Source organism: Crenobacter oryzisoli, from assembly GCF_030385785.1.
Taxonomy (GTDB): domain Bacteria; phylum Pseudomonadota; class Gammaproteobacteria; order Burkholderiales; family Chromobacteriaceae; genus Crenobacter_A; species Crenobacter_A oryzisoli.
Genome location: NZ_JAUEDK010000002.1, coordinates 57,672 through 115,342, shown reverse-complemented (window position 1 = coordinate 115,342; position 57,671 = coordinate 57,672). Strand labels below are relative to the sequence as shown.

Below are 57,671 nucleotides of genomic sequence, written 5' to 3'. Positions count from 1 at the left end.
AGGCGCCCATGCCCCCAGGTCTTTCCTCTCACGAGCAGCTGATCCAGCTGCGCAAGCGCGCCCGGCGGCGTCTGGTCGGTGCGATCGCACTGGTCCTGGTTGCCACCACCGTGCTGTGGAACGTGGTGGGCCACGTTCCTGATCAGAAGCTCAAACCCCAGTCGATCAATATCGTCGAACTGAATTCATCGGCACCCGTCGCCGAACAGTCCGCCAAGGCGGCCTCTCAGGCTGCTGCCGCAGTCGGTGCCGTTGCTGCCGCGACCGGTGTAGCGCAGACCGACTTGCCTGCTGCGCTGCCGGAAGAGTCCAAGCAGGCCGCCGCACCGGCAGCCCCGGTCGTGTCGCCTGTTGCCACCAAGCCCGAGCCGGTGGCCCCTTCGGCTAAGCTGGAAGTGAAGCAGCCCGAATCGGTCAAGCAGGCTGAGACACCAAAGCCCAAGGCGCGGGCTGAAGACAAACCGAAAGCCAAGAAGGCCGATCCGGCCGCCATTCTGGAAGGCCGGATGGGCTCGGAAGAGGCGCCCAAGCCGAAGGCTGAAAAGAAAACCGACGAGTCGGTCAAGCCGAGCAATGGCAAGGTAATGATCCAGCTTGCCGCGCTGTCCGACCCGGATAAGGTCGAGGCGCTGCGCAGCAAACTTGACGGCATAGCCGGCATGTCGGCGCATTTTAGCAAGGTGCAGACCAGCAAGGGCGAGGTGACCCGCGTGCGGGTCGGACCGTTCTCCAATGCCAGCGAGGCGCAATCTGTCCTGTCGCGACTCGCCAAGGCTGGCATCACCGGCATCGTCGTGAGTCACTGATCGATGACAGTATTCGACTACATCGCCTTGGCCATCGTTGCCGGCTCTATCGTCGTGGCTTTGGTACGTGGCCTGTTGGCCGAAGTGCTGTCGCTCACCTCGTGGGTGATCGCGTTCTGGTGCGCGAAGGAATTCTCGCCGGCGATTTCGAGCTTCATGCCGGGGGAGCTGTCCGGGGAGGGCTTCCGGTTGGTGGCGTCGTTCGTGCTGCTGTTCTTCCTCACCTGGCTTGCGACCGCCTTGTTGCGGGTGGTGCTGACCGGCCTGATGGACACGGCGGGTCTGGGTGGGGTCAACCGCTTCTTTGGCGTGATCTTCGGTCTGGCGCGAGGCCTGGTGCTGGTGACGGCGCTGGTGCTGGTCGGCGGTTTCTCCGGGTTGCCGAAGCAGCCGATGTGGCAAAACGCGCTGCTGTCGCGGCCGTTCGAGCAGGTGGCGCTGTCGCTCAGGCCGTGGTTGCCGGCCATGCTCGCGAACAATTTGCACTATTCATGAAGAATCCATCAAGCGGTTCGCCCACAGGGTCACGGGCGGACCGCTTTGTTTTTTTGTAACCAGGTAATGGGGTAAATAGAGATGTGCGGTATTTTGGGTGTGGTCAGCAATTCGCCGGTCAACCAACTGCTCTATGATGGCTTGCAGCTCCTACAGCACCGGGGACAAGACGCCGCTGGCATTGTCACCGCCAACGGCGATAGCTTCCACATGCACAAGGGTAGTGGCATGGTGCGGGATGTGTTCCGCACCCGCAATATGCGTTCGCTGGTAGGGAACGCCGGTATTGCGCACGTGCGCTACCCGACCGCCGGTTCGGCCTCGAACCTGGCGGAGGCGCAACCGTTTTACGTTAACTCGCCGTTCGGCATTGTGCTGGCGCACAACGGTAACCTTACCAACGCCGACGAGTTGAAGGACGACATGTTCCGGCACGACCGCCGGCACATCAATACCAATTCCGACTCGGAAGTGCTGCTCAACGTGTTTGCGCACGAGCTGGCCAGTCGGGTGAAGGGCTACGAACTCAACGTCGACGCGGTGTTCGGCGCGGTCGAGGCTGTGCATCGCCGCGTGCGCGGCGCCTACGCAGTGGTCGCACTGATCGCCGGTTACGGCTTGGTGGCGTTCCGTGATCCGAACGGCATCCGCCCGCTGGTGGTCGGCACTGCCGATGTTGAAGGCAAGACCGAGTACATGTTCTCATCCGAGTCGGTCGCGCTCGACTGTTCCGGCTTCTCGCTGCTGCGCGATGTTGCGCCGGGTGAGTGCGTGTTCGTATCGATGAACGGCGACTTCGAATCGCGACAGTGCGCTGCGCAGCCGGTGCTGGCGCCGTGCCTGTTCGAATTCGTCTACTTCGCCCGTCCGGATTCGGTGATCGACGGTGCCTCGGTGTATCAGGCGCGTCTGAACATGGGGGTGACATTGGCCGAAAAGGTACGCCGTGCGCTGCCGCAGATCGATATCGACGTGGTGATGCCGATTCCGGATACCAGTCGCGCCAGCGCCTTGCAGCTGGCCAATCATCTGGGCCTGCCGTACCGCGAGGGCTTCATCAAGAATCGCTACATTGGCCGTACCTTCATCATGCCGGGCCAGGGGGTGCGCAAGAAGTCGGTGCGTCAGAAGCTCAACCCGGTTGCCTGCGAGTTCAAGGGCCGTAACGTGCTGCTGGTCGATGACTCGATCGTGCGCGGTACTACCTCGAAGGAAATCGTGCAGATGGCGCGCGACGCGGGCGCCAACAAGGTGTACTTCGCCTCGGCAGCCCCGGCGGTGCGCTTCCCGAACGTGTACGGCATCGACATGCCTACCCGTGCGGAACTGCTGGCTACGGGTCGTGACGAACAACAGATTGCGGCTGAGATCGGTGCCGATGCGGTGATCTATCAGGATCTGGACGCGCTGATCGAAGCGGTGCAGGGTGCCAATAGCGCGCTAGAGCGCTTCGATACCTCGTGCTTCAATGGCGAGTATCTGACCGGTGACATCGACGAAGCCTACTTGCAGGCGGTCGAGCAGCGCCGCGGCAAGCCGGGCGGCAAGGATGAGGGCGGCTCTTCGCAGATGATCGATCTCAATTTGAATGTTGCCGAACAGAATCTGATGTGAGCAAAATGAATGCGCCCCCTAGGGGCGCATTTTTTTGGGTCGTGGCCGGCCCGAACGGCCGCTGACAAACCGTCTGACCCCAGTAGTACGGATCGGATGCTTTTGTCAGCGCTCGTTCGCATGGTGGGCGGCGACCGGGACATTAGAGGCAGATGATGAGCAACGATAATCACGACGACAGCCTTGGGCTGCACCCTGAAACGCTGGCAATCCGTGCCGGTCGCGAAACCAGTCAGTACGGCGAGCACAGCCAGGGCCTGTTCCTGACTTCCAGCTTCACTTATCCGAGCGCCGAAGAGGCTGCGGCGCTCTTCCTCGGGCAGCAAGAAGGCTACACCTATTCGCGCTTCACCAACCCGACCGTCAACGCCTTCCAGCAGCGTCTTGCGGCGCTTGAAGGTGGCGAGCGCTGCATCGCCACCGCCAGTGGCATGGCAGCAATCCAGGCGACGATGCTGACGCTGCTGAAGGCCGGCGACCATATCGTCGCATCGCAGAGCCTGTTCGGCTCGACGATCAGTCTGTTCAACACCGTCCTGGCCAAGTTCGGTGTCGAAACCACCTATGTTGCACCGTCCGATCTGGATGCATGGCGCGCGGCGATCCGCCCGGAGACCCGACTGCTGTTCCTGGAGACGCCATCCAATCCTCTGACCGAGCTGGCCGACATCGCGGCACTTGCCGAGCTGGCTCATGCCCACGGCGCCTTGCTCGTGGTCGATAACTGCTTCTGCTCGCCAGTATTGCAGCAGCCGCTCAAGCTGGGGGCCGACTTGGTGGTGCACTCGGCGACCAAGTCGCTCGACGGCCATGGTCGGGTGCTCGGCGGGGCAGTGGTTGGATCTAACGAGCTGGTCGAGCAGGTCTACCTGCATGTGCGCACCGCCGGTCCGACGCTGTCGGCGTTCAACGCCTGGGTGCTGCTGTCGGGTCTGGAAACGCTGTTCATCCGCATGGAGAAACAGTGCCAGAATGCGCAGAAATTGGCCGAATGGCTGGAAAAGCACCCGAAGATTGAGCGGGTCTATTTCCCAGGGCTGGCGAGCCATCCGCAGTACGAATTGGCGAGCCGCCAGCAGAAGGCCGGCGGTGCCGTGCTGTCCTTCGTGGTGAAGGGGGGGCGCGAAGCTGCTTGGAAGGTGGTCGACGGCGTACAGATCATCTCGAAGACCGCTAACCTGGGGGATGTGAAGAGCACCATCACCCACCCGGCCTCAACTACCCATGCCCGAGTAACGGCCGAGGCGCGCGAGCGCGCCGGCATCGTCGAGGGGCTGCTGCGGGTGTCGGTGGGTCTCGAACATGTCGACGACCTGATGCGCGACCTGGAAAACGGCTTGTCTCACTAAATTTGAACGTGCGTTTCATTCGAACGGCAGTCTAGAATCAGGACTGCCGTTTTTGTTTATTCATTTTGTGTATACAACCCCGCTGCCGAAGTCTTGACATCAGTCAGGTTAAAACGTAAGTTTCAAACAATTGTTCGAATTTCTGTTCGACGGGTCAGAAACGCCGGCGGCAACATCAGAGGTACAGGAGAAATGGAAGCGAACCGCCCCGATACAGTCACTCGCATTTTGGATGTTTCAGAGCGACTCTTCGTCGAGCATGGCTTCGAGGCCACCTCGCTTCGCATGATCACCCAACAGGCTGAGGTGAACCTCGCCGCGGTCAACTATCACTTCGGTTCGAAGGATGCGTTGTTCGAGGCGGTGTTTACTCGCCGGCTGGGGCCGTTGATCGAGGCCTGCCTGGCCGAGCTGGATGCATTGGAAGGGGAAAAGGATGGGCCCACCGCTGAGGGGCTGGTGATGACCTTTATCCGACCCTGCCTTGCACTATCCAAGGACCCGGCCCGCGGCGGTGCACTGTTCGTGCGACTGCTGTCGCGCACACTAGTGGAAAATCACCGGCTGCTGCGTGAGTCGCTGTCGCAGCAGTACAGCGAGTTTGCACAGCGTTACGGCGTGGCTTTCCAGCAAGCGTTGCCGGAATTGTCGCTGGAAACCCTGTCTTGGCGCATGCATCTCGCTTTCAGCGTGATGTTCAATGCCTTTGCCGGCAACGATGTGCTGAAGATCTTTATGCGCAGCCAGATTGTCACCGCCCGCGATCCGGAAATGATCGTCAAGCACTTGGTGCCTTTCGTCATTGCCGGTCTGACCTCGCCCGTACAGGAGTAGCAACAAAGGGTCAACACGAGGAACTACAACAATGATATTCGCCATCCTTCTCATCGTCCTGATCGGCGCGCTCGCCTATTGGCGGGCGCCGATTCTGGCCTGGACCATCGGCTTCGCCGCTTGGCTCGCCGCGCTGCAGTTCGGCGTCAGCATCACTGTCTCGCCCATTGTCTGGGGCGTGTTCGTCGTGATCGCTGTTGTGCTGAACTTGCCGCCGTTGCGTCGCGCGGTGTTCACCGGTCCAGTATTCGGCGTGTTCAAGAAGATCACCCCGGCCATGTCGCAGACGGAGCAGGAGGCAATCAACGCCGGGACGGTGTGGTGGGATAGCGATCTGTTCTCCGGCAAGCCAGACTGGAACAAGCTTTTGTCCTTCCCGGATCCGAAGCTGACCCCGGAGGAGCAGGCTTTTCTCGACGGCCCGACCGAAGAGCTGTGCAAGTTGGTCGACGACTGGAAGATCACGCACGAACAGATGGACCTGCCTGAGGAAGTGTGGAGCTTCATCAAGTCCAACGGCTTCCTCGGCATGATCATCAAGAAGAAGTACGGCGGCGTGGAGTTTTCCAACTACGCGCACGCCAAGGTGGTGACCAAGATCGCGACCCGCGGCGGTTCGGCCGCGGTGACGGTGATGGTGCCGAACTCGCTCGGTCCGGGCGAGTTGCTGCAACACTACGGTACCGAAGCACAGAAGGACTACTACCTGCCGCGCTTGGCCAAGGGGCTGGAGATTCCGTGCTTTGCCCTGACCAGCCCGTATGCTGGCTCGGACGCAGGTGCCATCCCAGACTATGGCTATGTCTGCCGAGGCTCCTACACCGATCCGCGTAGCGGCGAACGCCATGAAAATGTCCTGGGCGTGCGCGTTAGCTGGGAGAAACGCTGGATAACGCTGGCGCCGGTGGCCACCATTCTCGGCCTCGCCTTCAAGATGTACGACCCGGATCACCTCTTGGGTAGCAAGGAAGACATCGGCATCACCTGCGCCTTGGTACCTACCGAGCACGAGGGTGTGCAGATTGGTCGTCGTCATTTCCCGGGCGGTGCAGCCTTCATGAACGGTCCGACCTGGGGCAAGGATGTGTTCATTCCGCTGGATTGGATCATCGGTGGCAAGGAATACGCCGGCCAAGGCTGGCGCATGCTGGTTGAGTGCTTGTCGGTCGGTCGCTGCATTTCGCTGCCGGCCATGTCGGTGGCCTCAGGCAAGGTGGCATCCTATACCACCGGTGCCTACGCACGTATCCGCGACCAGTTCGGCCTGCCAATCGGCAAGTTCGAAGGGGTCGACGAGGCGATGGCGCGTATCGGTGGCTACACCTACCAGATGGAAGCTGCGCAGGATCTGGCACTGACCGGCCTCGATATGGGAGAGAAACCGTCGGTGCTGTCGGCGGTGATCAAGTACCACAACACCGAGCGCATGCGTAAGACGCTGAACGACGCGATGGACGTACACGGCGGTCGCACCGTGGTGCTGGGGCCGCGCAATTACCTGGCTCGCGCCTACCAGGCGATCCCGATCGCGATCACCGTGGAGGGGGCCAACATCCTGACCCGTTCGATGATCATTTACGGTCAGGGCGCGATCCGCTGCCATCCATTTGTGCTGCGTGAAATGAAGGCGGCGATGGCCAGCGATGCGAAGGAATTCGACGATGCCATTACCGGGCACATCGGCTTCGTGGTCAGTAATGTGTTCCGATCGCTGTGGCTGGGCCTGACCGGCGCCAAGCTGGCGGGTGCGCCGCGCGGTGGCGAGACTGCCCGCTATTACAAGCAGGTCACCCGCTTCTCCAGCGCCTTCGCTCTGCTCTCCGATATGGCCATGTTCAGCTTGGGCGGTTCGCTGAAGTTCCGTGAGAAGCTGTCAGCACGCCTCGGTGACATGCTGTCGAACCTGTATATCGCCACCGCCTGCCTGAAGCGCTTCGAGCGTGACGGGGCGCCGAAGGAAGACCTGGCTGTACTCAAGTGGGCGGTCGAATCGAATCTGCACGACATCCAGACGGCGATGGACGGCTTTCTAGCCAACCTGCCGAACCGAGCGCTGGCCTTCATGCTGCGCAGGGTGATTTTCCCGTGGGGTTTGACGCTGAAGGCGCCAAGCGATCGCATCGGCACCCTGGTGGCGCGCTCGCTGATGCAGCCGGGGGGTACCCGTGACCGTCTGACCCGAGGCATGTTCGTGTCGAAAGACGAGCAGGACCCGGTCGGCGTGCTGGGACCGGCGCTGCATGCGGTGCTGGAGACCGAGCCGGTCGAGCAGAAGCTGCGCAAGCTCACCCGCGAGGGCAAGCTCTGTGCGCTGACCAATGCCGAAAGGTTGGCCGAAGCATTGGACGACGGGCAGATCAATCAGGTCGAGTTCGACGCGGTCACCAGAGCGCGCAAGCTCAAGCGAGACGTGATCATGGTCGACGACTTTGACAAGTCGCTCAGACACCACGACGAAACGCTGCTGGAACGCTACGTGTTCTAAGTCGGGGATGGCAGCTTTCCGTAGGGCGGGGAGGCTGCCTGAATAGAGCGCATGTTTGCTGCGTGTGCTCCATTCAGGCAGTGTGATGCGTCTCATTTCCTGTGTTGGCAAGGGATTGGATATTGCTGCGTTGCGGTAGTTGAGGTGTTTTTTCTGGGGTTGTAGTGGGCTGGCTAAGTCGCTGAAGTGCTTAATATTCTGCACAGAATTGCGCCTTAATAAACAACTAAACGCTCGTTTAGAACAAACGCTCTTAATCTGATGGACATGCTCAAATTCTTTGGTACTATCGTTTGCGAGTCGATCTATGCAGTTCGGCTTTTAAGCGAAGAGCAATGACACGGAGAGAGAGGGAATAACTATGAAAATGAAGCATCTCAGCTTGGCGGTTATGTTGATGGGGGGCGCGGTAGCTGTGTTGTCGAGCCAGGCGCTGGCTGCTGGCTATCAGTTCGGTTCGCAGAGTGTCTCAGGCCAGGGTAATGCCCATGCCAACGGCGCGGAAGCCAATGATCCGACCACGATCTTTAACAACCCGGCCGGCATGTCGCGGCTGGACGGCACCCAGATTTCCGGTGGTCTGTCCCTGGTTGTGCCGCACTCGAGCTATACCGACCATGGTTCGACCAACTTGGCGGGGCAGTCGACTGGGGGAGGTAATGGCGGAAACTATGCGCCGAGCGTGGTTGCGGCACCGTCGCTTTATATGACCACGAAGGTCAACGACAAGATCAATGTCGGCCTTGGCGTATTCGTGCCCTATGCTGCCAAGCTGGATTACGGCAATGAATGGGCCGGGCGTTACTCGCTCGAGAGCATCGATCTGAAGACCATCAACTTCAACCCGTCGATCTCGTTCAAGTTTGACGAGCACAACTCGGTTGGCTTCGGCGTTTCGGCCCAATACATGGACGCCGAATTGCAGATGGCTGCTGACTCAACGACCGGTCTGGCGCAAGCCTATGCGGCAAAGACGGGCGCTTCTCTGACCCAGGGCAAGGCTGCCGTTGCGGGGCTCGGCATTACCGGCGATGGCGTCGGCAAGATTTCCGGTAACGACTGGGGCTTTGGCTGGAACGTCGGCTATATGTTCCAGCTTGACGACAACACCCGGTTTGGTCTGGCATATCGCTCCACCGTGAAGCAGACGTTGACCGGCTCGACAACCTGGACCTTCGACGGTGTCCACGGCACCATCCCTGCCGCTGTCGCTGGTGCCCTTGGCTTGCCGGCACAGAATACGCCGGCGGGAGTGATTGCGAAGCTCAAGCACCCCAACGCCTCGGGCTCGGTGGACGTCACGACGCCGGCGTCGGCATCGGTCAACTTCTTCCATCAACTTGACCCGCGTTGGGCCGTGATGGGGGATGTGACCTGGAATGAGACTTCCAAGCTGCAGGAGATTCGGATCAAGCAGGACACCGTTGGCGGTGTTGCCCAAGGCGACTTGGTAATCAACCAGAACTGGAAGGACACCTATCGTGTGTCGTTGGGTGCCAACTACCGCTACAGCGACAGCTGGCTGTTCCGCACTGGCGTGGCCTGGGAGCAGTCGCCGGTGCGTTCGGACGATCTGCGCCACCCGGCAATCCCGGATAGCGACCGTATCTGGCTGTCGCTGGGTGCGAACTACGCGATCAACAAAAACAGTTCTATCGATTTGGCGTACAGTTTCATTGACTTCAAGGACGCCAATACCAACTATCACGATACTTGCTCTCCAATCGGTGTTTCACCGTCGACCGGCCAGGCTTGCACCGGCAACGGCGAAACGACGCGAGGCACTTACAAGACCTACCTGCATCTGGTGGGTGTGCAGTACAACTACCGCTTCTAATCCCGGTAACGGATAGAGGCGTGGTGAAGGGGCGGGGCGCAGGCGCCGCCCGCATTACGGAAAGACGGCTTAGAGGGGGCTGTCTTAATACAAGTGTTCATTCGATAACACGAGGAAACCATGTCTCATACCAAGTTCATCGTGCGTAAGGTCGCCGTACTCGGCGCCGGTGTGATGGGTGCGCAGATCGCCGCTCATCTCGTCAACGCCAAAGTCCCGACCATTTTGTTCGATCTGCCGGCCAAAGAGGGCGACAAGAACGGCATCGCCCTGAAGGCCATCGACGGCCTGAAGAAGCTGAAGCCGTCGCCGCTGGCCAGCAAGGACGTGGTGAAGTACATCACGCCCGCCAACTACGAAGACCACCTGCATCTGCTCAAGGAGTGTGATCTGGTAATCGAGGCGATTGCCGAGCGGACGGACTGGAAAACCGACCTGTACGCCAAGGTTGCCCCGTTTATCGGCGAATACTCGATCTTCGCTACCAATACCTCGGGCCTGTCGATCAACGGTCTGGCCGACAGCCTGCCCGACGCACTGAAGCCGCGCTTCTGCGGCGTGCACTTCTTCAACCCGCCGCGCTACATGCACCTGGTCGAGATCATCCCGTGCAAGGGCTCCGAGGCGGGCATGCTCGACAATCTCGAGCGCTTCCTGGTGACCACCCTGGGCAAGGGGGTGGTGCGAGCCAAGGACACCCCGAACTTCGTCGCCAACCGCATCGGCGTGTTCTCGATGCTGGCGGCGATCTCCAACGCCGAGAAGTTCGGCATCCGTTTCGACGTGGTCGACGACCTGACCGGCCCGCGTCTGGGGCGTCCGAAGTCGGCGACCTTCCGTACCGCCGACGTGGTGGGCCTCGACACCTTCGCCCACGTGGTGAAGACCATGCAGGACACCCTGCCGAACGACCCATGGCACTCGCTGTTCAAGTCGCCGGAATGGCTGCAGAAGCTGATCGCCGCCGGTGCGCTGGGTGCCAAGACCCGCGTCGGCATCTACAAGAAAGACGGCAAGCAGATGTTCGTGCTCGATCCGAAGACCGGCGACTACGTCGGCTCGGGCGAGAAAGGTGACGATGCGATCAAGGAAATCCTGAAAATCGCCGATCCGGCGCAAAAATTCAAGAAACTGCGTGAAAGCAGCCACCCGCAGGCGCAATTCCTGTGGGCATGCTTCCGCGACGTATTCCACTACATCGGCTTCCATCTGGCCGACATCGCCAATTCGGCACGTGACGTCGACTTCGCGATCCGCTGGGGCTTCGGTTGGAGCGTCGGTCCATTCGAGACCTGGCAAAGTGCCGGTTGGCAGCAAGTGGCCAAGTGGGTCGAGGAAGATGTGAAGGCCGGTAAGGCCCTGACGTCGGCCGAACTGCCGGCCTGGGTGCTGGAAGCGGACCGCACCGGCGTGCATTTCGCCGACGGTTCCTTCGACGCCGCCACAGGCAAGCGCATCGGTCGCTCGACGCTAGACGTGTACACCCGCCAACTGGCCCCGGCCAAGGTGCTGGGCGAAGCCACCGCGTCGCTGGGCGAAACCGTGTTCGAGAACGACGGCGTGCGCGTCTTCACCACCGGTGACGAGGTGCTGGTGGTGTCGTTCAAGTCCAAGGCCCATGCAATCGGCCCGGATGTGCTTGAAGGCCTGAACAAGGCGATCGACATCGCTGAAGAACGCTTCAAGGGCCTGGTGATCTGGCAGACCGAGGAACCGTTCTCAGTGGGGGCCGACCTGTCCTCGATGATGCCGGCGTTCATGATGGGCGACTGGGACTCGATCGAGAACATGATCCGTCGCTTCCAGGCCACCTCGATGCGCCTGCGCTACAGCCAGATCCCGACCGTGGCCGCAACACAGGGCTATGTGTTCGGTGGCGGCTGCGAGTTCGCGATGCACGTGGACCGCGTGGTCGGCGCGCTGGAGTCGTATGTCGGTCTGGTGGAAGTGGGCGTCGGCCTGCTGCCGGGCGGCGGCGGCTGCAAGGAGTTCGCGCTGCGTGCCTCGCAGGAACAGAAGGGAGACCTGTTGGCCGCGCTGAAGGACTACTTCATGGCCATCGCCACCGCCAAGGTCGCCACCAGTGCGGTCGAGGCGCAGGAGATCGGCTACTTCCGCAAGACCGACGTGGTGGTGTTCAACGCCTACGAGCTGCTGTACGTCGCCAAGCAGCAGGCACTGGCGATGGCCGAATCCGGCTACCGTCCGCCGCTGAAGGTGAAGAGCTTCCCGGTCGCCGGCCGCACCGGTGCCGCATCGATCAAGGGCCAACTGGTCAACATGCTGGAAGGCCACTTCATCAGCCAGCATGACTTCTTCATCGCCGGCCTGATCGCCGACGTGATGACCGGCGGAGATGTCGAGGCCGGCACCGAGGTCAACGAGCAGTGGATCCTGGATCTGGAACGCAAGGCCTTCATGACCCTGCTGCAGAACAGCAAGACCCAGGACCGCATCGCCAACATGCTGACCACCGGCAAGCCACTGCGCAACTGATCGATAGCGAATACAGATGACGGCAGACGCGCTGAGGGGCCGCCTGCCGTGATTGATGGAGAATAGAAATGACCAAGCAAGTACAGGAAGCTTACATCGTTGCGGCGACCCGCACGCCGGTCGGCAAGGCGCCGCGCGGCATGATGCGCCACGTGCGCCCGGACGACATGCTCGCCCACGTGATCACCGGTGCGCTGGCCCAGGTTCCGACGCTGGATCCGAACCTGATTGCCGACTGCATCGTGGGTTGTGCCTTCCCGGAAGCGGAACAGGGCCTGAACATGGCGCGTATTGGTGTGCTGCTGGCCGGCCTGCCGAACACCGTCGGCGGCGTGACCATCAACCGTTACTGCTCGAGCGGCATCAACGCGGTGCAGATGGCTGCCGACCGCATCCGCCTGGGTGAAGCCGACGTGGTGATCGCGGCCGGTTCCGAGTCGATGTCGCTGGTGCCGATGATGGGCAACAAGGTGGCGTTGAACCCGGAAATCTTCGCCAAGGACGAGAACTATGGCATCGCCTACGGCATGGGCCTGACCGCCGAGAGGGTGGCGCAGCAGTGGAACGTGTCGCGTGAAGACCAGGATGCGTTCGCGGTGGAGTCGCATCGCCGTGCGCTCACCGCGATCGAGAGCGGCGCGTTCAAGTCGGAGATCACGCCGCTCGATGTGACCTATCGCATTCCGAACCTGGAAACCGGCGAAGTGAAGCTGGTCAACAAGACGCTGGACACCGACGAGGGTCCGCGTCGCGATACCACCCTGGAGGGTCTCGCCAAGTTGAAGACCGTGTTCGACGCCAAGGGTTCGGTGACCGCCGGCAACAGCTCGCAGATGTCGGATGGTGCCGGCGCGGTGATCATCGTGTCGGAAAAGATCCTGAAGCAGTTCAACCTGGTGCCGCTGGCGCGCTACGTGACCTTCTCGGTCAAGGGCGTGCCGCCGGAAATCATGGGTATCGGTCCGAAGGAAGCGATTCCGGCCGCGTTGAAACAGGCGGGTCTGGCGCAGAACGACCTGAAGTGGATCGAGCTGAACGAAGCGTTTGCCGCGCAGGCGCTGGCGGTGATCCGCGATCTGGACCTGGATGCCAGCGTGATCAACCCGCACGGCGGCGCGATCGCCCTGGGCCATCCGCTGGGCGCGACCGGCGCAATCCGTGCCGCGACGCTGATCCACGGTATGCGCAACCGCGACCAGAAGGGCTACGGCATGGTGACGATGTGCATCGGCACCGGCATGGGCGCTGCGGGTATTCTGGAAGTGCTCTAAGGTCCGTAAGGTTGGTCAATGCACAGGGCTTGGCCAACCTTGTCGGTTACAACGTAAAGACGCCAACAGTTCGTTGGCGTCTTTTTATTGGATACGCCTAGCTTAAGTGGTTGCCGGGTCGAGTCGCGACAGGGTGTCGAACTCGCAATGCACGCAGTCGCCGAAGCGGCGGCTAGGGGCGTGCAGCCGGATCTGGTACGTCTCATCTTGAACCAGCATGATCAGGGTTCGTCCCTCAACGGCGTGGTTCTCCGGTAGCAACAGCCAGTGCTGGCCGGTGTGCGAGTTGGGCTGAGTGATATAGAGGGCACCCACGGGATCGGCTGTGCGGTCGATGGAGCAGAGTGTGACGCCGAGTGGGGAATGGCCGAGCGTTTCGATGCCGACCCGTGTACCTCCTTCCGGTTGGCGTTGCAGACGCCGCACCACGGCCAGAACAGCAGGCTTGTCGTTTTGCAGCACGACCACCAAGAATCCGATCCGCAACCGCTCCAGTGCTCGGCCTAGGTAGAGCAGGCCCATGCCGCTTGAGCTGCTGTCGGTCAGTTTCCAGAGTCCACGCTCGGGGTGGTTATGGTAGTCGGCGTCCTGCAGCTTGACCAGAAGCGCGCTCGGGGCAAAGCCGATGGTCACCGCTACGTCTTCGCTGCGCAGTTCGCGTACCGCCTTGCGCAACGAGACACCGCCATCGTGCGACCAGCGCACGCCGAGCTTGTCGGCCAACTGGCGCCAAGCGTCAGCAGTGAGGCCCAAGCCGATATCAGCGAGGACCGGCGGCAGGCCTTGGTCCAGGCTAAACATGATGTCTGCGAGCGCGACCGACAAAGGCTGTGCCGACCAGTAGCGTCCCGCCTTGCTGGCTGTACCGTGGTGCCACAGCTGGGGAGCATCAGGGGTGTCGAGATCGAGGGCGTAGACTGGCTCATTGAGTTCAGGTTGGCGGCTGAGGGTCAGTGACGTCACCAGAAGCCGCAGCAAGCGATCGACTGCCTGGATCTCGACGCTCTGCATATTGTCCGGATAGGCGAGTGCCAGCATGCTGGCGTTGAGCAACAGTTGCTCGGCACTGACCGATTCAGTGTCGCCTTGGTAGAGTCTCAGTGGCAGGCGTGCAATGCCACTCTCCTCAAGGAAAGCATAGAACCGGTAGGCCTGCTGCCAGACCATGCTGTCAGTCTTGACGTAGCGTTGGGCATTCCAGAATACCAGGCGCGCCTGGTGGTACAGGCCATGCAAGGCGGCCTGTTGGATGCGATCCTCCAGATGGGCCGTTGGCGCTGCCTGATAGAGGCGCAGACAGATCTGATAAGCGTTCGCGATTTCGTGCAGGTAGGCGAGGATGGTCGGCAGCTGGATTTTGTTGCGGCATTCGTCGGTGAGGTATTCTCGGCAAAGCATGCAGTACAACGGATAGGCGCGAGCGTCGACGTAGAGCAGGGTACGGATTCGTTCCTTGAGTGGAATCTGCGTGTCCGCGTTGATTCTGACGATGGCCTTGGTGATTTCGGTCAGGGCATCGAAATAATCGGTCCCCGGCAGATCGCGCAGCAGTTGAGTCGCCGATTGAGCGGTGTTCGAGCGAGACGGCGCATTGCTAAGCAGGGTGCCGATAAACGATTTGAAGTCGAACATACCGTTGGGCGTGCCTTCTAGAAGCAAAACAGGATATTGCGAACACGGCCGAGCCGGTAAAATAAACGGATTGCCGACAGTTTATGACAAAGACGTTCTGAGTGAGCAATTATTTGCAAAAGCCGTTCCTGACATTCTGCCTGATGCTACTGGGCTTGGGCAGTGGCATGTCAGCATGGGGTGCGGGTGACAGCCCTCAGCCCCCACGCATTGGCGTGGTGCTCGGTGGTGGCGGGGCGCGTGGCTTCGCGCACTTGGGTGTGCTGCAGGAGCTGGAGAGGCTGAAAGTCCCGATTTCCTGTATTGCCGGTACCAGTGCCGGCGCACTGATCGGCGGGGCCTACGCTAGTGGGATGTCGCTGGATGAGCTGTCGGCCAAACTCAAGGTCGCCGACTGGGATGGCATGCTATCCGGCAAGCCGGCGCGCGCCGATGTACCCTACGATCGCAAGCGCGACGACTACAAGAACTATTTCGACCTGACCTTCGGCATGCGTGACGGACAGTTCCGCTTGCCTCGCAGCGCGATCAATTCGCAGGAAATAGACCTCTATATCCGCAACTTGGTGCGGGATCGCACCGTCGATTCGTTCGATAAGTTGCCCATCCCGTTCCGTGCTGTCGCTACCGATCTGGTGACCGGCGACGCCGTGGTGTTCGACCGCGGCAGTTTGGCAATGGCCATGCGCTCCAGCATGGCGGTGCCGGGTGTTTTCGACTTGGTGGAAGATCATGGCCGGTTGCTGGTCGACGGCATGCTTGCACGCAATGTGCCGATACAGGATGTCACTACCTGTGCCGACAGGATCATTGTGGTCGACGTTGGCACGCCGATGCTGAAGGCCAACGAGATTAATTCGCTGCTTGACGTGATCTCGCAGACCACCAATATCGCGGTCAACCGTAACGTCCAAGAGCAAATGACCCTGCTCAGGCCGAGCGACATCGTGATCCGCCCCGATCTGAACGACGTGTCGGCATCCGATTTCGCCAATAACCAGGCGATCATCGCGCGCGGGAAGGCGGCGGTGAAACCGTTCGAGAGCCGTCTGCGCGCGTTGTCAGTGTCCGATGCGGAGTATGCGCGCTGGCACGCTCGCCTCCTGCAGGCGCCGGTTCCCGAGGTCGATGAGGTTAAGGTGGCGGCTGGTGCCGGTACGCGCTATGGCAACACCAAGGGTCTAACCAAGATTCTGAATAGCGAGAATGGGCAGCCGCAGACGGTCGATCAGGTCCAGCAAAAGCTGACTGATCTGTTTGCTACCGGGGATTACGATCAGTTGTCGTACAGCCTGGGCAATCACGATGGGCGCAGCGTGATGGCGCTGATGCCACTGGAGCGATCGATCGGGCCTAACTATTTCCGTTTTGGGCTGACCTTGCAGTCTAGCCAGCCGGGCGATGCCAGCTTTGGTGTCCTCGGATCGCATGAATTGACTTGGCTCAATTCGGCCGGTGCGACCTGGCGCAATAACGTCGAGTTTGGCCAGTCGACGCTGTTTAAAAGCGAGCTTTATCAGCCGCTCTGGGCGGGTAGCCCGGTGTTTGTGGCCGGCTCCTACCGGTACGACTCGCAGGTATTGCCGCTGTTCATGCCGGGGCATCAGCATGTGGCTGATCTGGAGTATGACAAGTCGCGCTTCGAGGGGGATGTCGGCTTGGCGTTAGGGCGTTATGGCGAGGCGCGCCTGGGGGTTTACCGTTCGCACGACTGGCTGAAGGTCAAGGTCGGTTCTGACCAGGTACTGATTGGTAGTGTACCGGTGGAGCTGCCAGGTAGCGCTTACACCGAGTCCGGTATCAGGGCCAGTCTGGTCGTCGATCAGTTCGACAACCCGCGCTGGCCGCGGGCGGGCTACTATCTCAACAGTGAAGTCGATGCGTCCTACTACAGCGATAACCAGGCTCAGAGCCGGACGGTATTGTCCACCGCAGAATATGTGAAGACTTTCGGCGACGTCACGTTCCGGCTTACCGGCAAATATCGCGGCAATCTTGCCGGTCCCCGTTTCCAGAGTCAGCCGCAGATGCTCGGCGGCTTCCTGAATCTGTCCGGTTATCAGCAGGACGAGTTGATCGGTGACAAGGTCGCGCTGGCACGCCTGATGGGGTATTGGCGGGTGTCGACACTGCCGTCGGCGATCGGTAGCGGGGTGTATGCTGGGATGTCGCTCGAATCTGGCAAGGTTTGGAACGAGCTGTGGACAGCGCAGAACACCAGTTGGCTGCCAGGAGGAACGCTGTTCCTCGGTGCCGATACCTTGTTGGGGCCGTTCTTCCTTGGCATGGGCTATGCCAAGGGCGGCAGGCTCACTGGCTATATGTATCTCGGTGTCGACTATTGAGTCATTCGGCCAAATGTCATGCAAAACGCCCCGGGATGCCGGGGCGTTGTTGTTTCGTGGTCAATGTTTTGTCAGGCGAACAGGCGCTCCAGCGCCACGCCCGGCTCGGCCTCGCGCATGAACGCTTCGCCTACCAGGAAGGTGTGTACGTTGCTGGTGCGCATCAGACGAACGTCGTCGGCAGTGGCGATGCCGCTCTCGGTCACCACGATGCGCTCGGCGCCGATCTTCGGCAGCAGCTTCAGCGTGGTGGCCAGGCTGACCTCGAAGGTGCGCAAGTTGCGGTTGTTGATGCCGATCAGCGGGGTGGACAGCGTCAGCGCTGTCTCCAGTTCCTCGGCATTGTGCACCTCGACTAGTACCGCCATGCCCAGTTCGTGCGCCAGAGCTTCGAACTCGCGCATCGTGTCGCCCGACAGTGCGGCAGCAATCAGCAGGATGCAGTCGGCGCCCATCGCGCGCGCTTCGTAAATCTGGTACGGGTCGACCATGAAGTCCTTGCGCAGCACCGGCAGGTGGCAGGCTGCACGAGCGGCCTGCAGGTATTCGGGTGCCCCCTGGAAGTAGTCGCGGTCGGTTAGGACAGACAGGCAGGCGGCACCGTGGGCAGCGTAGCTCTTGGCGATCTCTGCCGGTTGAAAGTTTTCACGGATCACGCCCTTGCTCGGGCTGGCTTTCTTGATCTCGGCGATGACGCCGGCCTGGCCCAGTGCGTGTTTGGCGCGTAGGGCGGCGATGAAGTCACGCCGGTCGAGACGGTCTTCGGCGGCGGCGCGCACTTCGGCAAGAGGTCGGCTGGCCAGGGCAGCGGCGACTTCCTGCTGCTTGGTCGCCAGTATGCGGTTGAGAATGTCGGACATAGTTTGGTTTCTCTATGTTGTTATGGTAGGCCAGCGCTAGGCGGCAGCGGCCGAATCGAAGAAGGCTAACAGACGTTGCGGCAACCAGTCGATACGGCCGGGGAAGCTGCCGGTGACGAAGCCGACATGGCCGCCTTCTTCGGGTTGTTCGAGGGTGACGCAGCTGCTCACTTCGGCCCGGGTCGGCAACGCCGACGGCGGCAGAAAGGGGTCGTTGCGTGCGTTCAGAATCAGTGTCGGCACCGTGATCGACGTCAGCAACGGTTTGCTGCTGGCGCGATACCAGTAGTCGTGGCAGTCGCGATAACCGTGCAAGGGGGCGGTGACTAGGTCGTCGAACTCCCGGAATGAGTGGGCGCGCCGCAGGCGCTGGCCGTCGAACAGGTCGGGGTGGCGTCGCAACTGGCTGAAAGCCTTGGGCTTTAGCGTGTTGAGGAACATTCGGGTGTAGAGCAGGCGTCCGAGGCCACGATCAAGCCGGGTGCTGGCAGCGTGAAGGTCAAGAGGCGCCGAAATCACCGCCGCCGCCTGGCAGCGTGCAGAGGCGCGCTGTTCGCCCAAATACTTGGCTAGCATATTGCCGCCCAGCGACACCCCGGCGGCGTACAGCGTCGCATGGCGTTCGGCCAACTTCTGCAATATCCAGGCAACCTCGGCCGAATCGCCAGCATGGTAGGCGCGACGCTGTGTGTTCTCCACCCCGCCGCAGCCGCGAAAATGCGATACCACGCCGTGCCAGCTGCGGCGTTTCACCTCGTGCATCAGCGCCTTGGCGTAATGGCTCTGGCTGCTGCCTTCCAGGCCGTGAAACAGCACCACCAGTGGTGCACCGAGCTGCCCGTCGATGAAGTCGAGCGCGATCATGCCGCCGTCTGCCGTCGGCCACAACTCGCGGCGATACGTCGGCGTGGGTAATTTCAGCGAGAGCGCCGGCCAGATGGTCTGGGCGTTGCCGCCTTTCAGCCAGCGCGGGGCGCGGTACGGGTTCATGCCCGCGGTTTGATCGCCGATTTCGGGCGGAACGCCTTGACGACGGACTCGTCGGTTTCGATATATGGGCCACCGATCAGATCGATGCAGTACGGCACAGCGGCGAAGATGCCGGAGGCCAGCACCTTGCCGTCGGCGTCCTTCAGGCCTTCGAGCGTTTCCTTGATCGCCTTCGGCTGGCCAGGCAGGTTCAGGATCAGCGAATGCTTGCGGATGACGCCAACCTGGCGCGACAGGATTGCGGTCGGTACGAAACGCAGGCTGATCTGGCGCATCTGCTCGCCAAAGCCTGGCATTTCGCGGTCGGCGACCGCGAGCGTCGCCTCGGGAGTGACGTCGCGCGGTGCCGGCCCTGTGCCACCGGTGGTCAGCACCAGATGGCAGCCTTCGATGTCGACCAGCTGTCGCAGCGTTTCCTCGATCACCGGTTGTTCATCCGGGATCAGGCGGGTAATGGTGACGAAGGGGCTGGTCAGTGTAGCGTTGAACCAGTCCTGCAGCGCCGGGATGCCCTGGTCTTGATAGACACCGCTGCTGGCGCGATCGGAAATCGACACCAAGCCGATCTTCAGCGTGTTCATTCCTCGTCCTCGCCGTAGGCTTCTTCATTACGCGGCTTGCCCGGTTCTGGAATCAGGCGCTTGATTTCCTGGAACAGCGCGCGGAAGTTCTTCGGCGGCTTGTTCTCATGTAGTTCCTTGCGGGCATTACGGATCAGTGTGCGCAACTGCTGCACGTCAGCATCCGGGTGCTCGCCGAGAAATTGCTGCAGCGTGGCGTCTTCGGCCATCAGGCGTTCGCGCCAGCGTTCCACGCGGTGCAGCCAGGCATTGTGTTCATTCGATTCGCCACGAAGGATTGCCAGAAACTGGCGGATCGGCTCGGGGTCGACGTCGCGCATCAGCTTGCCGATGTATTGTTCCTGGCGCTTGAGTGCCCCATGAGCGGTGAAGCGCTTGTAGTCGAGCAGGGCGGCGAGCAGATCCTCAGGCAGTTTCATTTTCTTCAGCGTGTCGCTGGACAGCGCCGTCAGCTCGGCGCCGAGCGCTTGCAGGTCGCTCATGTCTTTCTTGCGCTGGGTCTTGCTGACCCATTCATCGCCTGGACTATTCTGATAGGAGTCGGTCATCGTTCGCTGCCTTATATATCAAGACTGGTATGATACCGAAAAAGGCCCGAGCCGTCGGGCCGCTTATTGCGCAAGGAAACCATGACAGCCAACGTTTTCAGCTATTCCCGCGATGCCCTGGAAGGGATTGCCGCCCAGGTGCTCGATCTGGCAACTCGGCAGGGGGCGACCTCCTGCGAGGTGGATGTTTCCGAAGGGCGTGGACAGACCGTGACGGTGCGCCTGGGTGAGGTGGAAACCATCGAATACAACCAGGACAAGGGTGTCGGCGTCACCGTCTACATCGGCCAGCAGAAGGGCCATGCCAGTACCGCCGACTTTTCTGCCGAGGCGCTGGCCGACACCGTGGCCGCCGCAGTCAACATCGCCCGCTACACCGCGGCAGACGATTGTGCGGGCCTCGCGGACCGCGGCCTCTTGGCTACCGAATTCCCGGCGCTCAATCTGTTTTACCCGTGGGATGTCGGTGTCGAGCGCTCGATCGAGCTGGCGCGCCAGTGCGAAGCGGCGGCCCGCGCCGTCGATGCGCGCATCCGCAATTCCGAAGGTGCGACCGTCTCCAGTCAGGATAGCCAGTTCATCTACGCTAACAGCCACGGTTTTATGGCGGGTTTCCCGAGCTCGCGGCATAGCATCTCGGCAGCGGTGATTGCCGAGGCCAATGGAGCGATGCAGCGCGACTACTGGTACAGCCTGGCCCGGCATCCGGACGATCTGGAGCCGGTCGAGCAAGTGGGGCGCATCGCCGGCGAGCGCACAGTGCGACGTCTCGGCGGCCGTCGCGTCAAGACCGGCCGCTATCCGGTGCTGTTCGAGTCGCCGGCGGCTTCGTCGCTGATCGGCCACTTCGTCTCGGCGGTGAGCGGCGGCAGCCTGTATCGCAAATCGAGTTTCCTGCTCGATGCGCTGGGCAAGCCGGTGTTTTCGGCCAATGTCACCCTCGACGAGGACCCCTTCCTGCTTCGTGGCTTCGGCAGCAGTGCGTTCGACAACGAGGGGGTGGCAACCTGCTCGCGCCGCGTCGTAGACCACGGTGTGCTGGAGGGCTATTTCCTCAGCAGCTACTCGGCACGAAAACTTGGTATGAGCACCACTGGCAATGCTGGCGGGCCGCACAATTTGGTGCTGCACAGTACAGGCGAAAGCTTCGATGAGCTGGTAAGACAGATGGGGACTGGCCTGATCGTCACCGAGCTGATGGGGCAGGGGATCAACCTGGTAACCGGCGACTACTCGCGCGGTGCTGCCGGCTTCTGGGTGGAGAACGGTCAAATCGTCTACCCGGTCGAGGAAATCACTATCGCCGGCAATCTGCGAGAAATGTTTGCCTCCATCAGTGCCGTGGCTAACGACGCAATCATGCGTGGGTCGAAAAAAGTCGGTTCGATCTTGATCGATGGCATGACGGTAGCGGGCGACGCATGAGCGCGCCACCCTACTGGCAGCAGGCCTGTGCCGAGCTGGCCAGTAGGGATGCAGTGATGGCCGGATTGATCGAGCGTTTCGGTGGCTCGGTGCTCAAAACACGCGGCGAGCCCTTTGAAACCTTGTTACGTGCCATCGTCGGTCAGCAGATCTCGATGCGAGCCGCGGAGACGATCTGGGGGCGACTAACCGCCTTGCTCAATGATCATTCGCCGGCTGCGGTGCTGGCTGCCGATGAGACGGCTTTGCGAGGGGTGGGCTTGTCTGCCCGCAAGGTCGGCTATGCGCGCGATCTAGCCGCGCATTTTCACGACGGCCGGCTCACGGTCGAGCGGCTGGCGGCTGCTGGCGATGAAGAGGTGCTGGCGGCATTGACTGCGGTGCGCGGCATCGGCCGTTGGACTGCGGAAATGTGTCTGATCTTCAATCTCAGCCGGGCAGATATCTGGCCGGTTGACGACATCGGTGTGCAGCGGGCGCTGGCAGAATTGTATTTCCATGGGGCTAGGCCGAGCCTGGCCGAATGTCGGGAACTCGGCGAGCGTTGGCGGCCGTGGCGCAGCGTGGCCAGTTGGTTTCTGTGGTGTTATCTCGATCCGGTTGAGGTGAATTATTAACGATGGTGTGAACTAATCGCCGTCGTTGTGACTCTACCGCGACGAGCCGACCAGTCGGCTTTCTATCTGGCATACAAAAACAGTATCAAAACAGGGGGTGTTATGTTGTTATCGCGTCCGCGGACGGGATTTTTCCTGATTGCACTCGGCTGTGCTGCCGCGATGGGGTTTGCGCTGTATGCGCAGTATCAGATGGGGTTAGAGCCGTGTCCGATGTGCATCATGCAGCGAGTGGCGGTGATCGTCGTAGGCCTGCTCGCATTGATCGCGGCATTGGTCAATCCGAAGGATTGGGGGATAAAGTTCTCGGCGTTGTTGGTTACGCTGGCCGCGTTGACCGGTGGTGGTGTGGCGGCTCGCCAGGTGTGGTTACAGCACCTGCCCGCTGACCAGGTGCCGGCCTGTGGCCCGGGTCTCGACTATATGCTCGAGACGATGCCGATGGCCGACGTGCTGGCCAAGGTGTTTCACGGTAGTGGTGAATGCGCGAGGGTGGACTGGACCTTCCTCGGTCAGTCGATGCCGTTCTGGAGTGGAGTGTTCTTCATCGGTGTGATCGTGTTCACCTGGGGGCTCGTCGCGTCCCGGCGTCGTTGATCGACGGTTCTCGCCTGCTGTCCGATATTTAATCAAGCGCCCCCGGGCGCTTTTTGCCGGGCTTCGGATGGCGGCTGGAGGGGCGGGGGGGGGGCGCGCGCGGGGGGGCGAGCCTTTTCAGATGGTTTTGATGGTGATTCTGTGAGTCTCGCGTTTTGCTGCGCTCGGGTGAGCTTGTGCTGGAATGGGGGGGTACGGTTATCTGACCGATCGGTCCATTGGATCTTGTGCGGGACTTGATGGTGTAGGTGCTCCGTGGTGTGGCGGGCCTTTCTAGTGTCGTGGCCGGTAGGGAAGGAGGGGGAAATGCAAAAAGCACCCTTTCGGGTGCTTTTTGGTGTTGGCGGAGTGGACGGGACTCGAACCCGCGACCCCCGGCGTGACAGGCCGGTATTCTAACCAACTGAACTACCACTCCAGCAACTGGTGGGCGGTACTGGACTCGAACCAGCGACCCCTGCCGTGTGAAGGCAGTGCTCTACCAACTGAGACTAACCGCCCAGATGCTCTTGGACACTACATTATATGTTGGCGGAGTGGACGGGACTCGAACCCGCGACCCCCGGCGTGACAGGCCGGTATTCTAACCAACTGAACTACCACTCCACACAAACTTTGGTGGGCGTTGACGGAGTCGAACCGCCGACATTCTGCTTGTAAGGCAGACGCTCTACCAACTGAGCTAAACGCCCTGCAACTGCTGTGTTTCTCGCTGTTTTCGTGTTGCGTTTCAGCGAGGAAGCGGATTAAAACATAACCCTGACGGGCGTGCAAGCGTTTTTCCAAAAAAAATAAACGATCGTCTGTTTCGGCTTCTATGTCATGGCAGAGCGTCTTGTCGGACAGGCGTGACGCCCCCGGTTTCACTCATGTATGATTGACCGATTTTCTCACGCGGATGATGTAACCAATGAAGCCGACTTTTCTCGATTTTGAGCAGCCGATTGCCGAGCTCGAGAACAAAATAGAAGAGCTGCGATTTGTACAGGATGATTCGGTACTCGATATCTCCGAAGAGATCGCTCGTCTGCAGAAAAAAAGCCAGGAATTGACCAAGGCGGTGTATAGCAAGCTAACGCCGTCGCAGATCTCGCAGGTGTCTCGTCACCCGCAACGACCTTATACGCTCGACTACATCGCGAACCTCTTCACCGACTTTGAAGAGCTGCATGGTGACCGCGCGTTCGCGGATGACGCTGCGATCGTTGGCGGTCTGGCGCGCTTTAACGGCCAGAGTGTGATGGTGATCGGCCATCAGAAGGCGCGCGATACCAAGGAAAAGATTCGCCGTAACTTCGGCATGCCGCGTCCCGAGGGCTACCGCAAGGCGCTGCGGCTGATGAAGTTGGCCGAAAAATTCGGCGTGCCGGTGATCACCTTCATCGACACCCCGGGGGCCTACCCCGGTATCGGCGCCGAGGAGCGTGGTCAGTCGGAGGCGATCGGTCGCAATCTGTATGAGATGACCCGCCTGCGCGTGCCGGTGATCTGCACCGTGATCGGCGAGGGCGGTTCCGGCGGCGCGCTGGCGATCGCTGTCGGCGACGTGCTGAATATGCTGCAGTATTCGACCTATTCGGTGATCTCGCCGGAAGGTTGCGCTTCGATTCTGTGGAAGACGGCCGAACGTGCATCCGACGCGGCCGAGGCGCTAGGAATCACCGCAAGCCGGTTGAAGACGCTGGGCTTGGTCGACCGTGTGGTCAACGAGCCCTTGGGTGGCGCTCATCGCGATCACGGCCAGATGATGGTGGCGCTAAAGCGCGTGCTGCAAGAAGAGCTGAAAGAGATGGCCGGCAAGTCGATTGACGAATTGCTGAAGCAACGCATGGAGCGCTTGATGAGCTATGGTCGCTTCAAGGAAGAAAGTGCTTAAGTCCGGAATGTAGTCAGCACTATTCACCTCTCCCGAGGTTAAATTTTCGGCTAGGGGTGGATGGACCCATATGGCGCCCCGACTATCGAGAACACCTCGGTAGTCGGGGCGCTTTTGCGTCCAGGACCTTGTTTTTCGGCCGCCCGCAAGATAGTCGGATGTGCTCTTTGTTGATTGCGTGTTTTTGCAACTTAATGATTGTTAACGATATTTTTTGGTGTTTTCTGGCTGTGTCGGGTTGCCAAGATAGACTTAAAGTAAGGCTTAGTGTTGTTTAGGCTAAGGAGGTTAATCATGAGTGGCTCGATGAAAAGTCTTGCATTAGCAATGTCGTTGGTCGCGTTGATGACCGGCTGTGCGGGGATGTCTCGACAGGATAGAAACACGGTGGTCGGCGCGGGTGCCGGGGCTGTTATCGGGAACGTGTTGACTGGCGGTGATGCGATCGGCACGGTCGGTGGGGCTGCTGTCGGTGGTGTGATTGGTCACCACGTTCATTAAGTAAGCTTTAACAGTAGTGGTGGCCAAGTGCCATACGGGTAGAAAAAGTGGCCCCGCGTCGTGAGGGTTGCGATATGCGTTGATTGGCTATTTCGCCGTGGCGCAGTCTAGGCTTAGGTCTAGTGCACTTTGTGGAAGATGCGCCATGAACAATGCCCATGTGATCGCGGCATCACACATCATTGCCGCGCAGATCGGTTCGCACGAGCTTGATCCGGCGGTGATCGCTCGACGGGTGGTCGAACTGGCCGGCAAGATCAGTGAAGAATGCGCCAAGCTAGACGAGCAGCATGGTGAGGAAACCCAAACAATGGTAATGGAGATGTATCGCAGTCTTGATGCTTAGTCTTTTTGGGTTGGTGGATTCTCGGTGCTGTCTGCCCATTTCGTCAGTATTTGGATAACGCAAAGGGCCTCTCTTTTCCAATGCCGGGATAGGTAGGGCGAGGCTCCCCAAAGAGATGTTTAGTCCCGGCATTTGATGGGCCGGATCGATGCTGAATCGGTCAGGCACTGAGTCCGCATTTGCAGAGGTACTCATAGGGTGTCAGCCCCTTGAGCGTTTTCAGGTGGCGGGCAAAGTTGTAGGCGTCAATGAAGTCCTGCAAGTGCTCTCGGAGTTGATCGTGGCTGTCGTGGTGGTGGTGCCTGGCAATGGCTTCCTTGATGGTGCGGTTCATGCGCTCGACCTGCCCATTCGTCTAGGGATGATTGGGTTGGGTCGTCCGATGCTCGATACCGTTGCGCATGCAGGAGCGAGTGAACAGGTGCATGCGCAATCTGGCAGTTGGACCCTTCCTGCGCGAGGGAAGATCACCGAACTGGATTCCGTTGTCGGTCAGTACCGTGTGGATCTTGTAGGGTACTGCGCAGATCAGTGCCTTCAGGAGCGCGGTGGCTATCGCGACCGTGGCGCGTTCTTTCAGGTGCACGAAGGCGAACTTAGACGTGCGATCGATGGTCACGAAAGGATAAGGCTTGCCCTGCGCCGTATGCGCCTCGGAGATGTCGATGTGAAAGTAGTCAATTGGGTAACGTTTGAACGCCTTGCGAGCCGGTTTAGCGCCCTCGACCTGCGGCAGCCGGCTGATTCCATACCTCTACAAGCACCGGTGCAGTGATGGGCGCGTCGGATGGGCAATAGAAGGCTGCAGCGCATACAGGTAGTCGGGCATGTGTGTCTGCGAAAGGCTACGATGTGCGCCTCTTTTCGGGGGGGGGGCAGAATGGTCGATTCCGGTTGTCTTGAGCTGGTCCGATGATCGGTGGTGGGCAGACGCTGCTTCCACTTGGCGACAGTCTTCTGATTAATCCCGTAGTGCTTGGCCAGAACCCTCAGGCTCTCTTGACTATTTGGTATTGCTCGACGAACTGCTTCTGTCGTAGTGGTGCGGCTGTGAAGAATCTGCCCCATAGTGCTTCCTTCCCTTTGGTGGGAAAGTATGCGCCATCAAAATCTGGGGCCAAGTATCTTAACAAGGTGCGGATGTTTCGGCGGTGGAGTAACGATACGGGGAGTGATCTCTTGTCAGAGTGACAGGCTGCCGCCGCGGGCATGGGCTTTCAGGCCGGTCAGCCAAGCCGAGCTCAGCCCAAGCAGGGTGCCGGCCAGCACGTCCAGTGCGACATGCTGTTTGACCGCCATGGTGGAGTAGGCGATGGCCACACACCAGACGATGTTGGCCCATTCGATGCTATGGCCAAATTGCAGTGCCCGGATGCGCCAGTGCAGCCACAGCGAGGAAAATACCGCGGTTGCCACATGCAGAGAAGGAAAGGCATTGCCTGCGGTATCGACGTTTTTCAGAAAGGCCACGCCTGGGTATTGCTTCCAGTCTATATCGGCTGGCGCGATGGCATTGGGCCAGAAATAGAAAATCGCTAGCCCGATCAAGCAGGGCAGGGCAACCCGAAAACCGTAATCGACAATTTCCCGTCGGGTCTGCATCAATACCGCCGGCAGCGAAACATAGCACCACAACGACAGGTAAATCGGCAGTGCCCACGGCTGGAATCCGACCAGCTCGTCCAGTCGCGTGACGGGAATGATGGTGACCTGGGAGGCGGGGTGTCGGAGCAGATAGACATAAGCGACAAAAAACGCCATGGTAAAACCCATGGTGCCGAACATTTTGAACCAGAAATGGGTCAGTACGATGTTCAAGATTCCGGTTTGGCTCACCGGGTGGTTGCTTGTCACACCCTCGTTCAAAACGACTCCTCAGCTATGCCAGGCTTGGCGCGTTGGCATGCCGGCATGCAGACTGTTATACTCCGATATCATTTTTTTGCCCTGATGTATTGACTATATCCACGTCAAGCCAGGGGCGTGAATATATCGTTCGGCAACCATTCGATTTGCATGGCGATGATACAAAAACTGTATGGCATTGTCGATTGCCTGCTATTCCCTTCAATTTAAGCCCCCCGCTATTGCAAGTCATGGAGCGACAAAAACCTGCACATATCGAGCTGGATCTGGCACTGAAGCGTGAAGTTGCCGGATCGATTGGCGCCACGCTGAATCTTGACGTCGCCGGGCATCGAAGCAAATGACTGGACTCTGGAGCAAATTGCGCTTGGTTTTGCTGGTGGCGGTGGGGGCGGGGTATCTGATCCTGGACTATATGGCGTCTTCTTCCAGTCAGCCACCGGTCTACGCAGTGCTGATCGGTGCCATTCCCCTGACTACCGGGGTGGTCGCCGCCTGCTGGAATTCGTCCTTTCGCTGGCCCGCCATGCTGCTGTGTCTGGGGGGGCTGGTGGCGATTGCGCTGAATTTCGACCGGCTGCTGACGCATGCCGCCTGGCTGTATTTCTTCCAGTACGTCGGCATCATGATCGGCCTAGGCATCATGTTCGGCAGTACGCTGGGGAGTCACGAGGGCGCACTGTGCTCGCGCATTGCCCGCACTGCCGTTGCTGAGCCGCTGGATGCGCACTATCTGCACTACACCTGGAAGGTCACGCTGGCGTGGACTCTCTACTTCGCCGCCAGTGCTCTCGTGTCGCTACTGCTGTTTGCTTTCGCCCCGTTAGCCTGGTGGGCACTGTTTGCCTCCCTGCTCACCCCGGTGTCATTGGGGCTGATGTTCGGCGGCGAATACCTGATCCGCCTACGTGCGCTGCCGGGCCAGCCGCACTTCAGCATCGCCCAGACCATTCGGGCCTATCGCCAATACACACAGTCCCGGGATGCCGCCGAATAGCCCCAGGCCACCGATCTTGATTCACGCCGTTCCATGACCCTGATACCGCTGCTTCCCGACGCCGACCGCCATGCCCCTTTTGCCTTTCGTCATGGCAAGGCGATCGATCGGGAGACTTTTCACGCCCAGGTAATGACGCTGGCTGCCACGCTGCCGGAAGGGCAGCGGGTGATGAATCTGTGCGCTGACCGCTACTGGTTTGCGGTGGCGCTGTTTGCCGCCATTGCCCGCGGCATGCTGACCGTATTGCCCAGCTCGGCCGCCCCCGAGCATATCGCCATGGTGGCGGCCGAGCAGCCGGGCCTGCTGGTGCTGGGCGATCAGGCGTCCTGTCCGGTAGAAGGCTTGCCGTATTTCCGGGTCGATGCCCTGCCACCGGAGGGGCCATCAACGGTGGCTAACATGCCGCTGGTTGCGTTCGATCAGCGCATTGCCTGTATGTACACCTCCGGCTCCACTGGCACGCCGATGCCGCATTTCAAGACCTTCGGTCGCCTACGGCAGGCCGTCCTGGCCGGGGCGGGACGGGTGTGGGCGGCGGCCGGAGCACCATGCTCGGTGGTGGGCACGGTGCCGATCCGTCATATGTACGGACTGGAAGCCAGTGTGCTGCTGCCCATTTTCGGCGGCGGCCGTATGTCTACGCAGATTCCCTTCTTCCCGGCGGACATTGCAGCCAGCCTGGCGGGGATGCCCGCCCCGCGTCTGCTGGTGATCACGCCCTTCCACCTGCGCAAGTTGCTGGAGGCGGACATCGCCTTGCCGGACATCGCCGTCATCCTGTCGGCGACCGCACCGCTATCGGCAGAACTGGCCGTGCAGGCCCGGCAGCAGTTGGGCTGCCCGGTAGTGGAAATCTACGGCTCCACCGAAACCGGACAGGTTGCTACCCGCGAGACGGACAAGGAAAGCAATTGGCTGACCTTGCCTGGTATCACGCTGGAAGAGCGAGGCCAGGAGCTTTGGGCGGTGGGAGAGGTGTACGAAACGCCGCAGATGCTTAACGACACCATCGAGCTGTTCAGCCCACAGGTGTTCCGCCTGGTCGATCGCAAGGCCAACATAATCAACGTCGCTGGCAAGCGCAGCTCGCTGTCCTTCCTTAATGCCACGCTGACCAGCCTGCCCGGCGTGGTGGACGGCGTATTCTGCGTGCCGGAGCGCAACGGCAACGGCGAGGTGGAACGCCTGGCTGCCTTCGTGGTCGCACCGGGGCTGGAGCGCGCGCAAATTCTAGCCGGCTTGCGCCAGCACGTGGACGCGGTGTTTCTGCCGCGCCACGTGGTGTTCGTCGAGGCGCTGCCGCGCGACGGCAATGGCAAACTGCTGGCCCGCACCCTGCAGGAGCTGGTCGCGCAACACATTCTTCAGCGGAACTAAACATGCAGCAGTTGCCTCTCCCTGTCGCCGCCGACCACTCCGCCTATCTCGGGCATTTCCCGAGCAGCCCGGTCCTGCCTGAGGTAGTGCTGCTTGACCACGCCGCACTGGCCATCGAGGATGCCTGCCGGCTGAGGCTGGATGATTTGCTGCCAGCCAAGTTTCATCGCCCGGTTGGCCTGGGGCAGGCGCTACGGCTGGAGTTTCGGCACGATCAATTTGGCGTGACCTTTGCCATCTTCCATCAACAGGACAAGGTGGCGGATGGCAAATTTGCCATAGCCAAGGAGCAGGCAGCGTGAGAGAACCGGTTGCAGAAATACCGGTTTGGATGCAGCAGAAGGAACGCGGCAACCGCTTCTGGCTACGCATCATGACCACGTTGTCCTGCCTGCTGGGGCGACGTTGTGCCCGGCTGGTGCTGTACGGCATTGCCGTCTATTTCCTGTTGTTCGGCGGCAGGGCACGCACCGCGTCGCGCGACTATCTGGCCCGCTGTCTGGGTCGTCCGCCACGCTGGCGCGAGCGATACCGACATGTGCTGAGCTTTGCCTCCACCATTCACGACCGGGTCTACCTACTGCGAGACCGTTTCGACGATTTTCGCATCGACCTGTCCGGTGCCGAGGCGTTGCATCTCCATTACGACAGCGGTCAGGGGCTATTGCTGTTCGGCGCTCACCTCGGCAGTTTCGAGGTATTGCGCGCAATGGCGCGCAACCGCCCGGGTTTGCAGATGAGCATGGCGATGTACCCGGAAAATGCCCGTCAGATCAACGAAGCCTTGCAGGCCATCAACCCCCAGGTCCGGCAGGACATCATCGCGTTGGGGACGATGGATGCCATGTTGACCGTACATCGCCGACTGGAGGAGGGGGCGCTGGTCGGCGTCCTGGCCGACCGCGCCTCCGGGCCGGACCAGTATCTGAGCCGCCCCTTGCTGGGCGCGCCGGCGCGCTTTCCCAGTGGCCCGTTCCGAATGGCGGCCATGCTGAAGCATCCGGTGTACTTCATGGCCGGCATCTACCTAGGCGGCAATCGCTACCGCGTGCATTTCGAACTGCTGGAGGATTTTTCCGCCACCTCCCGGCAGGGCCGGGAGCAGGCGATGGCCGCGCTGCTCGATAAATATGTGGTGGCACTGGAGCGTCATTGCCGTGCCCATCCGTTCAACTGGTTCAATTTTTACGATTTTTGGGATGAAAGCTAGACAGATCATGCGTGCACCTATCATAAGCAAGACGTTGGCCGGTCTGGCCGTGTTACTGGCTGCCGGCCTTTGCCAGGCGGCGGAATTGAGTGTGGCGGATCTGATGCAGATGCTGGGCCAGAAAAAATCCGGCACGGCCACCTTTGTCGAGAAAAAATACATCGCCATGCTGAAGCAGCCGCTGGAGTCTTCCGGTGAGCTGGCCTTCACCGCACCCGACCGCCTGGAAAAGCGCACGCTCAAGCCCAAGCCGGAGTCGGTAGTGCTGGAGGGCAGCAAGTTGATGCTGGAGCGCAGCGATGGCCGAAGAATGACAGTGGCTCTGTCCGACCGTCCCGAAGTGGCGGCCTTTGTCGAAAGCATCCGCGCCACCCTCTCCGGTGATCGTGGCGCTCTGGAGCGCTTCTATACCGTGGCCCTGAGTGGTGCCGCTGAGAAGTGGCAGATGAACCTGACGCCGATCCAGCCGCGCATGCAGAAGGTGGTCAGCCAGATCCGCATCGCCGGCAGTCAGGCCCAGGTCCGGACCATCGAATTCCAGCAGGCCGATGGTGACCGTTCGGAAATGGTCATTACCAGTACCAGCGCCAAATGAAGTCACGCCACAACAAGCTGGCACTGTTTGTCTGGCTGGCGGTCATGCTGGCCTCGGTGCTGGTGATCGCTCAGACCCGCTTTGTCGCCGATCTGTCGGCCTTCATGCCCAAGGTGCCGAGCGCGCGCCAGCAGATGCTGATCGACCAGCTACGCGACGGTGCCATCGCCCGCATCGTGCTGGTGGGCATCGAAGGCGGCGACGAGGCCGAGCGTGGCCGGCTGTCGCGCCTGCTGGTGAGCCGGCTGGCGCACAATCCGCGTTTCACTTCGGTGCAGAACGGCGATAGTAAGACGCAGCAGCGCGACCAGCTGTATTTCTTCAACAACCGTTACCTGCTGAGCCCGGCGGTCACGCCGGAGCGCTTCAGCGTCGCTGGTCTGCGCACCGCCATCCAAGACACGCTGGACGCGATGTCCGGCGACGTCGGCCTGGTCGTGAAGAAGATCCTGCCGCGCGATCCGACCGGCGAAACCCTGCAGATCGTCGACCAGTTCATCGGCGAGAGCCAGCCGCGCAGCAGCAATGACATCTGGGTGTCGCGCGACGGCAAGCGCGCCGTGCTACTGCTGCAGTTGGCCGAGTCGGGCCTGAACACCGACGCCCAGGCGACGGCGCTGGACGATGTGCGCCAGGCCTTTGCCAGCCTGCCGCAACGGCATGCCGATACCCGGCTGGTGATGAGCGGCACCAGCGTGATGTCGGTGGCGTCGCGCGATACCATCAAGAGCGAGGTGGAACGGCTGGCTACGCTCGGCACCGTGCTGGTGGTGGCGCTGCTACTCTTGGTCTACCGCTCGCTGCCGTTGTTGCTGCTCGGACTGATTCCGGTGGTGTCCGGCGCCTTGGTTGGCATCGCCAGCGTCAGCCTGGGCTTCGGCCATGTGCACGGCCTGACGCTGGGCTTCGGCACCACGCTGATCGGCGAGGCGGTCGACTATTCGATCTATCTGTTCATCCAGCGGGCTGGGGGTAACGAACCCGGTCATTTCTGGCGCACCATCCGGCTGGGGGTGCTCACCTCGATCACGGGCTTTGCCGCGCTGATGTGCTCCAGCTTCCCCGGCCTGTCCCAGCTGGGGCTGTATTCCATCAGCGGCCTGGTCACGGCAGCGCTGGTGACCCGCTACATCCTGCCGGGGCTGATGCCGGCACGGCTCAACCTGCGCGATTTGAGCGGCCCCGGCCTGATGCTGCAAAAGGGCTTGGACTTCCTTACCCGCATGCGCTGGGTGATGGCTGTAGTTCTGCTGGCAGCGGTGGCGGTACTGGTGTTCCATCAGCAGGACATCTGGAGTCGCCAGCTGAATGCGCTCAGCTCCATTTCCAAGGGGCAGAACAAGCTGGATGCCGAGCTGCGGGGAGACCTAGGCGGCAATGACATGCGCTATGTCGCCAGCTTCAGTGCGCCGGATCAGGAAAGCGCGCTGCAGCTGGCCGAACGGAGCCGCCGCGTGTTGCAGGATCTGGTCCGCCAGCGCGTGATCGGTGGCTTCCACACTCCGGACGAGCTGCTGCCCAGCCAAGCGAGCCAGCGTGCGCGTCAGGCTGCGCTGCCGACTGTAGTCGAGGCGAGGCAGCGCTTGGTTCAGGCGTTGGATGGCATGCCGCTGCAGGCGGACCGCTTGGAGGATTTCCTGGCAGATGTCGTGCGCAGCCGCGCTCAGCCGCTGTTGAGCCGGCAAAGCCTGCAGGGCAGTGCGGCCAACGTGCTGCTGGATTCCATGCTGATCAAGCGCCCCAATGGCTATCTGGTGCTGATGCCACTACAACCCATCGGCGAGGGGGCGAAGGGCGGCGAGATCGCGTTGGACAAGGTGAGGGCGACGCTGGAGCGGCAGCAGCTGGGGCAGGTAACGGTAATCGACCTGCTAGAGGAAACCACAGCCATCTTCGACAGCTATACCCACGAGGCACTGGTGTTCTCTTCGCTGGGCAGTCTGGCCATCCTGTTGCTGCTGGGTTTTACCTGCGGCTGGATGCAGGCGGTGCGAGTCACCATTCCGCTGGGCTGCGCCGTGCTGTGCGTAGTGGCCATTTTCGATGCCTGCGGCATCCAGCTGACCATATTGCACTTGGTAGGGCTGCTGTTGGTGGTGGCTATAGGCTCCAACTACGCGCTGTTTTTTGCCAACAAGCAGCAACTGGGCAGCGAGGCGGAGCAGCGCCAGGTGGAGGTGTCGCTGGTGGTGGCCAACCTGGCGACGGTCACCAGCTTTGGTCTGCTGGGGACGTCCAGCGTGCCGGTGTTGTCCTTCATCGGCAGCACCGTGGCGATCGGCGCTTTGCTGGCACTGGTGTTTTCCGCGATGATGGCGAGGATTCATCCCCGCGCACACCATTCTTGAGTACAGGCAACCGGCGCAGCAGGCGGATTGCCTGCTGCGCCGGTCAGGCCAGTTCCGGCCAGCTCGGGCTTAACCAGCCAAGCTGGCGACCTGCAACTGCGTGCGCGGCGCATAGGCCAGCGCGATTTCCAGCTTGGCCACTTCCAGATCCGCTATCTTCACCTGGGCATTGATCTGCACCAGCAATGGCGCCATCTGGCGGCACTGGATGAAGAATTCTACATCTTGGTCCGGCAACACCGGCTGCTTGAACCAACAATTGCGCACCGCCGCCAGCATGCCGACAGAATCCTGCGGCAGCGTTTTGACATAAGGGTCGCCGACCAACAGGCCGGCGCCGGCAAGCTGTGCCATCGACTCGATCAGCATCACCCCCGGCACGATGGGCATGCCGGGGAAGTGGCCCTGGATCACTGCATTATCACGCGGCCAACTCGCTAGGCCATGAAACCGATGCGGCCCCTCGATGGTGAGCTGCCGGCAGACAAAGATGGCCCCACGGTGCGGCAATACCTGCTCGATATCACTGCGCTGCAGCTGGATCGGGTACTGGTAGCCGTTGTCGCTCATGCGGGGTACCGCCGTGCCACCAGCGAAACGTTGCTGCCGCCGAAGGCAAAGGAGTTGGACATGATGGCGCGGACGTCGCAGCCGTGGCGCGCAGTCTGCGGGATGAAATCCAGATCGCAGCGTGGATCGGCCTGTTCCAGGGTAGCGGTGGGGGGCAGTGAGCCGCTGTTCATCGCCATCACGCTGAGCGCGAACTCAAGGATGCCGCTGGCGCCGATCAGGTGGCCGTGCATCGCCTTGGTGGAGCTGATGGCCAACCGGCCGGCTGCCGCGCCAAACACGCCGCGGATGGACTCGGTTTCGGTGACATCGCCAGCATCGGTCGCCGTGCCGTGGGCGTTCAGGTACTGGATGTCCTCCGCACGCAACCCAGCATCGTCCAGCGCCTGCTGCATGGCGTTGATCTGCTCGGCACTTGAAGGAGCAGTCAGGTGGGCGGCATCACTGCTGCTGCCATAGCCGCACAGCTCGGCCAGTGCGCTCTGGCCGCGAGCGACAGCACGGGTCTCGCTTTCCAGCACGATGGCGGCACCGCCTTCGCCCAGCACGAAACCGCTGCGGTCCTGCGAGAAAGGGCGGCAGCTGCGCGACGGGTCCGCAGCATGCGGCTTGGCCATCACGCGCAGCGCATTCCAAGCCATCAGGGCGCCTGGGGTCAGCATGGCTTCGCAACCTACCACCACAGCGGCATCCAGGTAGCCATCTCGGATGGCGCGGAAGGCTTCGCCGATGGCGATGGCCGAAGAGGCACAAGCGACAGAATAGGTCTGGCTAGGGCCGTGCAGACCATAACCCATGGAAATGGCGGCCGCTGGCGCGTTGGCCATCATCCGTGGCACAGACAGCGGGTGCACCACGACGGGGTTGCGCTTGCCATCGCTTTGCACGGCGGATTGGAAGCGCTCGTACAAGCCGTCCACGGTATGGGCGCCGCCGAAGCCGATGCCGACGTAAACGCCGAAGCGGCGAGAGTCGGCAGGGGCGGGCGCAAGATTAGCGGCAGCCATCGCCTCATTAGCTGCCACTAGGGCAAACTGACTGGCGCGGTCCAGGCCGGCGTGCTTGCCTCCCAGCAGGCTGGCCGGGTCGGCGGCGGCCTGAGCCAGTAGCACATTGGGCAGCCATTTGGCGATATCGGGCGTCGCGGCGCCAGCAGCGCAATGCCCGGCCAGTGCCTGGGCGAAGCTGGCGGGCAGGTCGGCTCCAAGCGGGCTGATCGCGCCCATGCCAGTAATCAGGACTTTGGCCAATTTATTTGCTCTTTTCGAGGCTGAATTCCGGCAATTCGCCGTTGTTGTGCTCTTGAATGGCAGCTTCGATGTCGGCCAGCATTTCCCGGAAGCTCATCTTCGGGTAGCGGGTAGGGTCCTGCAGTTGGAAACCGCAGCGGTCCTCGATCTCGAATAGCATCTCTACCATATCCAGCGAGTCGAGGTTCAGAGCGGATACTTGCAGCGCCGGATCTTCAAACAGGGCGGGATCCGTGCCCTTGGTGTTGACGAGGTAGTTTTTGATGATTTGTTCAAGCATGAGCGTTCAATCCAAAACGTGGCGCGCACCAAAAACTCATAATTGTATAGTAAAAATATGGTGTATGCATTGTCCGCACCCCGATTCCGCAAGCGTTATGACAGCGAGCCCGCGCCGCAATGACAAGCCTCAACACTCTCCTGTAACTATCCCGAAATCTGGCCTGTCGGAACGATTCGGCATGGCGTCCTTTAGTATTTCCGTTGACTGACCGGGCCATGCCCGGCAAGGAATTCTGGGCCCATGGGCAGGGCGTTGAGATCGCATGAGTTTGCAGCAGTTCTGCGAAGCGTCAATTAGGCTGCCCCTAGCGCTGATTGAGGCGGTTGCCATTACCGTGCATTCTTGACCGTCAGGCTGGCTATCGGCTAAGTTCTGCAAAAATCAAACAGCATCCCTCACCGGGGTGAATATTCAGTTCAGTTAAGTCCGCCATGCCTATCCCTTCTACGACACACGGAGTGCTCACTCCCAGCTACAGCCCCAAGGTTTTGGGCATGGTACGCGCGACTCGTGCGCAATGGAGTCAGCCGTGGGCGCTCATAGACTGCAGCAACGATGGTTCGAAACAGATGGCTACCGGAGCCGGAAGCCTGCGGGCACTTGTGCAGTCGGGAAGAGCGGCCTGATCGATGTCCGCCCCTGTCATGATGTTCCATCTGCTGCTGGAGCGGCTGTCTTCTTCCATGTTGGCACGCGTACCGGAACCTCAAGCGCTGATGGAGGATGCCGAACAGACCCGTGCCTTCATGCTGAGTAGCCGCAGCAACGGCGTTCTTAACTACATCCATTTCTTCCACGCCGTCATGTCGCTGCCGGTGATCCGACCTGGCGACGTGGTGCTGGATCTGGCCTGCGGCCCGGCCAGCCAATTGCTACAGATTGCCCGGTTGCATCCGGATGCCCACTTTATCGGGGTGGATGCCTCGACCGCCATGCTGGCACTGGCTCGAGAAAACCTGGCAGAGGCCGGCTTGCCCAATGTCAGTCTGCAGCTGGGCGATATAAGCCGTCTCGCTGGCTTTGCCGATGCCTCCATCGACTGCGTGCTGTGCACCATGTCACTGCATCATCTGCCGGATACCGACATGCTGGGGCTGGCCATGCGGCAGATCCGCCGCGTGCTGCGCGAGGATGGCGGAGTCTATCTGGCCGATTTTGGCCGGCTCAAGCGCCGGGCCACCCAACATTTCTTTGCCCACGACCGCATCGAAATGCAGTCCGAGCTGTTCACTGTCGACTTCCTCAATTCGCTACGCGCAGCATTCAGCCAGACAGAGCTGCAGCAGTCTGTTGCGCTGCTGGGGCGTGAGCTGCATGTCTATCGGACTGCGTTGGCTCCTTTCATGCTGTTGTTCCGCAGCATGGCGCGCCGCCAAGTTGATGCGACGCTGGAACAGCGGGTGCATGATGGTTATGGCCGGCTAAATGCGGGAGAACAGCGCGACTTCAACAACCTGACACGTTGGTTCCGCCCCGGAGGTCTGAGCCTGCCCTCCAGTCTGTACTGAGGCCTGCAGGGAGGGGTATGTCCGCCGGTTGTACCATCCGCAGGTGTGGCTGTGCATTACCGGCCATGAGATGGGTGAGTGAGAGGAATAGATGGAAATGCAAAACGGGCTTAAAGGCCCGTCTGCATTAGATTGCTTGGGGAAGTGGTGGCCACTGTGATTGAGTTGCAAGAGGGCGCTGTGACGGAGTTGCTCTCAACTTCACATTGTGACGGGTTCTGTGCAGAACGCCTCCGCTCGGCAACTCGATGCAGCCTCCTGTAGGCTGGCCGGATGAATAAGCTGCAGTCCACCAAGTACCGCCCGACCAACTGGAAGAGCTACAACGACGTGCTCAAGTGCCGAGCCTCATTGATGATCTGGTTGGACAAGGGGCAGGGTCAGACCAAGGGCAAACCGGGCCGACCGAGGTCTTTCAGCGATGCCGCGATCCAGCTCTGCCCCACCATGCTTGGAACGCCGACGACGGTGCGCGTGGCATAAGAGCGGTTAACAATACCCCCTTGGCGTTGTTATGCGGCCTTGCCGTACTACTTGACTGTCTGCGGCCGCACGCCTAGCCAAGACCGCTTCGCTGAGTTTCGTTAGTGGCTCTAAATCCGTCCGGGGACCGGGGAAGCTCGCCTTGCTTCAGTGTTTTGCAACACGCCTGTTCGGACCGCCAGTGGTTCTAGGGCGGTTCAATCCTAGGGTAGGACACCTATCGAAGTTGGGACGGCCCAACGGCCCTCTATACCCAGCGCCCCAATAGCGCTGACTGAAAGCCGCTTCTCACGACCTGCGAAGTATAAGCCATGACGGGGTCTCGGTCGTCGGTAACATCTTCAGATACACGCTCTCATACCTGTGCGGCACGAAGCCACATGGAATCGTGCCAGCACAGATAGGCTAGTCGGAACGGCTTCAGGAGCGTTCCGACTGTACAGACACTGCGGTGGTGGTACTGCCTATGTTTGTTCTGCTGATGTGGAACTCCGTTCGGATTAACTCTTGACGAAGGTCAAACTGTACTCTGCATCGGCGTCGATTTTTGTGCACTCCTCAGCTTTTCCTTTGCTTTTAACCTCTTGCTAACCCAAAACGCCGCAGAGCAGAGCCCGATTCCCGGGTGCTTGCAGACGCGCAGATCATGGAAGCAAGGTCATGGACAAGTCGAACGCCCCCGGCAAAATTGAGCCGTACCATCACCCAGCCGCAGGCTGGGGGGCCCTGAAGTATGTTGCGATCAATCTGATCAAGGAACGTGTTGCGGGTGGCAGTTACCGCACGCTATTCAAGCAGAACCAGCCCGATGGGTTTGACTGTCCCGGTTGTGCCTGGCCGGATCGCCAGCACGCCTCCACGTTCGAATTCTGCGAAAACGGCGTCAAGGCCGTAGCAGCTGAGGCGACCACCAAGCGGGTGACGCCGGAGTTCTTCGCCGAGCACACCGTCGACGAGTTGATGGCACAGACCGATTACGAACTGGAGCAGCACGGCCGTCTGACGGACCCGATGGTCTACGACCCGCTGACCGACAAGTACCGGCCGATCGATTGGGACCAGGCCTTCGCGCTGATCGCCCAGCACCTGAACAAGCTGCCGTCACCTAACCAAGCCGCTTTCTACACCTCGGGTCGCGCCAGCAACGAAGCGGCGTTCCTGTACCAGCTGTTCGTGCGCATGTTCGGCACGAACAACTTTCCCGATTGCTCGAACATGTGCCACGAGGCGACCAGCCGCGGTTTGCCAAAGACGGTTGGCATCGGCAAGGGCACCGTCACGCTCGACGACTTCGAAATAGCGGACACGATCATCATCTTCGGGCAGAACCCGGCCACGAACCACCCGCGCATGCTGGGCGAACTGCGCGAGGCGTCGCGTCGCGGTGCCACCATCGTGTCGGTCAACCCGCTGCGCGAGCGTGGCCTGGAACGCTTCACCAGCCCACAACACCCGCTCGAGATGATCACCATGGGCAGTACCAAAATCGCCTCGACCTTCATCCAGCCCAAGCTCGGTGGCGACTTCGCGCTGATCAAGGGCGTGGCCAAGTACATCGTCGAACTCGACGACGAGGCGGTGGCAAACGGTACCGAGCGGGTGCTGGATGTGGCGTTCATCCGCGAGCACACCCTGGGCTTCGAGGCGTTTGCCGACGATCTGCGCCAGGAGAGCTGGGCGCTGCTCGAGTCGGAGTCGGGCGTTCCGCGCGAAGAAATTGAAAACCTCGGCCGCATCTACGCGAACGGCAAGCGGGTCATCGCGACCTGGGGGATGGGCATCACCCAGCACAAACATTCCGTGCAGACCGTGCACCTGCTGTCGAACCTGCTGATGATGCGCGGCAACATCGGCCGCGACGGGGCCGGCCTGTGCCCGGTGCGCGGTCACTCGAACGTGCAGGGCAACCGCACGGTGGGGATCGAGGAGAAGCCGAGCGAGGCCTTCCTCGATCGTCTGGGCGAGGTATTCGACTTTGCCCCACCGCGCGAGCATGGCCTGGATGTGGTGGAAACCGTCGAGCACATGATCGAAGGCCACGTGAAGGTGTTCCTCGGCCTGGGAGGCAACTTCGCCATGGCCACGCCCGACACGCTGCGCACCTTCGACGGTTTGCGCTCTTGCGACCTGACCGTGCACATCACCACCAAGCTCAACCGCAGCCACTTGGTACATGGCAAGGAAGCGTTGATTCTGCCGACTCTCGGTCGCACCGAGATCGATGTCCAGGCGGGCGTCGCCCAGGGGATCACCGTGGAGGACTCGATGAGCATGGTGCACATCTCCTACGGGATGAATAAGCCGGCATCCAAGAACCTGATGTCCGAGACCGCCATCCTCGCCAACATCGCCCACGCCACGCTGGGCGACGACAAGGTCCGCTGGCTCGACTACGCCAGCGACTACGCGAAGATCCGCGATGCCATCGAGCAGGTGCTTCCCGGCTTCGAGCAGTACAACGAGCGCATCAAGCACCCGGGCGGCTTTCACCTGCGTGTGGCGTCGCGTGAGCGCGAGTGGGAAACCGACACCGGCAAGGCGAACTTCATCGTTCACGCCGTGCAGACCGACACACCGATCGTGCGTGCGAAGCAACGCCATGGCGAGCGCCTGATGACCCTGATGACGACCCGCTCCCACGACCAGTACAACACCACGATCTATGCGCTGGACGACCGCTACCGCGGCGTGTTCGGCCAGCGTCGGGTGGTGTTTATCAACCCGGCGGACATCGCGATGCTCGGCTTCAAGAATGGCGACTGGGTCGACATGTCAACGGTCTGGGAGGATGGCATCGAGCGGCGCGCCAATTACTTCCGCCTGGTGGAGTACGACATTCCGCGCGGCTGCATCGGGGCCTACTACCCGGAGACGAACCCGCTGGTGCCGCTGGGTAGCGTGGGCGATGTCTGCAACACCCCGACGTCGAAGTCGATTCCGGTGCTGCTGCACCGCTCCTCGCAGCCGGTTGCCATGCCGGCCTTCTAGAACGCATTTCTTATCACGCGGTGGTTTCCCTCGATGGGGCGGCTGCCGCGATTTACCTGGTGATTGATATGCCTATCGAATCCCTTAATCTCGCCCGCGGTCAGTTTGCCTTGACCGCCATCTTCCACATATTGTGGCCGATCCTCACCATCAGCCTGTCGGCCTTCCTGATGGTGGTCGAAACGCTCTGGGTCAAGACCAGCGATGTGGCCTGGTACCGTCATGCGCGCTTCTGGAGCAAGCTGCTGCTGCTGAACTTTGCCGTCGGCGTGGTCAGTGGCATCCCGATGGAGTTCCAGTTCGGCACCAACTGGGGGCCGTTCTCGCAGTACACAGGTCAATTCTTCGGCAACATCCTGGGCTTCGAGGGGGCCATGGCCTTCATGCTTGAGGCCGGTTTTGTCGGCATCATGATGCTCGGCTGGGGCCGTGTGCCCAAGGGCGTGCACCTGTTCGCCACCTCGATGGTTGCGCTCGGCTCGTCGCTGTCCGCCTTCTGGATCATGGTGGCGAATTCGTGGCTGCAGACCCCGGCGGGCGTGGCCGTGGTCAACGGCAAGCTGGTGGTGACCGACTATGTGAAAGCCATCTTCAACCCGGACATGTTCTGGGGCGTCTCGCATATGTGGTTCGCCGCGCTGGAAACGGGCCTGGTCGTGGTAGCCGGCATTTCCGCCTACTACCTGCTCAAGCGCCGCAACCCGGAGTTCTTTGTCCGTTCCTTCAAGCTGGCCCTGCTGATCCTGGCCATCGTTGCGCCGATCCAGATCTGGCTGGGCGACTCCAGCGGCGTCGATGTGTTTGAGACCCAGCCGGCCAAGGGTGCTGCCATCGAGGGGCACTGGGAGACGAATGCGCCGGGCACGGGGGCGAGCTGGTCGCTCATCGCTTGGCCGAATGCTGAGAAGCAGGCCAATGACTGGTCGCTGGAGGTGTCGGGCATGCTGAGTATTCTGGGTACCCACTCGCTGCACGGCCAGGTTAAGGGGCTGCGCGATATCCCGGTGGCCGATCAACCGCCGATGATCCCGATGCTGTACTACGCCTTCCGCGCCATGGCCGGCATTGGCTTCCTGTTCATGGTGCTGGCGTTCTGGACCGTCCACGCCATCCGCAAGGCACGCGGCCGCATCGATGCGCTGCTGGCGCAACGCAAGCTGCTGCTGGCCTGGGTGCTGGCGATTCCGCTGCCCTACATCGCGGTGGAATGTGGCTGGATCGTGCGCGAGGTGGGCCGTCAGCCCTGGGTCGTGTACGGCTTGCTGCGCACCGAGCACGCGGCCTCGGCGATCTCGTCGGGCGCCATCACCGGCAGCATGGTGATGTTTACCGGCTTCTTCGTAGTGTTGATCTCGTCGTTCTTCGTCTTCGCCCGCCGTTGGCTGAAGAAAGGCCCGGATCTGACCATGCTGCCGCCGGCTGAACCGGCTCGCGTGAGCAATGCGCATGCAGTCGACTACTGATTCCCGCCTTATGGGCTCTCACTTCATCCACGTTCAGGCACCCTAAAATGACTCCTACCTCAACACAGGACCTGCTCAGCCACGCTTGGTTTGGCCTGATCGGTCTCATGCTCCTGCTTTACGTCGTCACGGACGGTTTCGACCTTGGCGTTGGCATTCTATCGCTGTTCCGCTCGCGTGAAGAGGACCGGGATCTGATGATCCAGTCGATCGGCCATGTCTGGGACGCAAACGAAACCTGGCTCGTCGCGCTCGGCGGGGCACTGTTCGGCGCTTTCCCGGCCGCGTACGCCATGATCCTGTCGGACCTTTACGTCCCAGTCATGGTGCTGATCGCCAGCTTTATCATGCGTGGCGCGTCCATCGAGTTCCGCCATGCCGCCCATACGAGCAAGACGTTCTGGGACCGCATCTTCGGCCTGGGCAGTCTGCTGGCCGCCATCTCGCAGGGGATCGTGCTGGGCAAGGTGATCACCGGCTTCATTCCGGGTGCCGACAGCCTGGGCTTCATCGCCGTGACCGCCATCGGCGTTGTCTCCGGCTACAGCCTGCTCGGCGCGACCTGGCTGGTGAAAAAAACCACCGGGCGCATCGAGAGCACGGCGCGTCGCGATGCGATCGTCTCGGTCTGCACCACCGTGCTGGCCGCCATCGTGGTGTCGCTGGGCACGCTGCACTTTAGCCCGATTGGCCTTTCGCAATGGCAGGATAGCGGGATCTTCCATGTCCTGATCGCACTGGGCGTGTTGGCGGCACTGGCATTCGCCTACATCCTCTACTCGATTCTCATGCGCGGCGAACACGGCCCGTTCATCGGCTCGACGATCCTGTTCATCGTCTCTTTCGCCGGCCTGGTGATCAGCCTGTACCCGTGGATCGTGCCGGGCAAGTTGACGGTGGCCGAGGCGGCCTCCGACAGTGCGACGCTGACGTTCATGCTGTTCGGCATCGGCACCGTGCTGCCGATCATGCTGGGTTATAACCTGTATCAGTACCACCTGTTCAGAGGCAAGGTGGTGCCGGTCAAGCACTGATCCAATCAAGCTGAGTTAGTACCGTCAAACACGTCAGGCCGCAGCAGCCGAAACCGGTCGTCGCTTTGGAAGGCAAGGGGTGGGCTTGGTGCCCACCTCGGCTGGCGACAATCGGTTCGGCTGCTGCGGTCTGACGCGTTTTATTGTCCGGCCGACATGGCTGCGTTCGGCCAAACTGCCGCATTAACCATAGCTTCAGCGTTGGGAAAATTATCAGCAACAGTATTCCGCGAAGCGCGCTTCTTGCCTGGTAAGGAAAATAGACGCGGCGATGTCGTCATAATGTGTGGCTAATTGGCGTTTCATTCAAGCTCGCAGCACGCGGGTCATTTTGCTGAAGTGATCCATCATGCCATTTTGGGGTGACGAACAAGACCTGGATTTGCAAGAGCAGCTGTACTGCACGACAACAAGAAGAACTGTGCTCTTCCGTGATCGGAGGATTTGATAATCTTTACTCGCCTGTCTGCAAGACCCCCAGTCAAAAACAATCACTTTTTTGAAAGGAATTGCTTACCGGGTAACTCCATGAAAAATCATTCCCTCAGATGATTTTTCTCGTGCACTCATCATTTGGTGAACACCCCGAATCACCCCGGCGGCTCAATGCCGCCTTTTTTTTATCTGTAGCGCCAAAGCCAGCAACGGTCGGGCAAGACTTCAAACAATATTTCACCTGTCGCATCATTTTTACTGAGACGAGATTGGACAAGAGCAAAACATGACGCTGACAAAACGACTGACTATCACCTTGTCGCTGGCTTTGCTGGCCATGGCGGTTGTGGGCGCCATCGGGGTGTGGAGCTTGCAGCAGGCGCAACAGCGGTTTGATTACGTCCATCGCAATGTGATGCCAGGGCTCAGCACCCTGAACGACATCAAGGACAATTTCTCGCTTCAACGCATTTCGGTGTATCAGGCGCTGCTGAATACGACGTCGACCGCCAGCTACCAGAAAGAGCTGGAAGCGCTGAGCCGAAAGAATCAGGCATTGCTCGATCGCTACGAGGAGAATTTCGCGGCGGATGGCCCGGATCGGGAACTGCTGCAGGCGGATCGTTTGGCACTGAATGCCTACAGCACCTCGCGAGAACAAGCCGTCTCGCTGCTGGCCACACGCGGGCAAGACTATGCAAAGCAAGTGCTGCCGGATCTGATCATCAAGGGCCGCACGGCCTACCAGGCGATCAATGCGCACTTTGCGTACAAGACCCAGCAGGTGGAGAGCCTCAATAACGTCAATAAAGCCGCTTACCAAAGTGCGCTCTGGCTCTGTGTCGGCACGATAGGCGTGGCCCTGGCGCTGGTCGCAACCCTGGGTGGGCTGCTGATCAGCAATATCCGCGGCTCGCTGAATGAGATGCGCAAGACGCTGGAGACCGTCAACCAGTCGCTCGACTTCACTCACCGAGCCACCGTGAAAAGACACGACGAAATCGGCCTGGCCGCCACCGCATTCAACAATCTGCTCGCGCACCTGCAGAGCAGCCTGCAGGAGCTACGTCAGAGCGCCCACGATGTCGCGGGCTCGGCGGCATTGCTGACCGGGACATCGCAACAGGTGGCTGGTATCGCCCATGTCCAGAGTCAGGCATCGTCCAACGTGGCGGCCACGGTGGAGCAGATGAGCGTCAGCATCGCCCACGTTGCCGATCGCGCCGACGAGGCGCATGGCTTGGCGGAGAACTCCGGCGCGCTGGCCAGTACCGGTTCGGCCACGATCGGGCAGACCATCCAGGATATCTATGAGATCTCCAATGAAGTGCGTTCGGCGGCAGAGAGCATCCGACAGCTGGAAAGCCAGAGTGCGCAGGTCGGCAGCATCGTCTCGGTGATCAAGGAGGTGGCCGAGCAGACCAATCTGCTGGCGCTCAACGCGGCGATCGAGGCGGCTAGGGCCGGCGAGCAGGGCCGGGGATTTGCCGTGGTGGCCGACGAGGTGCGGAAGTTGGCCGAACGCACCACCTCATCGACGCAGGTCATTGTAACCACCATTGAGGCGATGCACCGACACTCGACCGAGGCGACGGAGCGGATGCGCTCGGCGGAGAAAATGGTCACGCATGGCGTGGGCCGGGCGGACAACGCCAACGAGGCCATTCAGCAGATCGGTTCGGCTTCATCCAACGCCACGCTGATGGTCAGCGAAATAACGCAGTCAATTCGAGAGTAGGGCGTGGCGAGCAACAATATTGCCCACGAAATAGAACGCATCGCGCAGATGGCCGAAGAGGCGAGCGAGGCAGCGAAAAAGACCGCGCAAAGCGCCGGGCAGCTTGACGAGTTAGCAAGCAAACAATTGGAAGCGCTGTCGAACTATACCGTCTAGCCCTATTGGGCTGAGGCATGCGGGTTTTGGGAAATGGCTAAAGGAATCGGATGATGGACAGTAATCAGGAACAGCTTTACGCGACCGACGAATTGGATCAGGTCATGATCGCTATTCTGGCCCAGCTTTGGCGGGCAAGAGCCGAAGGCAAGGATCGGCCTTGGTCGCTGGCCCGCCTCTGCAAGCAGGCGAATGTCCGGATGAGCTCGCTGCGGCGCTACCTGACCCTGCTGGAAGACGAAGGCCTGGCATCGGTGGACATCCCCGAGGTGGGCTCGGCATGCCTGACCGAGAGCGGGGCGATGTTGTGTCGCGACCTTTTCGGCTTGTACGCTAATGAGCCGCCACGTTTGGAGTGAGTGCATTATTTAAAGCGGCATGCCAAATGACTACGTGGCCGCTAGGGATGATGCGCTAACTGATAAATCGCAGATGAGGCGTCCGTGACTTACTGGCACTTTGCCGAACTGTATTCTTGGTGAATGCGATTGACTGTAATGGCTGCCATGTGCGTAGCGCGACTATAGTGGGTGCAACGGTTGGCCTAATGGTGATGTATTCCATTGCGGTTCCTGAAAGCGGCCGTTTTCTGATTCAGTCAAATGCCGGGAGAGATCGATGTGGCTGACAAAAGATGAAGCAACCTATCCACATTATGTGGAGACGCTTGATTCGCTGCAGCGCCCATTGAAAGATCTGCGGCTTTCTGTGATCGACAAGTGCAATTTCCGCTGTTCCTATTGCATGCCGAAGGATGTGTTTACCAAAGACTATCCGTTTCTGAAACATTCTCAATTGATGTCATTCGATGAAATGCTCAAACTGGCTCGAGGTTTTGTCGCCCTGGGCGCGGAGAAAATCCGTATTACCGGTGGCGAGCCTTTGCTGAGAAAGAACATCGAGCATTTGATCGAGTCGCTGGCTAGGCTGACCACCCCAAGTGGCAAGCCCGTCTCCATTTCGATGACAACCAACGGCACGCTGCTGGCGTCGAAGGCGCAGGCGCTCAAAGATGCCGGCCTGGAAAGGGTCACGGTCAGCCTGGATAGCCTGGATAACGACATCTTCATGAGAATGAACGATGTGGGCGTCCCCGTGAGTGTCGTGCTGAAAGGCATTGAGGCCGCACAGCGGGCCGGCCTGTCGCCCGTGAAAGTCAATACGGTGGTGCAGAAGGGCGTGAACGACAGCCAAATCATGCCGATCGTGAATCACTTCCGGCATTCTGGCGTGACGGTCCGCTTCATCGAGTACATGGATGTCGGCGGTGCCAACTACTGGAGCAACTCGGGGGTGATGACCTCGGACCTGGTCCGGGCCAGGATCGAGCAGGAGCATCGCCTAATTGCCGTAGCTCAGGAGCGCGCCAGTGATACGGCACATTGCTACCGTTATGCGGATGGCGCCGCCGGCGAGGTCGGCTTCATCTCCAGTGTGTCGGAACCTTTCTGCGGTGACTGCACCAGGGCGAGGGTGTCGGCGGATGGCAAGTTGTTCATGTGCCTGTTCGCCACCGAGTCGCTGGACTTGCGCCCCTTGCTCGGGGAGAACACCGCCCCCGAGGTATTAGCCGACACCATCCGTGCCGCCTGGAGAAAGCGCGGAGATCACTATTCGGAACTCCGCGACGAACGCTACAAAGACCCCGCCAAAAAGGTCTACCCGACCGTGCGGATGTCGCTGGTCGGTGGCTGATTTTCCCCGCCGCCGCCGGCACTGGAATTCAGGTGCCGGCCGGCGAACTCAGGATCGCTCGCAGCTTGCGGCCAACTGCCCAACGGTGATCAGCGCGGCTTCAATCTCGGTACTCCATGGGTAGCTGTAATTCAAGCGGATACAGCTACGATAAGCATCGGTCGTGGAGAACATGTAGCCGGGGCCTATGGTGATCTTCCGCTCCAAGGCAAGATGATAAAGCTTCATCGAATCAATCCACTCCGGTAGTTCAACCCACAAAACGTACCCTCCCATCGGCTGGGAGGTGATGGTGCCCGACGGGAAGAAGCGTTGCACCATCGCCGTCATGATGCTTGCCTGCTGCGCGTAGGATTTTCTGATCCGCCGCAGGTGATGGTCGTAGCCGTCTTGGATCAGGTATTCGGCGATCGCCAGTTGTGGAATCGACGATGTCGTCAATGTGTTGAGGAATTTGTATTTCTCGACCAAGTCTCTATATTTTCCCGGCATTGCCCAGCCTACCCGGTAAGCGGAGGAAAGGGTTTTCGAGAAAGACGAGCAATGCAGCACCATTCCGGTGGAATCGTAGCTCTTCAACGAGGTGGGGTGCGACTCCCCGTAATAGAGCTCGTTGTAAATGGCATTCTCGATGACCGGTATTTGCCGTTCGGTCAAGACGCGGACAAGCTCGATCTTCCGGTGTTCAGGCATCTGAAAGCCCAAGGGGTTCTGGAAGTTGGGCATCACCATGCAGGCGGCAATCGGTTGAGAGTCCATGATTGCGGCCAGCGCTTCGATATCGATTCCATCGCGCGGGTGAGTCGGCACCTCAAGTGCGCGCATACCCAGTCTTTCAATGGCATGAAGAAAAGCGTAGTAGGTCGGCGATTCGACAGCGATCGTGTCGCCAGGTTTGGCTACGGCTTGCAGGCACAGGTTCAGGGCTTCCGTGGCCCCAACAGTGATGATGATCTCGCCGGGGTCGGCGGATTGACCGTTTTCCATATAGCGACGGGCAATCTGGCGAATCAGGTGCGGATTACCCGGTGGCAGATCGTCGAGTACGCTCCAGTGGTGGTGTCGCCTGACGATGATGTTTGCGTACTTGCTGATTCGCTGCAAAGGAAACGGACTGGCATCCGGATACGGCGAACCTAATGGCACGGCCTCGTGGCTATTGATTGAGCGCAGCGTCGACAGGACGAGTCGGCTCATGTCGACTTGCGTTGATACGGGAAGCGGATGGGTTTTTTGCAGGGGAGGCTGCGGTGCCGATCTTGCTTTGTTTTCCTGAGATGGCTTTTGTCGAACAAAATAACCAGACTGAGGGCGGCTTTCCAGAACGCCTCTGCTTTCGAGTAGGACATAAGCTCGGATCACCGTGGTAATGCTGATTTTACGGTGTTGACTCATTTGACGAACCGAGGGTACCCGCTCTCCAGGTAAGAGTACGCCGCTACGGACTAAGTCCTCGATTTCATCCGCCAGCTTCTCATAGAGATTCATATCTGTACTTTCATTCTGCTCATCAGCGTATCCATTGATTCTAATCAATGCCAAACTGGCATAGATCAGGATCTCGCCCCTTTATGGCGAATGAGCTTACTGGGGTCGTTGCGGTGGAAAGAGCACAGTTTTCATCAATATAGAAGAGTACAGTTGTTGCGATAGTTTGACAGAATCTGTCGCTCTTCCTCTCCTTTCCTGCATGAAAATGACTTCGTTTGTTGTGAGAAAAATGCCAATTGAATAAAATAAGCAAAAAATATGACTTAGCCATAGATTGACGGCATGTGGATGGACGAGCTGCACTGTGTTCCTTGTCTGTTATCAATTCTGTACCCCCTGATCGAGCACAAAAGAAATTAATCTCTGGCACAAGCTTGGTGCTCTATCGATACGGTACGTAGGGTGTTAGGGGGCGTTTCGGATCCAAGTCGAGGTTCATTCTGCTTTACCGAACGGTGTGGAAGCTCAGAGCTGTGGTTCGCCAAGGGCTGAATAATTTTCGACATGACGATATTTTTATTGGCAATACTCCATCAAATATGATTATTCGTTCAGAAAAAAACTGGCTGAAGCTGCTGTTTGTCTGGAATGGGTCCGTCCTCAGGCTGATTGTTCCGCAACTCATCTTTATGTTCGCCGTTGGCATCGTTGCCTTGATGACCGATGGGAGAATATTCGGGGAAAAAGTCCCCCTGAATACCATCCCTTTCACCTTGGCCGGCGTAGCGCTGGCAATCTTTTTGGCCTTCCGTAACAATGCCAGCTACGACCGCTATTGGGAGGGCCGAAAGCTGTGGGGGCACATTCTGGTGTCGACGCGAAACCTGGCATCACTGCGGCTTAGCTGTAGCGATGTTGGTGAGGACGAGAAGGACTTGTTCCTGAATCGCATTATTGCCTTCCCTTATGCTTTAAAGCACATGCTACGCAACACGGATGCTTCCAATGATTTGGTGATGCTGCTGGGCGAAGAGGAAGAGAAGGGGCTGCGCGCGATCAATAACAAGCCCATGGCGATTTTGGATAGGCTGAGAAAGTCCCTGTTCTCGTTACACAATCAGGGTGGCGCGAGTGATACCCAAGTTTGGCTTATCGATAATCAGCTGAGCCAATTGTCAGAAATGTCGGGGGGATGTGAACGCATCTTTTCCACACCAATTCCATTTGCGTATAGCGTCCTGTTGCACCGAACTGTCTACGGGTACTGCTTGCTTCTCCCATTTGGGCTGGTGGATTCTATCGGGGCGGCAACACCAATCATTTCCGTGTTTATTTCGTACACCTTGCTTGCATTAGAGGCCATAGCCAGTGATATCGCCGATCCGTTCAGCCGAAATCAGAATGGCCTGCCACTCAGTTCGATTTCTAGAACGATAGAACGCAATGTGCGCGAGCTGAACGGGCAGGCCATTCCCGACCCGATAAGGCCGAACAAAAAGTTCGAACTGGTCTAAGTTCAGAGAGGTTGCTCTGGTTAACCACTTGACGAAGTGGCGGAAAGTGGAAGTTTTACGCAAGGAGATAGTCGTGCTTGATAACGATTCGGGAAATCGGCTGGGGTTTATCAGTCAGAAAATAGTCCGTCATCGCGGAGAATCGCAGCGTGCCGACTCTGACTATGTGGCGGAGGAGTGCCCTGTCGCACTGGTATTCAATGACATCTCTCATGCGGTCATGATGGCAACGCCAAAGGATCTAAGGGAGTTTGCAGTTGGGTTTTCCTTGACCGAAGGGATTGTTCAAAAACCATCCGAGATTTTCGAGCTGGAGGTGATGGAAGGATGCGCAGGCATCGAGGTGCGGATGACCATCTCCCAGAAGTCTTTCTTTGAGCTTAAGGCGAAGCGCAGGGCACTGGCAGGCCGAACCGGCTGCGGTGTTTGTGGCATAGAAAGCCTTGAGTTGTTGGACCTATGCCCCGGGAAGATTGCCGCATATCCGGAAAAAGTCATGCCGTCCGCATCGGTAATCGAGCGCGCTAGCCACAGCTTGCCGGGCTTTCAATCGTTGATGCATGTGACAGGTGGGGTACACGCCGCGGCTTGGTGCTCAGCTGAGGGCGAGATCATCAAGGTTTTTGAAGATGTCGGCAGGCACAATGGTCTGGATAAGCTGATTGGCTTCTTGGCGTTGCAAGGAGTGGAGATGCGTAACGGTTTCGTCTTCATGTCCAGCCGCGCGAGCTACGAGCTGGTCAGGAAGGTGGCTCGCATGAATATCCCGATGCTGGCAACAATATCGGCTCCAACTTCCTTGGCGATCGAAATTGCAAGAATGGCAGGCGTGTCATTGGTAAGTTTTTGTCGTAAGGATGGCTTTGTCGAATATGTTGTTTAGTTTGTGCTGATGACTGTGATAAGACCTGAGTACAGGTTCGGCAGGTAAAAATCTGTATCTATCAGGAAGTGAGTAAAGTTCCCTTCTTTTACGGTTGTGTTGGGAACGATTCTTGCCAAGTCGGTTGCCCAAGCGAGCGAGCTAATGGCGCTCGCGGTTTGATCGTGAGCATCATGATGAATGGATTCGGATGGAACGGGCCTTATCGTCCTGAAACCGTTATGGCTACTGAAGTTTTGCTGAAGCCCCTACCGCTACTGGGCCGCAGTGATCAGTCGTCGCCAAATGGTGTCGCTGTCAGTCGGCGAGGCTGGCGCAGACGCTTGAACATTATGTGTGATCTGCACACAGGATCTGCTGCAACTAGCCTCACCAGGCTCCAAAACGTACTAGATCGAGGGATGGGTAAACGGATGGGTAGAAATGCAAAACGGGCCGCGAGGGCCCGTCTTGATTGAATAATTGGCGGAAGCGGTGAGATTCGAACTCACGGAGGGCGTAAACCCTCGTCGGTTTTCAAGACCGGTGCATTAAACCACTCTGCCACGCTTCCTGATGCCATCCGTCAGCGGATGGAGCGGCGAATATACCGATAAATCGAGCGCCTGGCTAGTCCAAATCGCTACTGACAATTTTCAGGCATTGGCCGACAGCATCTCGGCAGCATGCTGGCGGGTCGTCTCGGTGATTTCCATACCGCCGAGCATTCGGGCGATTTCCAGTACGCGTTCCTCGGTCGACAATGGGGTGATGCTACTGGTGACGCGCCCCTTGTGCTCGCTCTTGCTCACCTGCCAGTGCGCATCGCCGCACGAGGCGACTTGGGGTAGGTGGGTAATTGACAGCACCTGATAGCGAGCTCCTAGATCCTTCAGCAGCTTACCCACCACTTCGGCGACACGGCCGCCGATGCCGACGTCGACCTCGTCGAAAATCAATGTCGGCACGCTTGCTACCTGACTGATCACCACCTGCATCGCCAGACTGATCCGCGACAGCTCGCCGCCCGAGGCCACCTTGGCGAGCGGGCGAAGGCTGGTGCCGGCATTGGCCGCCACCAGGTATTCGATCGACTCCAGACCGTGGGCGCTCGGCTCGCTCAGCGCTGCCAGCTCGATCGCGAAGCGGGCGCCGCCCATTGCCAGATGTTGCATTTCGCCGCTGATGCGCTTGGATAGCTCGGCGGCTGCCTGACGGCGCTTGCCCGACAGGGCTTCGGCCAGCGAGCGATAGCGGGCCAGGCAGGCCGTCTCGGCGACTGCCAGAGCATCCAGGTCACTCGATGCTTCGAGCTGCGCCAGTTGCTGCTGCCAGTCGGCCAGTTTTTCCAGCAACTCGGGCGGCTGTACCCGGTACTTGCGCGCAGTGCTCATCAGTGTGTCGATGCGCGCCTCGACGTTGGCGAGCGTCTGTGGGTCGTCGTCGATGTCGCCGGCGTAGTCGCGCAGGCTATACACCACTTCGCGCAATTCGGCATCAACCGAGTCGAGTAGTGCCAGCGTTTCGGCCAGCCTCGAGTCGAAGCCGGACAACTTGGCGAGACGCGACTGCACCTGGGCCAGTATCGACAGGCAGTTGCCGTCCATCTCGGATAGCGCATCGACGGCTAGTTCGGCGGACTGTACCAGCTCGACCGCATTGGCGAGGCGCGAATGCGTCTGGTTGAGCGTGTTCCACTCGTCCTGTTCGAGGTTGAGCTCGGCCAGTTCGTTGATCTGCCAGGTCAGGCGCTCGCGTTCGATCTCCGATTCGCGCGCCATTTTTTCCGCGTCATTACGGGCACGGCGAGCGTTCTGCCAAGACAAATAAGCGTCGCGTACATCGTGCGCCAACGCCTGACTGCCGGCGTAAGCATCGAGCAGGTTACGCTGTGAGTCGGCGCGCATCAGCGACTGGTGGGCGTGCTGGCCATGGATGTCGACCAGGTACTCGCCAACAGTCTTAAGCTGAGCCAAGGTCGCTGCCTGGCCGTTGATGAAGTTACGCGAACGGCCGCTCTTATCGATCAGGCGGCGCACCAATAGCTCGCCGTCATCGCCTGCTAGCTCGTTGTCGGCAAGCCAGGCGGACAGGTCGGGCAGGCGGCCGATGTCAAAGTGGGCAGCCAGCTCGGCGCGCTCGGCGCTCTCGCGCACCAGTGAGCCGTCCGCTCGGTCGCCCAAGAGTAGAGACAGCGCGTCGAGGATGATCGATTTACCGGCACCGGTCTCACCGGTAAGCACGGTGAAGCCCGAGCCGAACTCGAGTGCGAGTTCGTCGACGATGACGAAGTCGTTAACAGTCAGCGAAAGCAGCATAGAGGTATCGTGGCCGGATCAGAATAGGCGCTCGCCCCAGTGAAGCTTCTGGCGCAGCATGTCGTAGTAGTTGTACCCGAGAGGGTGCAACAGACGCAGCGGATTGCGATGGCGGCGAATAATCACCCTATCCATCTCCATCAGGTCGCAGTGCGATTGGCCGTCGAAGTGTACGCGGGTGTCGAGGCCGCGGGTCAGCATGAATTCGACGACGCAGGAGTCGTTGACCGCGATCGGGCGGTTGCTCATCGACTGCGGGCAGATCGGCACCAGCGTGATCGCCGGCAGGGTAGGGTGTAGGATCGGGCCGCCGGAGGCCAGCGCATAGGCGGTGGAACCGGTCGGGGTCGACACGATCAAACCGTCCGAGCGCTGCGTGTAGACGAACTGGTTGTCGATGAAGATCTCGAATTCGATCATCGAGCCCATGCCGCCACGACTGAACACCACATCGTTTAGCGCCAGTGCGCTGGCCACCTCGGCCTCTTCGCGCATTACCGACGCGGACAGGAGGATGCGTTCTTCAGGCACGAACTCGCCGATGAGAATTGCGTCGATCGCGGTGAGCATCTCATGCAGCGGAATGTCGGTCATGAAGCCTAACCGGCCCTGGTTAATGCCAACCAGGGGTACCCGGTACGGCGCCAGCAGACGGGCGATCGACAGCATGGTGCCGTCGCCGCCGAGCACGATGACCAGATCCGCGACTTTGCCGAGGTCTGCACGGTCGATCAGCGTATGCTGCCCGGCTTCTTCCTGGGTGGCGCTGTCACGGTCGATCAGCGCTGTGACGCCGCGACTTTCCAGATGGTCGGCTAGTTCGCGCAGCGAGTCGACGATGTTGGGTTTGCTGTGGCGGGCGACCAGCCCGATTTTCTTGAATAGGCAATCCATGGCGCTCATTGTAGTCGTGGCGACCCTTAGGCTCAAAACTTCACTCCACCCGCTGACTTGCGCCGGTTTCGATGGCACGCAGGTAGAAACGGATCAGATCGGCCAGAGAATCGACGCCGAGCTTGAGAAACAGGTTGGAGCGGTGCACCTCGACGGTACGTGCCGACAGATCCAGGGCGCGGGCGATTTCCTTGCTGGTCAGACCGTCGACCACTAGGTCGAGCACCTCGCGCTCGCGGTTGCTGATCCGCCCCAAGCGCTGCAGAACCTCCTGCGTTTCGGCCTCCTTGGCGTGCTGCTGGATCGACATCTTCACGCCGCGGCGCAGGCAGTCGATCAACCGGACCGGATCGACCGGCTTGGTCAGAAAGTCGATTGCGCCATTGCGAAATGCCCGGCTGCATTGCTCGACATCGCCATGCCCGGTGATGAACACGGTCGGGATGGGAACGGGCTGCTCGTTGAGCAACTCCTGCAGGCCCAGACCCGACAGCTGCGGCATGCGGATGTCGAGCACCAGGCAGCCGATTTCGCCCGGACGGTACTCGTCGAGGAAGGCGTGGGCGTTGGGGTAGGTGACGGTACGCAGCCCTTGCGCGCTCAGCAGGAGCGCCAGCGAATCGCGTACCGCGGGGTCGTCGTCGACGATGAAGATCGTTGGCGTCGTAGTGTTCATCGCTTATCTCATTGTTATTTGTTATTTGTTATTTGCTGTCTTGGCCGGTCGTATTGAAGATCGGGAGCGCCATCCGGAACGCTGCACCCCCGTTGGGCGGCGAACTGGCGCTCAGCTTGCCACCGAACGATTCGACGATAGTCTGGCAGATGGTCAGCCCCAAGCCCATGCCTTGGATCTTGGTGCTGAAAAACGGATCGAACAGCTGCAGCAGCGCATCGGGACTGATCCCGCAACCGTTGTCGACCACGTCGATATGCACATGGGTGGCGTCAAAACCGCTGATTAGTTCAAGCCGCCCCCAGGGGTGTACGCCGTCGAGCGCATCGAGCGCGTTTTTTACGAGGTTGAGCAGCACCTGCTCGATCTGGATCGGGTCGGCGTAGATGAGCGGCAGCGGCTTGGTCAGGCGGGTCGACACATGCACCTGCTGTGCACCCAGCTCAAACTCGGCCAGCGACAGCACGTTCTGTACCGCCTGATTGAGGTCGACCGGCGTCGGATCCAGCCGCTTCTCGCTCATGAATTCGCGCAGCCGGTGCAAGATGCTGCCGGCTCGCTCGGCCTGGGTCATCGCCCCGGACAGCGCCCGCCGCAACAGGGCCTGGTCGAGTTCGTCCTCGTCGACCAGCGTCTGGCAGGCATGGCAATAGCTGACAATTGCCGAAAGCGGCTGGGTCAGCTCATGGGCGATACCTGAAGCCATCTCGCCCATGGTGTTGATGCGCGCCACGCGAGCTAGCTCGGCCTCGCGCTGTTTCAGCCGCTGCTCTTTCTGTGCCAGCGCCTCGGTGATGCGCCGCCGTAGCGGCGCGGTGTCGCGAAAGGCCATCACCGCACCGACCTGCTTGCCGTTCTGGTCGAACAGCGGCGAGACCACGCCCTCGATCATCAGCTGCTGACCGTCAGGCTGGACCAGGAAGCAGTTTTCGGCCAGTGGGTAGGGGGTCTGGCGAGTCAGGCAGGCATGGAACGGATTGATGGGCACTTGGCGCGCGAAGTCGTAATGCAATTCCAGGCATTCCAGCACCGGGCGGCCGGTTGCACGCGAGTGACGCACGCCGATCAGTCGCTCGGCCATCGGGTTGAGATAGCGGATCCTCCACTGGGTATCGACGGTGATCACCCCGTCGTTGATCGACTCGAGGATGGATGCGGCCTGGTCACGCTCGCGACGCAGGTGGGCAGCCGCGATCTGGCGCTGTTGCTGGTAACGCGAACGCAGCGCATACAACACCCAGCTCAGGTAGCTGGCACAACCGCCGAGCAGCATGCTGAGGGTTACGATGACGCCGGGGAAGCTTGTCCAGCCCAGCCGTTGCCGATAGACCAGATCGTAGGGGTAGTTCGACATCGAGATCGATACGCGGGTCGATGCCTCTGAGGAAAACAGATGGAGTAGGTGCTGGTACCACGGGGCGGGCTGGACGGAGTCGGGTTGGCCGGCCAGCAACAGTTTGACGGTGGGGGCTCCGGGAGTCTGCGGCCCGTCCGGTAGCAAGGTGCGAACGTCGATCAGCGCCAATGCCACCTGGCGAACCTCATGATACGGACCATTGCCCACCGCCTGGACGAAGGCCAGTACCTGTTGGCCGCTATTGAGTGTGAATGGCTCAGTCGGCTCGGCCCGGCGGCTGCGCAAGCTGCGTTTGATCGCCGACGACAGCAAGGGGTCATTGAACATATCAAGCGAGGGCAACGGTGCCAGTAGCGCCTGCATCGAGCCGATTGCCGGACGCTCCGCGATATCCTCCACCACCACGGCGCTGCGGTGCTGCACTCCAAGCCAAGTAACGAACGGGTAGACGCCGGCCATGCCGACCGCAAAGCGCGGCCAGCGGCTAGCCCCGTCGGGCAGCGCAGCCACTTCGGCCAATGCGCTGGTCAATGTATCGGCCACCTTCAGCCGGGTCTCCACTTGGTCGCGCACGGTCTCGGCCGCCCGGCTGAACGAGGCGCGCTGACGCTCAAGCGAGATATAGGTGAGCGATGCACAGACGGTGACGCCGACCAGTAGGCCAAGCAATAGACTAACCAGACGTCCGCTGCGCGGCGCGCACTGTAGCAATGACCATTGGCGAAGCGCAGCCAGCCGGAGAGTTTGACCAAAAAGCATGTCGTGCGTGGGAGCTGGCACAGCCTGTAGTAGTTGAAACGAACGGGGGCCTCCCCCCGAACGGATTATGTCATGGTGATCGCAGCATGTCAGGCCTATCCCTCCTCAGTTCAAAGGCAAGCTCAGCGCGTTAGCTCAGCAAAATGCGTCATCAGTTTGCGCACCTTCGGCGCGATCACGATCTGACAATAGGGCTGACCGGGATTGGCATCGTAATAGCCTTGGTGACCGGTTTCTGCCGTGTAGAAGATAGCCGCCGGCACCAGCTCGGTCACAATGCGGCAACCATGTTGATCCTCCAGCGTGTTAATGATCGCCCGCGCTTCGGCCAGTTGTGCCTCATCGTGGTAGAAGAT

48 protein-coding genes, 5 tRNA genes and 2 pseudogenes (2 of these 55 cut by a window edge) are annotated in these 57,671 nt (G+C 60.1%); 34 read left to right on the top strand and 21 right to left on the bottom strand.

All coding sequences use genetic code 11. The features are described from left to right. The 10 genes from folC to QU481_RS01510 form a co-directional block, all read left to right on the top strand. Position 1, top strand: a 1-nt sliver of a protein-coding gene (gene folC, locus QU481_RS01555; protein ID WP_289828107.1) for a bifunctional tetrahydrofolate synthase/dihydrofolate synthase. Its footprint begins 1,268 nt before the window's first position; a 1-nt sliver of its 1,269-nt coding sequence is all that appears in the window; the start codon falls outside the window, past its left edge; only part of the stop codon is in view: it crosses the left edge, with 1 base visible at position 1. A gap of 7 nt (positions 2-8) precedes the next feature. After that, positions 9-806, top strand: coding sequence for an SPOR domain-containing protein (locus QU481_RS01550; RefSeq protein WP_289828106.1), 798 nt, complete (start codon positions 9-11; stop codon positions 804-806). A gap of 3 nt (positions 807-809) precedes the next feature. After that, entirely contained in the window at positions 810-1,301 is a 492-nt protein-coding gene (locus QU481_RS01545; RefSeq protein ID WP_289828105.1) for a CvpA family protein, read from the top strand. Between the two features lie 81 nt (positions 1,302-1,382). Next, positions 1,383-2,915 carry an amidophosphoribosyltransferase gene (gene purF, locus QU481_RS01540; RefSeq protein WP_289828104.1) on the top strand — a complete coding sequence of 511 codons (1,533 nt, stop codon included), beginning with the start codon at positions 1,383-1,385 and terminating at the stop codon, positions 2,913-2,915. A gap of 155 nt (positions 2,916-3,070) precedes the next feature. Further along, positions 3,071-4,264 (top strand): O-succinylhomoserine sulfhydrylase, encoded by a 1,194-nt coding sequence (locus tag QU481_RS01535; RefSeq protein ID WP_289828102.1) that lies wholly within the window; start codon positions 3,071-3,073, stop codon positions 4,262-4,264. Positions 4,265-4,456: 192 nt separating this feature from the next. Beyond that, positions 4,457-5,098, top strand: a complete 642-nt coding sequence (locus tag QU481_RS01530) for a TetR/AcrR family transcriptional regulator (RefSeq protein ID WP_289828101.1) — start codon at positions 4,457-4,459, stop codon at positions 5,096-5,098. A gap of 31 nt (positions 5,099-5,129) precedes the next feature. Further along, positions 5,130-7,583, top strand: coding sequence for an acyl-CoA dehydrogenase (locus QU481_RS01525; protein WP_289828100.1), 2,454 nt, complete (start codon positions 5,130-5,132; stop codon positions 7,581-7,583). A 361-nt stretch (positions 7,584-7,944) separates the two neighbouring features. Then, positions 7,945-9,420 (top strand): OmpP1/FadL family transporter, encoded by a 1,476-nt coding sequence (locus QU481_RS01520; protein WP_289828099.1) that lies wholly within the window; start codon positions 7,945-7,947, stop codon positions 9,418-9,420. A gap of 120 nt (positions 9,421-9,540) precedes the next feature. Next, entirely contained in the window at positions 9,541-11,916 is a 2,376-nt protein-coding gene (locus QU481_RS01515; protein WP_289828098.1) for a 3-hydroxyacyl-CoA dehydrogenase/enoyl-CoA hydratase family protein, read from the top strand. Positions 11,917-11,984: 68 nt separating this feature from the next. After that, positions 11,985-13,187, top strand: coding sequence for an acetyl-CoA C-acyltransferase (locus QU481_RS01510; protein ID WP_289828097.1), 1,203 nt, complete (start codon positions 11,985-11,987; stop codon positions 13,185-13,187). A gap of 102 nt (positions 13,188-13,289) precedes the next feature. Here QU481_RS01510 and QU481_RS01505 read toward each other — a convergent pair whose 3' ends face one another. Next, entirely contained in the window at positions 13,290-14,819 is a 1,530-nt protein-coding gene (locus tag QU481_RS01505) for a cyclic-di-GMP receptor FimW-related protein (protein ID WP_289828096.1), read from the bottom strand. Positions 14,820-14,920: 101 nt separating this feature from the next. On the opposite strand from QU481_RS01505, the gene QU481_RS01500 reads away from it, so the two are divergent. After that, positions 14,921-17,164, top strand: a complete 2,244-nt coding sequence (locus QU481_RS01500; RefSeq protein ID WP_289828095.1) for a patatin-like phospholipase family protein — start codon at positions 14,921-14,923, stop codon at positions 17,162-17,164. Between the two features lie 71 nt (positions 17,165-17,235). On the opposite strand, the gene trpC is transcribed toward QU481_RS01500, so the two are convergent. From trpC to yjgA, 4 genes are read right to left on the bottom strand one after another with little or no spacing between them, the layout of a single operon-like run. Next, entirely contained in the window at positions 17,236-18,024 is a 789-nt protein-coding gene (gene trpC, locus QU481_RS01495; RefSeq protein ID WP_289828094.1) for an indole-3-glycerol phosphate synthase TrpC, read from the bottom strand. Positions 18,025-18,060: 36 nt separating this feature from the next. Further along, positions 18,061-19,014 (bottom strand): YheT family hydrolase, encoded by a 954-nt coding sequence (locus QU481_RS01490; RefSeq protein ID WP_289828093.1) that lies wholly within the window; start codon positions 19,012-19,014, stop codon positions 18,061-18,063. Continuing rightward, on the bottom strand, positions 19,011-19,595 hold the full coding sequence (gene mog / locus QU481_RS01485) for a molybdopterin adenylyltransferase (RefSeq protein ID WP_289828092.1): 585 nt from the start codon (positions 19,593-19,595) through the stop codon (positions 19,011-19,013). Before mog ends, QU481_RS01490 begins: the two co-directional genes overlap by 4 nt. Continuing rightward, positions 19,592-20,143 carry a ribosome biogenesis factor YjgA gene (yjgA, locus tag QU481_RS01480; RefSeq protein ID WP_289828091.1) on the bottom strand — a complete coding sequence of 184 codons (552 nt, stop codon included), beginning with the start codon at positions 20,141-20,143 and terminating at the stop codon, positions 19,592-19,594. The genes mog and yjgA overlap by 4 nt, the downstream gene beginning before the upstream one ends. 81 nt (positions 20,144-20,224) lie before the next feature. On the opposite strand from yjgA, the gene pmbA reads away from it, so the two are divergent. The 3 genes from pmbA (at position 20,225) to QU481_RS01465 (ending at position 22,782) form a co-directional block, all read left to right on the top strand. Then, the gene (gene pmbA / locus QU481_RS01475) at positions 20,225-21,568 is read left to right on the top strand and encodes a metalloprotease PmbA (protein WP_289828090.1); all 1,344 of its coding nucleotides are present in this window, start codon (positions 20,225-20,227) and stop codon (positions 21,566-21,568) included. A gap of 56 nt (positions 21,569-21,624) precedes the next feature. Then, entirely contained in the window at positions 21,625-22,185 is a 561-nt protein-coding gene (locus QU481_RS01470) for a DNA-3-methyladenine glycosylase family protein (protein WP_289828089.1), read from the top strand. A 102-nt stretch (positions 22,186-22,287) separates the two neighbouring features. Then, entirely contained in the window at positions 22,288-22,782 is a 495-nt protein-coding gene (locus QU481_RS01465) for a disulfide bond formation protein B (RefSeq protein WP_289828088.1), read from the top strand. A 341-nt stretch (positions 22,783-23,123) separates the two neighbouring features. On the opposite strand, the gene QU481_RS01460 is transcribed toward QU481_RS01465, so the two are convergent. The 4 genes from QU481_RS01460 to QU481_RS01445 form a co-directional block, all read right to left on the bottom strand. Beyond that, positions 23,124-23,200: transfer RNA gene (locus QU481_RS01460), tRNA-Asp, on the bottom strand. Positions 23,201-23,206: 6 nt separating this feature from the next. Next, a tRNA-Val gene (locus QU481_RS01455) sits at positions 23,207-23,283 on the bottom strand. Between the two features lie 28 nt (positions 23,284-23,311). Continuing rightward, positions 23,312-23,388 (bottom strand) — tRNA-Asp (locus QU481_RS01450). Between the two features lie 10 nt (positions 23,389-23,398). Then, positions 23,399-23,474 (bottom strand) — tRNA-Val (locus QU481_RS01445). A 218-nt stretch (positions 23,475-23,692) separates the two neighbouring features. Here QU481_RS01445 and QU481_RS01440 point away from each other — a divergent pair. The 3 genes from QU481_RS01440 to QU481_RS01430 all read left to right on the top strand — a co-directional run bounded on the left by QU481_RS01440 (position 23,693) and on the right by QU481_RS01430 (position 25,505). Beyond that, entirely contained in the window at positions 23,693-24,658 is a 966-nt protein-coding gene (locus tag QU481_RS01440; protein ID WP_289828087.1) for an acetyl-CoA carboxylase carboxyltransferase subunit alpha, read from the top strand. A gap of 294 nt (positions 24,659-24,952) precedes the next feature. Beyond that, a complete protein-coding gene (locus QU481_RS01435) occupies positions 24,953-25,159 on the top strand; it encodes a YMGG-like glycine zipper-containing protein (RefSeq protein WP_289828086.1) in 207 nt (68 codons plus the stop codon). A gap of 145 nt (positions 25,160-25,304) precedes the next feature. After that, positions 25,305-25,505, top strand: a complete 201-nt coding sequence (locus QU481_RS01430; RefSeq protein WP_289828085.1) for a hypothetical protein — start codon at positions 25,305-25,307, stop codon at positions 25,503-25,505. A gap of 117 nt (positions 25,506-25,622) precedes the next feature. On the opposite strand, the pseudogene QU481_RS01425 reads toward QU481_RS01430, so the two are convergent. Next, positions 25,623-26,573: pseudogene (locus tag QU481_RS01425) on the bottom strand (IS481 family transposase); the annotation flags it as partial. Between the two features lie 114 nt (positions 26,574-26,687). After that, the gene (locus QU481_RS01420) at positions 26,688-27,371 is read right to left on the bottom strand and encodes a phosphatase PAP2 family protein (RefSeq protein WP_289828084.1); all 684 of its coding nucleotides are present in this window, start codon (positions 27,369-27,371) and stop codon (positions 26,688-26,690) included. Positions 27,372-27,711: 340 nt separating this feature from the next. Here QU481_RS01420 and QU481_RS01415 point away from each other — a divergent pair, with 340 nt between their 5' ends. From QU481_RS01415 to QU481_RS01390, 6 genes are read left to right on the top strand one after another with little or no spacing between them, the layout of a single operon-like run. Continuing rightward, positions 27,712-28,368, top strand: coding sequence for a COG4648 family protein (locus tag QU481_RS01415; RefSeq protein WP_289828083.1), 657 nt, complete (start codon positions 27,712-27,714; stop codon positions 28,366-28,368). Positions 28,369-28,401: 33 nt separating this feature from the next. Beyond that, positions 28,402-29,748: an AMP-binding protein gene (locus QU481_RS01410; RefSeq protein ID WP_289828082.1), complete on the top strand. Its 1,347-nt coding sequence runs from the start codon at positions 28,402-28,404 to the stop codon at positions 29,746-29,748. A 2-nt stretch (positions 29,749-29,750) separates the two neighbouring features. Next, a complete protein-coding gene (locus QU481_RS01405; protein WP_289828081.1) occupies positions 29,751-30,050 on the top strand; it encodes an ApeI family dehydratase in 300 nt (99 codons plus the stop codon). Beyond that, the gene (locus tag QU481_RS01400; protein WP_289828079.1) at positions 30,047-30,958 is read left to right on the top strand and encodes a lysophospholipid acyltransferase family protein; all 912 of its coding nucleotides are present in this window, start codon (positions 30,047-30,049) and stop codon (positions 30,956-30,958) included. The genes QU481_RS01405 and QU481_RS01400 overlap by 4 nt, the downstream gene beginning before the upstream one ends. A 34-nt stretch (positions 30,959-30,992) precedes the next feature. Next, positions 30,993-31,553 carry a LolA-related protein gene (locus tag QU481_RS01395; RefSeq protein WP_289828078.1) on the top strand — a complete coding sequence of 187 codons (561 nt, stop codon included), beginning with the start codon at positions 30,993-30,995 and terminating at the stop codon, positions 31,551-31,553. Next, entirely contained in the window at positions 31,550-33,901 is a 2,352-nt protein-coding gene (locus QU481_RS01390) for an MMPL family transporter (protein ID WP_289828077.1), read from the top strand. Before QU481_RS01395 ends, QU481_RS01390 begins: the two co-directional genes overlap by 4 nt. 69 nt (positions 33,902-33,970) lie before the next feature. On the opposite strand, the gene QU481_RS01385 is transcribed toward QU481_RS01390, so the two are convergent. From QU481_RS01385 to QU481_RS01375, 3 genes are read right to left on the bottom strand one after another with little or no spacing between them, the layout of a single operon-like run. Next, the gene (locus tag QU481_RS01385) at positions 33,971-34,471 is read right to left on the bottom strand and encodes a 3-hydroxyacyl-ACP dehydratase FabZ family protein (RefSeq protein WP_289828076.1); all 501 of its coding nucleotides are present in this window, start codon (positions 34,469-34,471) and stop codon (positions 33,971-33,973) included. Further along, entirely contained in the window at positions 34,468-35,721 is a 1,254-nt protein-coding gene (locus QU481_RS01380) for a beta-ketoacyl-[acyl-carrier-protein] synthase family protein (protein WP_289828075.1), read from the bottom strand. The genes QU481_RS01385 and QU481_RS01380 overlap by 4 nt, the downstream gene beginning before the upstream one ends. 1 nt (position 35,722) lies before the next feature. Beyond that, the gene (locus tag QU481_RS01375) at positions 35,723-36,001 is read right to left on the bottom strand and encodes an acyl carrier protein (RefSeq protein WP_289828074.1); all 279 of its coding nucleotides are present in this window, start codon (positions 35,999-36,001) and stop codon (positions 35,723-35,725) included. 632 nt (positions 36,002-36,633) lie between these two features. Here QU481_RS01375 and QU481_RS01370 point away from each other — a divergent pair. The 9 genes and pseudogenes from QU481_RS01370 to moaA all read left to right on the top strand — a co-directional run bounded on the left by QU481_RS01370 (position 36,634) and on the right by moaA (position 47,504). Further along, positions 36,634-37,512, top strand: coding sequence for a class I SAM-dependent methyltransferase (locus QU481_RS01370; RefSeq protein ID WP_289828073.1), 879 nt, complete (start codon positions 36,634-36,636; stop codon positions 37,510-37,512). A gap of 273 nt (positions 37,513-37,785) precedes the next feature. Further along, positions 37,786-37,953 (top strand): annotated as a pseudogene (locus tag QU481_RS01365) (IS5/IS1182 family transposase); the annotation flags it as partial. Positions 37,954-38,655: 702 nt separating this feature from the next. After that, positions 38,656-40,983 carry an FdhF/YdeP family oxidoreductase gene (locus tag QU481_RS01360; RefSeq protein WP_289828072.1) on the top strand — a complete coding sequence of 776 codons (2,328 nt, stop codon included), beginning with the start codon at positions 38,656-38,658 and terminating at the stop codon, positions 40,981-40,983. Positions 40,984-41,051: 68 nt separating this feature from the next. Further along, the gene (locus QU481_RS01355) at positions 41,052-42,446 is read left to right on the top strand and encodes a cytochrome ubiquinol oxidase subunit I (protein WP_289828071.1); all 1,395 of its coding nucleotides are present in this window, start codon (positions 41,052-41,054) and stop codon (positions 42,444-42,446) included. A 47-nt stretch (positions 42,447-42,493) separates the two neighbouring features. Continuing rightward, positions 42,494-43,480, top strand: a complete 987-nt coding sequence (locus QU481_RS01350) for a cytochrome d ubiquinol oxidase subunit II (protein WP_289828070.1) — start codon at positions 42,494-42,496, stop codon at positions 43,478-43,480. A gap of 721 nt (positions 43,481-44,201) precedes the next feature. Next, positions 44,202-45,653: a methyl-accepting chemotaxis protein gene (locus QU481_RS01345; RefSeq protein ID WP_289828069.1), complete on the top strand. Its 1,452-nt coding sequence runs from the start codon at positions 44,202-44,204 to the stop codon at positions 45,651-45,653. A gap of 3 nt (positions 45,654-45,656) precedes the next feature. Beyond that, entirely contained in the window at positions 45,657-45,809 is a 153-nt protein-coding gene (locus QU481_RS01340) for a hypothetical protein (protein WP_289828068.1), read from the top strand. 50 nt (positions 45,810-45,859) lie between these two features. Continuing rightward, positions 45,860-46,168 carry a hypothetical protein gene (locus QU481_RS01335; protein WP_289828067.1) on the top strand — a complete coding sequence of 103 codons (309 nt, stop codon included), beginning with the start codon at positions 45,860-45,862 and terminating at the stop codon, positions 46,166-46,168. Between the two features lie 259 nt (positions 46,169-46,427). Beyond that, a complete protein-coding gene (gene moaA / locus QU481_RS01330) occupies positions 46,428-47,504 on the top strand; it encodes a GTP 3',8-cyclase MoaA (RefSeq protein ID WP_289828066.1) in 1,077 nt (358 codons plus the stop codon). Positions 47,505-47,552: 48 nt separating this feature from the next. On the opposite strand, the gene QU481_RS01325 is transcribed toward moaA, so the two are convergent. Then, a complete protein-coding gene (locus tag QU481_RS01325) occupies positions 47,553-48,992 on the bottom strand; it encodes an aminotransferase-like domain-containing protein (RefSeq protein WP_289828065.1) in 1,440 nt (479 codons plus the stop codon). 476 nt (positions 48,993-49,468) lie between these two features. On the opposite strand from QU481_RS01325, the gene QU481_RS01320 reads away from it, so the two are divergent. Continuing rightward, entirely contained in the window at positions 49,469-50,449 is a 981-nt protein-coding gene (locus tag QU481_RS01320) for a bestrophin family protein (protein ID WP_289828064.1), read from the top strand. Positions 50,450-50,522: 73 nt separating this feature from the next. Further along, positions 50,523-51,332 carry a formate dehydrogenase accessory sulfurtransferase FdhD gene (gene fdhD, locus QU481_RS01315; RefSeq protein ID WP_289828063.1) on the top strand — a complete coding sequence of 270 codons (810 nt, stop codon included), beginning with the start codon at positions 50,523-50,525 and terminating at the stop codon, positions 51,330-51,332. 463 nt (positions 51,333-51,795) lie between these two features. Here the strand turns inward: fdhD and QU481_RS01310 are convergent. The 6 genes from QU481_RS01310 to msrA all read right to left on the bottom strand — a co-directional run. Then, positions 51,796-51,885: transfer RNA gene (locus tag QU481_RS01310), tRNA-Ser, on the bottom strand. A gap of 82 nt (positions 51,886-51,967) precedes the next feature. Continuing rightward, entirely contained in the window at positions 51,968-53,629 is a 1,662-nt protein-coding gene (gene recN / locus QU481_RS01305; RefSeq protein ID WP_289828062.1) for a DNA repair protein RecN, read from the bottom strand. Positions 53,630-53,647: 18 nt separating this feature from the next. Next, positions 53,648-54,523 (bottom strand): NAD kinase, encoded by an 876-nt coding sequence (locus tag QU481_RS01300; RefSeq protein ID WP_289828061.1) that lies wholly within the window; start codon positions 54,521-54,523, stop codon positions 53,648-53,650. Between the two features lie 40 nt (positions 54,524-54,563). Beyond that, the gene (locus QU481_RS01295; RefSeq protein ID WP_289828060.1) at positions 54,564-55,199 is read right to left on the bottom strand and encodes a response regulator transcription factor; all 636 of its coding nucleotides are present in this window, start codon (positions 55,197-55,199) and stop codon (positions 54,564-54,566) included. Positions 55,200-55,227: 28 nt separating this feature from the next. Next, positions 55,228-57,225 (bottom strand): PAS domain-containing sensor histidine kinase, encoded by a 1,998-nt coding sequence (locus tag QU481_RS01290; protein ID WP_289828059.1) that lies wholly within the window; start codon positions 57,223-57,225, stop codon positions 55,228-55,230. Positions 57,226-57,437: 212 nt separating this feature from the next. Continuing rightward, a protein-coding gene (msrA, locus tag QU481_RS01285; protein ID WP_289828058.1) for a peptide-methionine (S)-S-oxide reductase MsrA crosses the window boundary here: on the bottom strand, positions 57,438-57,671 show its 3' end. The gene runs 291 nt beyond the window's last position; the window shows 234 of its 525 coding nt (coding positions 292-525); its start codon lies beyond the right edge, outside the window; the stop codon is at positions 57,438-57,440.

Bases quoted from the DNA above. Each gene is read 5' to 3' on its own strand.
- QU481_RS01550 (WP_289828106.1), top strand. From the start codon at position 9: ATGCCCCCAGGTCTTTCCTCTCACGAGCAGCTGATCCAGCTGCGCAAG.
- QU481_RS01545 (WP_289828105.1), top strand. From the start codon at position 810: ATGACAGTATTCGACTACATCGCCTTGGCCATCGTTGCCGGCTCTATC.
- purF (WP_289828104.1), top strand. From the start codon at position 1,383: ATGTGCGGTATTTTGGGTGTGGTCAGCAATTCGCCGGTCAACCAACTG.
- QU481_RS01535 (WP_289828102.1), top strand. From the start codon at position 3,071: ATGAGCAACGATAATCACGACGACAGCCTTGGGCTGCACCCTGAAACG.
- QU481_RS01530 (WP_289828101.1), top strand. From the start codon at position 4,457: ATGGAAGCGAACCGCCCCGATACAGTCACTCGCATTTTGGATGTTTCA.
- QU481_RS01525 (WP_289828100.1), top strand. From the start codon at position 5,130: ATGATATTCGCCATCCTTCTCATCGTCCTGATCGGCGCGCTCGCCTAT.
- QU481_RS01520 (WP_289828099.1), top strand. From the start codon at position 7,945: ATGAAAATGAAGCATCTCAGCTTGGCGGTTATGTTGATGGGGGGCGCG.
- QU481_RS01515 (WP_289828098.1), top strand. From the start codon at position 9,541: ATGTCTCATACCAAGTTCATCGTGCGTAAGGTCGCCGTACTCGGCGCC.
- QU481_RS01510 (WP_289828097.1), top strand. From the start codon at position 11,985: ATGACCAAGCAAGTACAGGAAGCTTACATCGTTGCGGCGACCCGCACG.
- QU481_RS01505 (WP_289828096.1), bottom strand. From the start codon at position 14,819: ATGTTCGACTTCAAATCGTTTATCGGCACCCTGCTTAGCAATGCGCCG.
- trpC (WP_289828094.1), bottom strand. From the start codon at position 18,024: ATGTCCGACATTCTCAACCGCATACTGGCGACCAAGCAGCAGGAAGTC.
- QU481_RS01490 (WP_289828093.1), bottom strand. From the start codon at position 19,014: ATGAACCCGTACCGCGCCCCGCGCTGGCTGAAAGGCGGCAACGCCCAG.
- mog (WP_289828092.1), bottom strand. From the start codon at position 19,595: ATGAACACGCTGAAGATCGGCTTGGTGTCGATTTCCGATCGCGCCAGC.
- yjgA (WP_289828091.1), bottom strand. From the start codon at position 20,143: ATGACCGACTCCTATCAGAATAGTCCAGGCGATGAATGGGTCAGCAAG.
- pmbA (WP_289828090.1), top strand. From the start codon at position 20,225: ATGACAGCCAACGTTTTCAGCTATTCCCGCGATGCCCTGGAAGGGATT.
- QU481_RS01470 (WP_289828089.1), top strand. From the start codon at position 21,625: ATGGCCGGATTGATCGAGCGTTTCGGTGGCTCGGTGCTCAAAACACGC.
- QU481_RS01465 (WP_289828088.1), top strand. From the start codon at position 22,288: ATGTTGTTATCGCGTCCGCGGACGGGATTTTTCCTGATTGCACTCGGC.
- QU481_RS01440 (WP_289828087.1), top strand. From the start codon at position 23,693: ATGAAGCCGACTTTTCTCGATTTTGAGCAGCCGATTGCCGAGCTCGAG.
- QU481_RS01435 (WP_289828086.1), top strand. From the start codon at position 24,953: ATGAGTGGCTCGATGAAAAGTCTTGCATTAGCAATGTCGTTGGTCGCG.
- QU481_RS01430 (WP_289828085.1), top strand. From the start codon at position 25,305: ATGAACAATGCCCATGTGATCGCGGCATCACACATCATTGCCGCGCAG.
- QU481_RS01415 (WP_289828083.1), top strand. From the start codon at position 27,712: ATGACTGGACTCTGGAGCAAATTGCGCTTGGTTTTGCTGGTGGCGGTG.
- QU481_RS01410 (WP_289828082.1), top strand. From the start codon at position 28,402: ATGACCCTGATACCGCTGCTTCCCGACGCCGACCGCCATGCCCCTTTT.
- QU481_RS01405 (WP_289828081.1), top strand. From the start codon at position 29,751: ATGCAGCAGTTGCCTCTCCCTGTCGCCGCCGACCACTCCGCCTATCTC.
- QU481_RS01390 (WP_289828077.1), top strand. From the start codon at position 31,550: ATGAAGTCACGCCACAACAAGCTGGCACTGTTTGTCTGGCTGGCGGTC.
- QU481_RS01385 (WP_289828076.1), bottom strand. From the start codon at position 34,471: ATGAGCGACAACGGCTACCAGTACCCGATCCAGCTGCAGCGCAGTGAT.
- QU481_RS01375 (WP_289828074.1), bottom strand. From the start codon at position 36,001: ATGCTTGAACAAATCATCAAAAACTACCTCGTCAACACCAAGGGCACG.
- QU481_RS01370 (WP_289828073.1), top strand. From the start codon at position 36,634: ATGTCCGCCCCTGTCATGATGTTCCATCTGCTGCTGGAGCGGCTGTCT.
- QU481_RS01360 (WP_289828072.1), top strand. From the start codon at position 38,656: ATGGACAAGTCGAACGCCCCCGGCAAAATTGAGCCGTACCATCACCCA.
- QU481_RS01355 (WP_289828071.1), top strand. From the start codon at position 41,052: ATGCCTATCGAATCCCTTAATCTCGCCCGCGGTCAGTTTGCCTTGACC.
- QU481_RS01350 (WP_289828070.1), top strand. From the start codon at position 42,494: ATGACTCCTACCTCAACACAGGACCTGCTCAGCCACGCTTGGTTTGGC.
- QU481_RS01345 (WP_289828069.1), top strand. From the start codon at position 44,202: ATGACGCTGACAAAACGACTGACTATCACCTTGTCGCTGGCTTTGCTG.
- QU481_RS01335 (WP_289828067.1), top strand. From the start codon at position 45,860: ATGATGGACAGTAATCAGGAACAGCTTTACGCGACCGACGAATTGGAT.
- moaA (WP_289828066.1), top strand. From the start codon at position 46,428: ATGTGGCTGACAAAAGATGAAGCAACCTATCCACATTATGTGGAGACG.
- QU481_RS01325 (WP_289828065.1), bottom strand. From the start codon at position 48,992: ATGAATCTCTATGAGAAGCTGGCGGATGAAATCGAGGACTTAGTCCGT.
- recN (WP_289828062.1), bottom strand. From the start codon at position 53,629: ATGCTGCTTTCGCTGACTGTTAACGACTTCGTCATCGTCGACGAACTC.
- QU481_RS01300 (WP_289828061.1), bottom strand. From the start codon at position 54,523: ATGGATTGCCTATTCAAGAAAATCGGGCTGGTCGCCCGCCACAGCAAA.
- QU481_RS01295 (WP_289828060.1), bottom strand. From the start codon at position 55,199: ATGAACACTACGACGCCAACGATCTTCATCGTCGACGACGACCCCGCG.